We start from the raw sequence: 56,184 nt of genomic DNA on the forward strand, positions 1-56,184 counted from the left end.
GGGGGGGCTGGGGTGGCGGGTTGGCGGGGGGCCCCGGTGGAGACGGGGGCCGGGGGGGCCCGCGGGGGGGGGGTACCGGGGTGGGGCCCGTGCCGGGGGCCCCCCCGGGGGGGCCCCCCCGGCAGGGGCCCGGCAGACCCGGCGGGTCCAGTGGGGCCCGGCAGACCCGGCGGGTCCAGTGGGACCACCGGGGTCCCACAGACCGGTGGGTGCGGTAGGACCACCGGGGTCCCGCAGACCGGTGGGTGCGGTAGGACCACCGGGGTCCCGTAGACCCTGCAGGCCCGGTAGGGCCGGCAAGCCCCGCAGGCCCGGTGGGGCGAGCAGCCGGGTCGGAGACGGGCGGAAAAGGGGGCCGGTCGTACGCCGTAGGCTGGCGGCGGTCCGTATCCACCGTGAGGAGAACCCACCGTGCTCGTGCTGCTGCCGCCCTCCGAAGGCAAGGCGCCCTCCGGCCGGGGAACCGCGCTCAAGCCGGAGTCGCTGTCCCTGCCCGGTCTCGCGGAGGCACGTCAGGCGGTCCTCGACGAGCTGGTGGAGCTGTGCGTGGCCGACGAGGACAAGGCCCGCGAGGTCCTCGGACTGAGCGAGGGCCTGCGGGGCGAGATCGCGAAGAACACGGAACTGAGGACCGCGGGCACGCGCCCGGCCGGGGAGATCTACACGGGGGTCCTCTACGACGCCCTGGACCTGGCCTCGCTGGACACCGCCGCCAAGCGGCGCGCGGGCCGCTCGCTGCTCGTCTTCTCCGGGCTGTGGGGCGCCGTACGGGTGACCGACCGCATCCCCTCGTACCGCTGCTCGATGGGCGTGCGGCTGCCGGGCCTCGGAGCACTGGGCGCGCACTGGCGGACGCCGATGGCCGACGCGCTCCCCGAAGCCGCGGGCGACGGGCTCGTACTGGACCTGCGCTCCTCCGCGTACACCGCGGCGTGGAAGCCCACGGGCGAGGTGGCGGGGCGGACGGCGACCGTACGCGTGCTGCACGCGCAGCTGGTGAACGGGGTCGAGAAGCGTTCCGTCGTCAGCCACTTCAACAAGGCGACGAAGGGCAGGATCGTCCGCAGCCTGCTCACCGCGAACGCCGCGCCGAAGAACCCGGCGGAGCTGGTGGAGGCGCTGCGGGACCTCGGCCACACGGTGGAGGCCCAAGCCCCCGCCAGGGCGGGCAGGCCGTGGGCGCTCGACGTGGTGGTGCGCGAGATCCACTGATCGGCGTCCGCGGGTGACCGGCGTCCGCCGACCGGCGTTCAATGAGCGGCGTTCAATGAGCGGCTGCCGTTGCCGCGTCACGGCGCGCCATTGCATCATGTGCAACGACCTTTGCGCATGATGCACACCCCGGGCAGGATGGGCGCATGACGCCGTCATCGCCCCCGGTTCCGCATGCCTCCGTCCTGGATCTGGCGCCCGTCGTCCCCGTCGTCGTGATCGCGGACGCCGCCGACGCGGTGCCGCTGGCACGGGCACTGGTCGCCGGCGGGCTGCCCGCCATCGAGGTGACCCTGCGGACCCCGGCGGCGCTCGACGCGATCCGGGCCGTCGCGGCCGAGGTGCCGGACGCGGTGGTGGGCGCGGGCACGGTCCTGACACCGGAGCACGTGACCGACGCGGTGCGGGCGGGCGCCCGCTTCCTGGTCAGCCCCGGCTGGACGCACGGACTGCTGGACGCGATGAAGGCGTCCGGGGTGCCGTTCCTGCCGGGGGTGTCCACGGCCTCCGAGGTGGTGGCGCTGCTGGAGCGGGGGGTGCGCGAGATGAAGTTCTTCCCCGCACAGGCGGCGGGCGGCACGGCTTATCTGAAGTCACTGGCGGGGCCGCTTCCGCAGGCGCGGTTCTGCCCGACGGGCGGCATCGGTCCCGACTGCGCGCCGGACTACCTCGCGCTCTCCAACGTGGGCTGTGTGGGCGGAAGCTGGATGCTCCCGGCGGACGCGGTCGCCGCACGCGACTGGCGCCGGGTGGAGGACCTGGCACGAGCGGCGTCGGCGCTGCGCCGGCCGTCGCGCCCCGCCCCGGCCCGTTTCAGCTCACACGGATGACCACCTTGCCGAAGGCGGCGCCGCTCTCGTAGTGGCGGAAGGCCTCCCCCACCTCGTCGAAGCCGAGGACGCGGTCCACGACCGGACGGGTCCCGTGCAGCTCCAGGGCCCTGTTCATGGCCTCGAAGTGGGCGCGGCTGCCCACGAAGACCCGGCGGATCGTGGCCAGGCTCGCCGCGTACGCCGCGTTGGAGATCTCGATTCCGGGCCTGCGCTCGTTCCCGGTGATCAGGAGCACGATCTGACCGTAAAGGGCGGCGGCGCGCATCGACTGCTCGACGGTGTCCGGCCCGTTGGTCTCCACGACCAGATCGGCACCCCGGCCACCGGTCAACTCCCTGACGACGCGCCCCCATTCGGGGTTCCGCACGTAGTCGACGACATGGTCCGCGCCGAGCGCCTTGAGGCGGTCGGCCTTGGCCCGGCTCGATGTCGTCACGATCACCTCGGCGCCGAGCATCTTGGCGAACTGCACGACGAAGAGGGAGAGCGCCCCCGTGCCGAGGGTGAGGACGGTCCGGCCGGGGGCGATCGGCTCGCCGCCCGTCAGACAGTGCCAGGCGGTCACCCCGGCGCAGGGCAGACAGGCCGCCTCCTCCCAGGTCAGATGGCCGGGAACGCGCACAGCGGCCTCCTGGCCCAGGCAGGCGTACTCGGTCAGCATGCCGTCGAGGGTGGCGCCGGGCTGGTCGAAGCGGTCCGGGGTGATCCGGCCGTCCGTCCAGTTCGGGAAGTACGTGCCCGCCACCCGGTCGCCCACCGCGAACCGGGTCACCTCCGCCCCCACCGCGACGACCTCTCCCGCTCCGTCGCTCAGCGGGATCACGTCCGGCACGGCCTTCAGGGGATAGGTTCCCCGCAGGATCAGCAGGTCGCGCTTGTTGAGGGAGACGGCACGGACGCGGACGAGGATCTCCCGGGGCCCCGGTTCCGGCCGGGCCGACTCGCGCGGCACGATCCCGTCGACGGTGCCGGGCGTTTCGAGGTGGTAGGCGCGCATGTCCGCTCCCTGCGTGGGCTCCCGAATGGATGCGTCCATGCTGTGCGCGACGGGTGTTCCGCTCAATTCCCGGCGAGGTATGACGAGTTCGGCCGCTCCGTCGTCCGCCGTGCCACCGCACCGCTCTGGTGTCGTGCCGCCGTGCCGCCGTCGCGGGCGTGACGTACAACTGGTCGTATGACGACCGGTATCTCCACCGAGCCTCCTCCCTTCGCCCGGGAGCTGCTGCGCTGGCGGCGCGCGCGCAGGGTGAGCCAGCTGGAGCTCGCCTCCCGCGCGGGCACGACCCAGCGGTACGTCAGTTTCATCGAGCGCGGGCGTTCGGTGCCCGGCAGAGAGATCGTGATCAGGCTCGCCGAGTCGCTGGGCCTGACCCTGCGGGAGCGCAACGCGCTGCTCCTGGCGGCCGGTTACGCTCCCGCGTTCGCCGAGTCGTCGCTCGACGCGGCCGCGCTGGAGCCCGTACGCGAGGCGCTGGACGGCATCCTCGAAGGGCATCTGCCGTATCCGGCGGTGGTGGCGGGGCCGCGCGGTGAACTCGTCGCCGCCAACGCGGCGTTCGACGTCCTGTCCGAGGGGGCCGCTCCCGAGCTGCTGGAACCGCCGGTGAACGTCCTGCGGCTGGCCCTGCATCCGCGCGGGATGGCGGCACGGGTGGTGAACCTGGACGCCTGGGGCCGGCACATCGTGGAGAACCTGCGGGCCCGTTCCCTGCGCAGCCCCGACCCCCGACTCGACGCGCTGGTGGCGGAGTTGGCGGAGTACGTACCGGCGAGCGAGCCCGGGGCGGACTACCTCGGGTTCGCCGTACCGCTGCGACTGCGGTGCCCGGAGGGCGAGTTGAGACTGCTCACCACGCTCACCTCGTTCGCGACGGCGGTGGACGTCACGCTCGCCGAGCTCCATCTGGAGGCGTTCCTCCCGGCGGACCGGGAGACCGCCGGGATCCTCCGCGACCGCGCGGCCCGGCGCGACTGAGGCCGACTCGGCGTCGGCACTCCCGGACCGGCACCCGGGGGGCCGGGGCGGCCGGAGTCAGCGCAGATGCGAGGTGTCGTTGAACAGCCGGACGCTCGCGTTGCCGTCCCCGTAGTACGCCACCGCCGAGAGCGACGCCGCCGACAGTTCCATCCGGAACAGGGACTCCGGCGGGGCGCCGAGGGCCAGCCGTACAAGGGTCTTGATCGGGGTGACGTGCGTGACGAGCAGGACCGTGCGGCCGGCGTAGGCGGCGATCAGCTTGTCGCGGGTGGCCGTCATGCGGTGGGCCGTCGCGGCGAAACTCTCGCCGCCGCCGGTCGGTTCGGCCTCCGTCGAGGCGAGCCAGGCGTTCAGGTCCTCCGGATGGCGTTCGCGCACCTCGCCGAAGGTCAGCCCCTCCCAGTCACCGAAGTCCGTCTCGCGCAGGCCGTCCTCGATGACGACGTCGAGACCGAGCCGGGCGGCGACGGCGCCCGCGGTCTCACGGGTCCGGGCGAGCGGGGACGCCACGATGGCCTGGATGGTGCCGCGCGCCGCCAGCGCCGCGGCCACCCGCTCCGCCTGCTCCCGGCCCACGCCGGACAGCGAGGGATCGCTGCCGCCGCTCCCCGAGAACCGCTTCTGCGGGGTCAGGGGGGTCTCGCCGTGCCGGAGCAGGACGAAGGTGGCGGGGGCGCCCATGTCCGGGGGTGCGCTCCAGCCCGCGGCCGGCGTGGTGGTCCCGGCGGCGGCCACGTTCCCCGCGGCCCGCCGGTCGTCGCCCGCCTTCTCGGCTCGGCTGGCGTCACCAGGCTTTCCGGCTCGGCCGGCGTCACCCGGCCCTGCGGGCACCTCGCCGACTTCGCCGCCGGGGGACGGGGTGCCACCCGTCGCCGTCGGCCGGGTGCCGCCCGGCGCGGGCTGGGCGCGCAGTTCCTCGCGCCCCTCACCGGGCGCTGCCCCCACCGCCGGAATCGCGGCTTCGCCGCCGGGGGACGGAGTGCCCGTCGCCGCCGGCCAGGTGCCGCCCGGCGCCGGCTGGGCGCGCAGTTCCTCACGTCCCTTGCGGGGCGCTTCGCCTCGGGTTTCCTTCAGGGCTGCTCTGGCCCTTGCCGCGCCCGCCGTCGCGTCCCCGGGCGGGCCCGTCGGCTCGGGTGCCGCGGAACGGGCCGCGCGCGCGTCCAGTTCGGCCGTCGACGCCGACGGCGACCAGGCCTCTCCGCGCTTGCCGGCGTCCATCGCCTCGTTGGCCAGCCGGTCCGCGTGCTTGTTGCGCTCGCGCGGGATCCACTCGTACGTGACCTGGGAGCCCGGAAGGATCCGGGCCGCCCGCGCCGCCAGCGGCTTCATGTCCGGGTGCTTGATCTTCCAGCGCCCCGACATCTGCTCGACGACGAGCTTGGAGTCCATCCGGACCCTGACCCGCGCGGTCGCGTCGAGGTCGCGGGCCGCCTCCAGCCCGGCGACCAGACCCCGGTACTCGGCGACGTTGTTGGTGGCCACGCCGATGTACTCGGCGCGCTCCGCCAGCGTCTCCCCGGTGGCCGCGTCGATGACCACGGAGCCGTAGCCCGCGGGCCCCGGGTTGCCCCGGGAACCCCCGTCGGCCTCGACGATGAACTCCCGCACGAGCCGGACCCCCTACAGGCCTACAGGCCGGACTCGGACGTACGCACCAGGATGCGCTGGCAGTTCTCGCAGCGCAGCACGGTGTCGGGAGCGGCCGCCTTCACCTCGTTGACCTCGGTGATGTTCAGCTCCAGACGGCAGCCCTCGCAGCGGCGCTGGTAGAGCCGGGCGGCACCGACGCCACCCTGCTGCAGGCGCAGCTTGTCGTAGAGCTTGAGGAGGTCGGCGGGCACGGAGGCGGCGATGACCTCGCGCTCCTTGGTGACCGAGGCCGTCTCGCCGTCGAACTGCTCGAACGCGGCGTCACGGCGCGCGGTCGCGTCGTCGATCTTCGCCTGGACGGAGGAGACCCGCCCGGTCAGCTCGGCGACCCGCTCCTGGGCGGACTCACGGCGCTCCATGACCTCGAGGACGACGTCCTCGAGGTCGCCCTGGCGCTTGGCGAGGGAGACGATCTCGCGCTGGAGGTTCTCCAGGTCCTTGGGGGAGGTGACGGCGCCCGAGTCGAGCCGCTGCTGGTCGCGGACGGCACGCTGACGCACCTGGTCGACGTCCTGCTCGGCCTTGGTCTGCTCGCGGGCGCAGTCGCTCTCCTCGGTCTGCGCGGCGACGAGCAGGTCGCGCAGCTGGGTGAGGTCCTTGGTCAGCGACTCGATCTCGGCGTGCTCGGGCAGCGACTTCCGCTTGTGCGCGAGCTGCTGCGCGCGGGAGTCGAGGGCCTGGACGTCGAGAAGTCGGATCTGGTCGGCGGGCTCGGCGTTCAGTTGGGGGCTCCTGAGGTGTCGTGGTGTGAGGCCGCGTGGGCGGTCCAGGGGTCGGTGACCGTCCGGGAGACGTGGACGCGCAGTCCCCATCCCTTCCGGTCGGAGATCTCGTCGAGCTGGGCGGCGGCCAGCTCGCACCAGGGCCACTCGGTGGCCCAGTGCGCCGCGTCGAGCAGCGCGAGAGGACTGTGGGCGCGGGCCTCGGACACCGGGTGGTGCCGCAGGTCCGCGGTGAGGAACGCGTCGACGCCCGCGGCGCGCACGTCGTCGAAGAGGCTGTCGCCGGAGCCGCCGCTGACGGCGACGGTCCGCACCAGCGCGTCGGGGTCGCCCGCGACGCGGATGCCCTGCGCGGTGGCGGGCAGCCGCTCGGCGGCCCGTGCGGCGAGTTCGCGCACGGTCAGCGGGTGGTCCAGCTCGCAGACGCGGCCGAGGCCGCGGCGTCCCTCGGGATCGGTGGCGTCCGGTACGAGGGGTCGTACGACCCTGAGGTCCAGCGCCCCGGCCAGCGCGTCGCTGACTCCCGGGTCGGCGCGGTCGGCGTTGGTGTGGGCGACGTGCAGCGCGATGTCGTTCTTGATCAGCGTGTGCACGACCCGGCCCTTGAAGGTGCCGGCCGCCACGGTCGTCGTACCGCGCAGATAGAGCGGGTGGTGGGTGACGAGCAGGTCGGCTTCCAGCTTCACCGCCTCGTCGACGATGTCCTGGACCGGGTCGACGGCGAACAGGACGCGCGTGACCTCCTGGTCGGGGTCGCCGCAGACGGTGCCGACCGCGTCCCACCCCTCGGCCCGCTCCGGGGGCCAGAGGGCGTCGAGCGCGGCGATGACTTCAGACAGACGGGGCACGAGGAAAGGCTACCTGGCTCACGTCCCGGTCCGGCCGGTCGCGGACCACGGGCCCCTGCCCGGGCGGCCGACGGACGCGCGGGGCCCGCGCCGGGACGGCACCGGGACGGCGGGCGGCACGCGTTTCCGGCCCTTCCCGGCGCGCGTCCTCCCGCTGTCGTGGCGCGCGTCTTTCCGCCATCGTTCAGCACATCCGCCCCGTTCCCTCAGGCGAATCCGAACACGGCCACCCTTATGTGTGAAGCAGCAGCCCGTCGCTCCCCCGCCTGTGCGTGCGAAAACTACCGTCGTCGCCGGAGGTGACCGAACGATGACGGCCGGTGCGAGAGAACCCCTGGTGCGGAGCGGGCACGTGAACGGTGCCGAGTACGGCGACGCCCTGAGCCGCTGGGCCGCTCCTCCCGGCTGTGTGATCACTGCCGACGGCGCCTACGGGGCACGGCTCACCCGCGACGGCGAGTCGTGGTGCCCGGAGCGCTGGACGCTGGACGGCCCGGAGCCGTACGCCGTGCGGCTGCCCGGTCCGCAGCCGGAGGAGCCCGGCACCGAGGTGCTGCCGCTCACCGACGGCAGGGTGCTGATCCATCGCGTGGACGACGGGCGTCACACCTTCTCCCTCCTGTATCCGACCGGGCCGGGCACCGGCGAGCTCCCGCTCGGCGCGGTGGAGTGCCCCGACGCGGGCACCGTGCTGCGGCTGCTGCCGCCCGCGCCGGACGGGGAGCGCGCGTACGCCCTCGCGGTGGGCCGGGGGTCGACGGCGGTGTGGCTGGTGGCGGGCGGAGCGTTCGGCCCGGAGCATCTGGCCGAGGTGCCGGGCCACTGCTCGGGAGGGGTGTGGCTGGACGGCACGGGACGTCTGCTCGCGCTGGACCGTCTCCACGACGACCGCACCAAGACCGTCGTCGTCGACCTCGAACGCGGCGGAGAGGTCTCGCCGCTCCTGCAGATCGCCGAGCACAGCAACGACCGGCTGCTCCTCGCGGACGCGGACAGCGGGCTGCTGCTCATCCGGTCCGACGCGCCGTCCCCCGGCCGGGACCGGCTCGGCTGGGGCGTGCTCGGCAGCACCCTGCCCGTCCGCTTCCCGGACTGTCTGAGCGCGACGGGCTGTTCGATCAGCCCGTTCGCGATCCAGCCGGGCCAGGTGCTGACCCCGGAGTCCTGCGCGGTCGCCCTGCGCATCGACGGGCCGGGCGGCACCTGGGTGGGCGTGTGGCGCCCGTCCGAGCGCCGGATCCACCATCGTCCGGCGCCCGAGGGCTGGTTGCCCGGCACCGGACTGTGGACCGCGGAGGGGGTGCTCCGGCTCCCGTACGTCACCGGGGTCGTCCCGTGCGGGGTCGCGCGGCTGGAGGCGCCCCAGCGGGCGGGGGGCCCGTACACGGGGGATCCGGCTCTCCCCGGTCTCCCCTCGCCGCGAGCGGTCCCCCTCCAGCAGGCGCCCCTGCGGACCGGCCGGCCGGCCGGTCCGCCCCGCCCGGTCCCGGGCACCGACCCGGCGGGGGCGCTCCCGGTCCACCCAGCCCCGGACACCGGGACCGTTCGCGCGGCGAGGGACGAAGCGGTCCGCGCCGTCGGCGGACCCCGGACGTCGGACGCCGGTACGGGCCCCGCGCCCGAGGCCCGGGAGACGCTGTCGACAGTGACGCCGATGGCGAGCCTCACCCACAGGACGTCCCCCGCCGAAGCGTGGCGGGCGGACGCGAACCCCGGCCGGGGACCGGGAAGGACGCTCCCTCCCGTCGCGCGGCCCGCCGAGGAGGCCGGGGAGAAGGCCGAACCGCTCCGGCCGGTCGTGCGACGCGCCCCCGAGGCCGCCGAACCGGCCCGGCCCCAGCCCAGCCGCTGGACCAGGGTGTCCCGGATGCCCGTGTCCGAGCCGAGACGGCGGGCCGAGCCCGCCGGAGCGCTCACGACCGGGCCGGACCTCTGGACCAAGGTCGCCGAGACGCCCCCGCCCGGGATGGGCCTCAGGACCAGGGCCGACGGGACACTCCCCGGCGGCATGACGGTCGTCGTCGAAACGGCCGAACCGCTTCCGCCGGTCACGGAAATCGGTACGGGAATCGGTACGGGTGCCGACATCGGCACCGAAGCGGGCAGCGACGCCGGCACCGACACGGGCCTCGGTACCGGCACCGAGGCCACGGCTGACGCCGGGGCCGAGACCTGTGCCGGTCCGGGTTCGGGCACTGGTGCGGGAACCCCCGCCGGTGCCGGGGTGAACGCGGGAGCGGGTGCCGGTACCGATACCGGAACCCATGCCGCCACCGGTGCCGCCACCCACGCCGCCACCGGTGCCGGAACCCACGCCGGTGCCGACACCACTGCGGGTGGCTCCGCGGGTGCAGGTACTGGTGCCGGTGGAGGTACCGGTGCCTCCGCGAACACCGCTGCCGAGGGCCACGCGACTCTCCGTGCCGAGGCCGGCGCGGCTCCCGGTGCCGGCATCGTCGCGACCGTCGGCCCCGGCGTCCATGCCTCCGCTGCCGCCCCCGGCACGATCCCGTCCGCCGGGGCACCCGCCCCGGCCGTACCGCTCCCGCCCGCCTCGGACCACGGCCCCCGCACCGCCGCACCACTCCCGGCCGCCGCCGACCCCGGCCACGGAATCACTGCCCCGCTCCCGGCCGCCGCGCACCCCGGCGCCCAGCCCCCCGTACCGCTCCCGCCGAACCCGTGGGCGGCCGACGTCACCGGGACCTCCACCACCGCGCCCGGTCCCTGGACCAAGGTCGCCGACACGCCCCCGCCCGGCATGAACCTCGGCGCCGGGGCCGGCGGAACGCCCCCGGGCGGCACGGTCGCGGGGAACGGGAACACCGGCGCGGTGCCGCCCGTCGGCGAGTTCAGGGGACAGGTCGCCCTGAGGCCGCTCGCCACCGCACCGCAGGCGCCCGCGGAGTCCGGTCGTCCGTGTGTACTAGCCCACACGGACGAGGAGAAAAGGGACGCTACGGGCGAAGAAACGTCACCCTCCGACTCCCGCGCGATGACCGCACGTTAGACTCCCCCGGCTGTAAAGAAGGATCTTGCATACGGGGTGAACACTTCAATGAACGATTCCAGCACCATGGAAGCGCCGGTCACGGACGTCCACGAGGCGTCGGCGATCGGGTCCGAGGGCCACGGCAGACACCGCGGCCCGGTCTCCGGCCACGACGACGAGGCGACCCCTCAGGGCCGCCACCGCAAGCCGTCCGGCCAGCAGAGCACGACGGTCTGACGGTCCGACCGCCCGACGGTCATCAGGAAGGCCGGGCGGACCGCGTCCGGCACCCGTGACCCGAACGGCAGGCACGGCAGGCACCACCAGCACCACCGCCCGAGGACGGAACGGCCGACGCACACGACGGCCCGACCGGCCGACGGCACGCCGAACCGGCATACGGCCCCGCTCGCACCATGGCGAGCGGGGCCGTGTCCGTTCGGGGCTCCTCCGGGTCCCACGCGCACGGCTGCCGTCCGGCTCCCGATCCGCGCGCCTCCCCGCCGCTCCGGCCGGGTGGGCCCGTTGAACCGTTCGGCCCACGGGCGGCTCGGCGACGGCATGCGCCGGACCGCGGTGCCGAAGGCCCGTACTCCCCCGGCCACCGACGGCCGGCCGCTCAGCGAGGAGAGCCCTCCCGTCTGAGCCCGAGCACCTCCGCCGCCGCGAACGTCTCACCGCGCGGGCGGTCCGCGTAGTACGGGGTGAGCAGCGCGTCGAGTTCGTCGTGGCTGAACGTGTCCTGCTTGCTGTCGAACTTCGCCGCCACCCGCGGCCGTTCGACGACCGCGACCATGCCGCCGTGCACGACGAGGAGCTGTCCGTTGACGTGCGCCGCCGCGGGTGAGGCCAAGTAGCCGACGAGCGGGGCGACATGCTCGGGCGCGAGCGGGTCGAGGCCCTCGTCCGGCTGCCCGAATCCGGCGAAGACGTCCTCCGTCATACGGGTCCGGGCGCGCGGGCAGATGACGTTCGCCGTGACGCCGTACCTGGCGAGCGCCAGCGCCGTCGAGGTGGTCAGACCGACGATCCCGCCTTTCGCCGCCGCGTAGTTGGGCTGTCCGGCGGAGCCGGCGAGGAACGCCTCCGAGGAGGTGTTCACGATCCGTCCGTGGACGGGCCCGCCGGCCGCCTTGGAGCGGGCCCGCCAGTGGACGGAGGCGAAGTGGGTGGTGTTGAAGTGGCCTTTGAGGTGGACCCTGATGACGGAGTCCCATTCGTCCTCGGTCATCGAGAAGACCATCCGGTCGCGCAGGATGCCCGCGTTGTTGACGAGGATGTCCAGCTTCCCGAACGCGGTGACGGCCGACTCGACCAGTTCGCGGGCCTGTTCGTGGTCGGAGACGTCTCCGGTGTGGGCGGCGGCCCGGCCGCCCGCCGCGCGGATCTCGGCGGCGACCTCCTCGGCCGGGGTGGCCGAGGCCTCGCCCGAGCCGTCCCGTCCGGGCTGTCCGTAGTCGTTGACGACGACGGCCGCGCCCAGCCGGCCCAGTTCCAGTGCCTCGGCCCGGCCGAGGCCGCGGCCCGCGCCGGTGACGATCGCGGTGAGCCCTTCGAGTGGCAGTGACATCAGGGTCCTTAGCGGTTGTGGTGGAGGCCGGCCCGGCGGGTGCCCGGGTCAGATCTCTATGCACGTCCGGAGCGCGGTGCCCGAACGCATCTGGTCGAGCGCCTCGTTGATCCCGGCCAGCGGCACCCGGTGGGTGATCAGGCCTTCGAGGTCGATGCGGCCCGCGCGCCACAGGGCGATCGTGCGCTCGTAGGAACGGAGGACGTCCCCGCCCCCGTACATGGAGGGCAGGATGCGCTTCTCGTCGAAGAACAGCTCGAACATGTTGAGCTGGAGGAAGTCGTCCATGGCGCCGGCGCCGACGACGACGAGGGTGCCGCCGCGGCGGGTGTGGTCGTAGGCGGTGCGGGCGGTGGCGGACCTGCCGACGACCTCGAAGACATAGTCGAAGCCCTCGCCCGCGGTCACCGACTGCTTGGCGTCGGCAAGTTCGTCGGGCGACACCGCCCGGGTGGCGCCGAAGCCGAGAGCGGCCTGACGGCGTGAGGCGACGGGGTCGACGGCGACGATCTCCGCGGCTCCCTTGAGCCGGGCGCCCTGGATCGCGGAGATGCCGACGCCTCCGCAGCCGATGACGGCGACCGACGAACCGGCTTCCACGTCGGCGGTGTTGAGGGCGGCGCCGAGTCCGGTGGTGACGCCGCAGCCGATCAGGGCGGCGATGTCGAAGGGCACGTCGTCGGGGATCGGGACCGCGCAGCCGGCGGAGACGACGACCTCCTCGGCGAAGGTGCCGGTGCCGGCGAAGCCGAAGACGTCACCGCCGGGGCGCTTGAAGTTGGGGGTTCCGGCGTTCATGAATCCGGCCAGGCACAGTTCGGTCTGGCCGCGCCTGCAGGAGGGACAGGCACCGCAGGCGGGCAGCCAGCAGACGACGACGCGGTCGCCGGGCTTCACATGGGTGACGCCCTCGCCGACCTCGATGATCTCGCCGGCGCCCTCGTGGCCGGGCACGAAGGGCGCGGGCTGGGGCAGCACACCGTTCATCGCCGAGAGGTCCGAGTGGCACAGGCCGGTGGCCCGCACCCGGACGCGCACCTTGCCGGGCCCGAAGCCCACCGCCTCGACGTCGTCGAGGACTTCCAGTTTGTCCTGGCCTGTCTCGTGCAGTACGGCTGCGCGCATGGTGCGGCTCCCCTCAGGACGGTTCGTGCGGGTGTCGGACGTGATCGACGACGGTGTCCGCGAGGACCGGGGCGTCGTCCCGCTCGACGGCGCTCACCGCCACCCGGACCGCGCCGTCGCCGCGCCACATCCGGATGCGCAGGGTCTCGCCGGGGAAGACGACTCCGGCGAAGCGGGTGGTGTACGAGCGGACCCGGGTCACATCGCCGCCGAGCAGGGTGTCGACGACGGCCTTGAGCGTCATCCCGTACGTGCACAGCCCGTGCAGGATCGGCCGGTCGAACCCGGCGAGCTTGGCGAACTCGGGGTCGGCGTGCAGCGGGTTCCAGTCCCCGGACAGCCGGTAGAGCAGGGCCTGGTCCTCACGGATCGGGCGTTCCACGGTCCTGTCCGGCGGACCGGCGGGGGCTTCGAGGCGGGTGCCGGGTCCACGGTCGCCGCCCCAGCCGCCTTCGCCGCGTACGAAGATCTGGGCGTCGTTCGTCCACAACGGGCCGTCGGCGTCCGCCACTTCGGTGCGCATGACGAGGATGGCGGCGGTGCCCTTGTCGTAGACGGCGGCGATGCGCCCGGTGGCGGTGGCCGTTCCCTCGGCGGGGATCGGGCGGTGCAGGCGGACGCTCTGGCCGCCGTGCAGGACGCGGGCGAGGTCGACGTCGACGCCGGGCATGGACAGTCCGCCGATCACGCCCGGTGAGCCGGCGCCCGCGACGGTGGCGAAGCTCGGCAGGACATGCAGCCGGGATTCGAGGGTGTACCGCAGTTCGTCGGGGTCGGTCGCGGGAACGCCCGCCCCGATCCCCAGGTGGTAGAGCTGGACGTCCTTGTGGCTCCAGGTGATCTCGCCGGTCCGCGGCTGGGCTGCGACGGCCTTGGCGGCGTCAATGGGCATGGGGCTCCTTGCTCGACTGCGCGAAAGACCTCGGTGCGGCCGTCCGCACCGTCGGCCGCACCGAGGTCGACACCGGGCCGCGGAAGGCGCTCGTTCTAGAACGCGTTCCAGTACGGCGACCCCTTGTATAGCCCAGCGTCCAGCACTTGTGAAGACTACTGACGCCATGTCAGATCGTGTCGTGGCACCGCCCCTTCACCGGACGCGTCGCGCCGGGGACCGTGACATTTGTCCCGGCCGATCGCCGACAAGTGCATCTGCCGGGACACCGCACCGGACCTCTAGCGTCGTAGTCATGACACGGACGACGGGGACGACGACGGGGACGGCGGCGGGAAAGCCGCAGGAAGCGTCGGTGGCGGGGACGGCACCGGCGGTGTGCTTCAGGGGCGCGGTCAAGACCTTCGGCGACGTGCGCGCCGTGGCCGGTCTCGACCTGGAAGTGGGGTGCGGCGAGACGGTGGCGCTGCTGGGCCGCAACGGCGCGGGCAAGTCGACGGCGATCTCGCTGCTGCTCGGCCTGAACGAGCCGGACGAGGGCTCGGTCGAGCTCTTCGGCGGCCGGCCCGAGGAGTCGGTGCGCGCCGGACGGGTCGGCGCGATGCTCCAGGAGGCGCGGTCGGTGCCGCGGGTCACCGTCCAGGAGCTGGTCTCCTTCGTGGCGGGGCGCTATCCGGCGCCGCTGCCGGTGGCCGAGGCGCTGCGGCTCGCGGGCGTCGGGGAACTGGCCGGGCGGCGGGTGGACCGGCTGTCCGGAGGGCAGGCGCAGCGGGTGCGGTTCGCGGTGGCGCTCGCCGGGAACCCGGCGCTGATCGTGCTCGACGAGCCCACGGCGGCGCTCGACGTGGAGGCCAGGCACGCGTTCTGGGAGTCGATGCGGGCCTACGCCCGGCGCGGTCACACCGTGCTGTTCTCCACGCACTATCTGGAGGAGGCCGACGCGCACGCCGACCGGATCGTCGTCGTCGACCGGGGGCGGATCGTCGCGAACGGGACCGGTGAGGAGCTGCGGCGGGCGGCGGGCGGCAATCTGGTCTCCTTCGACCTGGCGGGGCTCCCCGCGGACGGTCTGGCGCTGCTGCCGGGCGTGGTGGCCGTGGAGGTGCGCGGACAGCGGGCCCGGCTGCGCACCGACGACTCGGACGCGACGGTGGTCGCGCTGGCCGAACGGGGCGCGATCCGCGGCCTGGAGGTCGTTCCCGCGTCCCTGGACGACGCGTTCCTGGCCCTCACCTCGCACGATCGGGAGACGGTGTGATGTTCGACTATCTGCGGCTCGAAGTGCGCCGGACGCTGCGCGACACCGGCTTCGTGATCGGCGGCATCGCGATGCCGGTGATGATGTACCTGCTGCTCACCAACCTCGGCGGGGGCGACGACGGGGCGTGGAAGACCGCCTCGATGGTCGGCATGGCCGCGTACGGGGCGGTCGGCTCGGCGCTGAACACCGGCGGCGGGGTCGCCGAGGACAAGGTGACCGGCTGGCTGCGGCAGCTCCGGGTGACCCCGATGACCTCGCGCCAGGTGGTGCTCGGGCGGGCGCTCACCGGTTCGGTGACCGTGCTGCCCGCGATCGCCTCGGTGCTCGCGGCCGGCGGCCTGGTCAACGGCGTACGGCTGGACGCCTGGCAGTGGGCCGCGACGGCCCTGCTGCTGTGGCTCGGCTCGGTCCCCTTCACCCTGCTGGGCCTCGGCAACGGCTACCGGATGACCGCGCAGACGACGGGTGTCACGAACATGGTGTGCAATCTGGGGCTCGCGGTGGTCGGCGGGCTGTGGTTCCCGCTCAGCCTCTTCCCCGGCTGGCTGCGCTCGGTCTCCGCGTACACGCCCACGAACCGCTTCGCCCAGCTGGGCGTGTCGGTCACCGAGGGCCGGGCACCCGACCTCACGGCGGTGGCGGTGCTGGTCGCCTGGCTGCTGGTGTTCGGCTCGTACGCCGTGATCTCGTACCGTCGATCCGCACGAACTGTCTGAACGGGGAACGGGACATGCCCAGGATGGAAGGCATCCGCTGCCAGATCCGCGCGCTGCGGGCCGAACGCAGGCGCTGGAAGGCCGACATGGAGCGGTTCAAGGCCGAGCAGCGGGCCGCGCGCAGGAGCGGTGGCACGATGCCCGAGAACCCCGGCCCGCCGCCCACCGGCTTCGCCCTGCTGCCGTGGCTGCTGCTGGGGATGGGCTCCTTCTCCAACCTCCTCCAGGGCAGGACACCGAACCCGTGGATCGGCGGTCTCGGTCTGTTCGCCTTCAACTCCCTGTACATCTACGTGACGTTCCGCGCGTTCACGAAGACGACACGGGAGGCCCGCTCCACCCGGGTGGCGCTCGTCCTGATGGGCGTGATCACCTGCACCCTGGCCCTCGGGTACGGGGGAAGCTGGCTGTACTTCTTCCCCCTGCTCGGGCTGGCCACCGGGGCCGTGGTGCGCGGACCCTGGCTCGGGAGGATCGGGCTCGGTCTGACGGCGCTCGCGGCGGCGGTCGCCGTCGTCCGGGCGGGCTGGGACGCGGTGAACGTCGCCTACGGCACCTTCCTGTCCACGATGGTGACGGCCGCGATCCTCTCCCTGTCCGAGGCGGTACGTGAACTGCGGGCGGCCCGCGAGGAGTTGGCGCGCCGGGCGGTGGAGAAGGAGCGGATGCGCTTCTCCCGCGACCTGCACGACCTGCTCGGGCACACGCTCTCCGTCATCGTGGTGAAGTCGGAGGCGGCCCGCCGGCTGGCTCCCCGCGATCTGGACGCGGCCCTCGTCCAGGTCACGGACATCGAGTCGGTCGGCCGGCAGGCACTGACGGAGATCCGCGAGGCGGTCACCGGCTACCGCCAGGGCAGTCTCGCCACGGAGCTGGACGGTGCCCGCTCGGCGCTGTCCGCGGCGCGGGTGGAACCGGTCGTCCGGCAGTCGGGGCCGCCCCTGGGCCCGCAGACCGAGGCCCTGCTCGGCTGGGTGCTGCGCGAGGCCGTCACCAACGTCGTACGCCACAGCGACGCCTCGCGCTGCGAGATCACGGTCGACGGCACCGCGGACCTCGTCCGGCTGACCGTCTCGGACAACGGCACCGACGCCTCCCCCGCAGAGCCCGAGTCGGGCGTCGGCGGCACCGGCCTCAAGGGCCTCACCGAGCGTCTCGCGACGGCCGGCGGTTCCCTGCGGGCGGGCCGGACCCCGCGCGGCGGCTTCGAGGTGCGGGCCGAACTCCCCGTGGAGGCGGCGGACTTGACGGAGGCGTCGGCCTGAGCGGCGCCCCTCAGGGCGCGTCGGGTCCGAGCAGCGAGTCGGTGAGGCGTTCCGCGGCCGCCGCGTCGAGGGGGGCGTGGCCGAGCAGGAAGCGGTACCAGAACAGGCCGTAGACCTGGTCGACCATGAGGTCGAGGTCCCGGCCGGCGGGGAGTTCACCGCGCGCGCGGCCGCGGTCGAGGACGTCGTGCAGCAGTGCGCGCCGGGTGCCGGTGTAGGCGCGCAGCAGTTCGGCGAGGTGGGGGTCGGTCGCCGCCTCGCGGACGAGGGTGCGCAGGGCCGGGGCCCAGGGGGCGCCCCGGGCGGCGTCGAAGGTGGCGGCGACGACCGTGCGCAGGTCGTCGCGGAGCGATCCGGTGTCGGGCGGCGGCACGTCCTGGCCGGCGCGGTCGGTGAGCGCGTCCAGGAGGACGGCTCCCTTCGAGGGCCACCAGCGGTAGAGGGTCTGCTTGCCCACGCCGGCCGCGCGCGCGACGGCCTCGACGGTGATGGGGGCACCCTTCGACTCCACGAGCAGCCGCAGCGCCGCGTCGAGGACGGCCCGTCGCACGGCTTCGTTCCGCCGCCGCCCGGTGTGCGGCCGCGCGGCGCTGTCCTCTGGCTCCGCAGCGGGGGCAGAGTCCTCGGCGTCGTTCGCTTCCATGGCTCGATCTTCTCCCATTCCGCCGCTCCGGCTCTGCGGCCGCTTGACGAGACTGTCAGTCTCGGCAACACTTTTGACGAGACCGCCAGTCTCGTCAAGTGGCTCAGCAGGAGCCCGACGCTCCGGAAGGGAAGCCCCGCCATGAGCACCACCCCGAGCACCACGAGCACTTCGAGCACCACGAGCACGTCGAACACCACGAGCATGTCGAACACCACGAGCATGTCGAACACCACCGGCACCGGCCTCGACGCCGGCATCTCCGCGGATCTCCCGCTCGCCGGGCAGCGCGCGGTCGTGATGGGCGGCAGCTCCGGCATCGGCAAGGCCACGGCCGCCCTCTTCGCCGCGGACGGCGCCGAAGTGGTCGTCACCGGCCGCGACCGGGAGAAGCTGGAGGCCGCGGCCGGGCGGATCGGCGGCAAGACGACCGCGTACCGTCTCGACGGCACGGACCCGGCGCAGATCGACGCGTTCTTCGCGCAGTCGGGCCCGGTGGACCACCTTGTCCTCGCGCTCAGCGGAGCCGCGGGCGCCGGCCCCTTCGCCGAACTGGACCTCGCCGAGCTGGAGACCGGGTTCGCCGCGAAGTTCTGGCCGTACGTGCGCATTCTGCGGGCCGCCCTGCCGCACCTGCGCGCGGACGGCTCCGTGACGCTGGTGACCGCGGCCTCGGCGCGGGCCGCCTTCCCCGGGACGGCGGGGCTCGCCGCGATCAACGGCGCCCTGGAGGCGATGGTCCCGCCGCTCGCCGTCGAACTGGCGCCGCTGCGGATCAACGCCGTCTCCCCCGGAGTCGTCGACACGCCCTGGTGGGACGCCCTGCCCGCCGAGCAGCGCGAGGCCCTGTTCCGGGGGTTCGCCGAGAGCAGCCCGGTGGGCCGGATCGGCCGCCCCGGCGACATAGCCCGCGCGCTCCATCTGCTGGCCACCAACGGCTTCGTGACCGGTGTCGTCCTGGACTGCACCGGCGGGGCCAACCTGCCCACGGGCCGGTGACCCCGCCGGGCCGGGCAGCCGCAGCGCGGCGACTGCCCGGTCACCACCGAACTCCCCCGGGGCTCGGCGGACTCGGCATCCGACCGAGCGGATCGGCCTCCCGGTGGGCGGGCTACGGCGCCCAGGGGGCCGTGACGGCCCAGCTCACGTCGTCCGCCCACGAGGTGGCGCTGTCGAAGGCGTTCGAACCGCCGTCGCTCGCGATGTAGAGGTTGTAGTTGTAGTGCCGGAGGTATCTCGTCGGGTAGTTGTACGAGGCGAACGAGGTCCCCGTACCGCTCTTGCCGGCCTGGGCGCAGAACGTGGCGTCCTGTCTGAACTGCGTGGTGCCGGTCATGGGTTGCCGGTAGAGCTGGTAGTTGTAGTGCCGCAGGAAGTCGCCCGGGTAGTTCCGCGACTCGAAGGAGTAGCAGGAGCCGTCGGCGAGACCCTTGCGGACGATCCAGGTGGCGTCGCCCTTGTCGAGCGCCGGACTGCTCGACGTGACGGCCGCCAGAACCGCCGCGTTGTCCTGGTGGCGGATGTAGTCGGCCGTGCAGCACGCGGTGGTCGCGCGCAGCGAGATCTCGGAGCCCGCCGTCAGCGAGCCCGTGCTGCCGGTGGAGCCGCCGTAGCCGACGGAGACGATGTTCGACTGCACCAGGCCGTCCGCGGCGTCCGTCGGGATGCCCGAGGTCATGACGCCCTCGAAGAAGGACCCGATGGAGCCGTTGCTGTTGTCGCCGCCGGTGCCGAGGACGATCGCGCCCTCCTGGTGCATGGGCGAGTAGCCACTGGTGGTGGGTTCACCCCCGGAATAGGTGGTCGTGAGACTGCCCGATTGGGCGTTGCCGTATTTCAGCGCGAAATGGTCCTGACCGTTGTTCTTCAGCAAAGCGGTCACGAAGGGCAGCGCACCGGTTCCGGTGTTCGAGGTGTTCTTGCTGTATCCGGAGTCCGACTGGAACAGCCCGTTCTCCAGGTCGGCCTGCACCCAGGGGCCCTGGCCGTAGCAGGGCGAGAACCAGCACTCGGTGCCGAAGTTGATCGCGTCCATGTGGCCGTTGCCGGTGTCCAGGTTGTTGGTCTCGGCGTTGCCGTAGTCGAAGCAGCAGCTGCCGTTGACGTGGGTGCCGGAGGTCACCATGTACATCCCCTCGGCCGCCCCGTTCGTGGCGACTCCCGAGGTGGAGTTGTCCCGGTAACCCATGCCGGCCGAGATCTCCAGACCGTAGACCTGGTGGCCGCCGGCGGTCACCGGCAACGCGTCCGCGGGCGCCCCCACGTCGGCCGCGCCCGCTCCGCCCGCGCCCTCGACGGTGAGGTCGTTGTGGCGCGAGGACTGGTCGTAGATCTTCGTGACGATGCAGGTGGTGCCACTGCAGAAGGAGTCCTGCGCCGCCGCGTTCGCGTACCCGCCGGCCGCCAGGAGACCGATGTTCGCGGTGGCGCCGTCGGAGGCGCGCTGCACCTGGTAGAGCGAGCCGCCGTACGACGAGTAGAGCGCCCGGACGAGGCTGTGCGCGGCGACACAGGGGGTGCCGGCGGTGGCGTAGACGTCACAGGGGAGCGACCCCGCGGCGGTGGCCCGCGGCGTGCCGACGGCGAACGCGACGACGGCCGCCATCACCGACAGCACGGCCAGGGCCGTGTTTCTGAGGCGCTGTAAGCGCACGAAGGATGACAACACGGTGCACCTCTTCCGTTCCTGGTAGGACAGTGCGGGTGCCCGGTTCGACATACCGGACATCGTTCGATCGACATACCGAACCAATTCCCGGTCGAAATTCCGAACGTTTGCGGAAATCGGCCCGGATCGGGAATGACAAAGGGGAGCGCTGAATTCCGAGGCGATTATTTGCCCGCAGCGGAAGGCCGTCAAGACGCGCGGTCCCGGCCGAGGACGATTTTTCCGGGGCCGCCGGAGCGCGCACGACGACCGGCCCGGCGCCCGTCCCGCCTTACGCTTGGCCGCGTGAACGAGATGCCCCGGGACCACCGGCCCGCCAAGTCCGTCCGTGTCCTGCTCGCCGAGGACCAGCAGATGATGCGCGGGGCGCTCGCCCTGCTGCTCGGGATGGAGCCGGACATCGAGGTGGTCGCGCAGGTGTCCGCGGGGGACGAGATCGTGGACGCGGTGCTGGTCGGCCGGCCCGATGTGGCCCTGCTGGACATCGAGTTGCCGGGGATGAGCGGGCTGGACGCCGCCGCGGAACTGCGCGATCAGGCGCCCGACTGCCGGGTGCTGATCCTCACCACCTTCGGCCGCCCCGGCTATCTGCGGCGGGCCATGGAGGCGGGTGCCGCCGGGTTCCTGGTCAAGGACGGGCCGGTGGAGGAACTGGCCGAGGCGATCCGGCGGGTGCTGACCGGGGAGACCGTCATCGATCCGGCGCTCGCCGCCGCCGCGCTGAGCGCCGGGCCCAGTCCGCTCACGGCCCGCGAGTGCGACGTGCTGAAGGCCTCCGTGGACGGCGCGACCGTCGCCGACATCGCCGGCAAGCTGCACCTCTCCGAGTCGACGGTCCGCAACTACCTCTCGTCCGCGATCGGCAAGACGGGCACCCGCAACCGCATGGAGGCGATGCGTGAGGCCCGTCAGCAGGGGTGGTTGTAGCGGGCCGCGGAAGGCGCCCCCGCGGCCCCTCGACCGACGGCCCTTCCGGTCATCGGCGGCCTCCGCCTGTGCCCGGCCGGCCGGCGGCGCCCGCCGGGCGCCGCTCCGACCGCCCCCTCTCAGGTCAGTGAATCCACGCGCACGCTCTTGTAACTCCTGCCCTCCGGGGCCAGGCACACGAACCAGTTGGCCGGAGAACCCGCGACCCGGTGGATCATCGGCTTGAGGTCCAGGCCGAAACCGTCACCCGCGCCGGCCATCGGAACCGGGACCGACGTTCCGTCGTCCCAGGTGCAGGTGAGGGCCCGGACCGTCGGATCGGCCTTGCCGATCACCAGCCGCTCGGCCCTCCCCGCCGCACCCGGCCGGCCCGTCTCCAGCGGCCTCGAGGAGACCTCGAGGTCCGTGCTCCCGTCCGCGTCGCTCTTGTCGGCCGGTCCGTCCTGAATCGTCGTCGAAGGCCCGTCCTCCACGAGGAGGCGGACGAAGATCCAGCTCTTGCCGATGAGGTCCGAGGCGGTCTCGGTGCCCGTCGGCGTGAGGCCGTACTCACTCATCTGGCTCCGCTGGTACTGCGCCTCCGCCTCGTTCTTCGGTGCGCCCCAGGTGACGACGGTGACGCTCCAGTCCTTCCCGTTGTCCCGCGCGCTGGCCACCATGGTCATCCGCGGCTCGTACACGTGCCGATGCTTCGGCGTCGACGGCGCGGTGACGGCCGGCGCGACCCTCCTGCCGCCGTCGTCCGTACCCGTACCCCCCGCCAGCGCCAGCGTCCCCGTGGAACCCGCGATGACCAGGGCCGCCGCTGCCGCCGTCGCCCAGCGGCGCGTCTTGCGGCGCCGGCCGCCGCGCAGCACCGCCTGGTAGGGGGCCATGCCGATCTCGACCTCGTCCGCCGCCTGGGCCAGCAGGAGGGCGATGTCCGTTTCCGTCGCCATGTCGTGACTCGTCTCCCGGTTCGCGCTCATCGCTTCCGCCCTCCGTCCGTCACCGCGTCCACCAGGCCCGGTACGACACGGAGTTTCGCGATCCCCTTGGCCGCGTTGCTCTTCACCGCGCCCACCGAGCAGCCCATCGCCTCGGCCGCCTGGCTCTCGCTCAGGTCCTCCCAGTAGCGCAGGACCACCGCCTGGCGCTGGCGCGGGGGCAGCCCGGCCAGTGCCGTGATCAGGGCGCCGCGGTCGTCGGCGCGGCCGATCGGGTCACTGCTGTCGGGTACCTCGCGGCTCAGCCCCGAGTCGTCCTTCGGCGCGAGGAACTCCTTGAGTTTCCTGCGGTGTCTGCGTGCGTGCGCGTTGATCATCACGCGCCGTACGTACGCCTCCGGTTCGTCCGCCGAGCCGACCCTGCGCCATGCCACGTACACCTGCTCCAGCGTCGTCTGGACCAGGTCCTCGGCGGCGTGCTGCTCCCCCGTCAGGAGAAATGCCGTACGCATCAGCCGCGGCCAGCGGCCGACGACGAAGCTCTGGAACTCCGCGTCCCGAGCCTGTTTCCGATCCCCCATGAGCACCTCCTAGATGACTGAAGGAGTCCGCGGGCACCGGATTTCGTTGCCTCACCGCCGGGGGATTCTCCGCGGCAGCCACAGAAGCATCAGCACGGCCCCGGTCAGCAGCATCACACCGCTGACGCGGAACGCCAGCGCGTACCCGGCGGTCAGGTCCTCCCCCAGGACGCTGTCCCCGGTACGGGTCGCCGCGATCGTGGACATGATCGCGAGTCCCAGCGAACCGCCCATCACCCGTGAGGTGTTGACCAGGCCCGAGACCACCCCCGCGTCCTGCGGCGACGCGCCCGAGGTCGCGAGCGCGGCCAGCGGGGTCGCGGCCAGACCGGCGCCGGCCATCATCAGGACGCCGGGGAGCATGATCGCCGTGAGGTACGGGCCGTCGGCCGTCATGGTCGACTGCCAGCCGAATCCGGCGGCGGCCAGGAGCGTGCCGAGGACGGCCACGTTGCGCGCGCCGACGACCGGCATCAGGCGTGGCGCCGACTTCGAGCCGACGACCACGGCGAGCGAACTCGGCACCAGGGCGAGGCCCGCGCCCAGCGGCGAGTACCCGAGCACGTTCTGCGCGTACAGCGTCATGAAGAACCACATGCAGAACATCGCCGAGCCGGAGACGAACATGGCGGCGTTCGCCGACGCCACCGACCGCAGCCGCAGCAGCTTCAGCGGCATCAACGGCGCCCCGGTCCGGGCCTCGACGGCCAGGAAGACCCCGATGAGAGCCGCTCCCGCGCCGAGCGGTACGAGCGTCGCCGGCGCGGACCAGCCCTCGGCCTCCGTCTGCACGATCCCGTACGCCAGGGTCGCGAGTCCCGCCGTCACCAGGAGCGCGCCCGGCAGGTCGAGCCGTCGTCCGTCCCCGGCCCGGCTCTCCGTCAGCCGGGACGCCGCGCCCGCCAGCACGAGCGCGCCGACGGGCACGTTGACGAGGAGGACCCAGCGCCACGACAGCCCGTCGACCAGCAGCCCGCCGACGAGTCCGCCCGCCGCGCCGCCGCCCGCGCCCACGGCGGTCCAGGTCGCGATGGCCCGCGCGCGTGCGGCGCCCTCGGGGACGGCCGACGTCAGGAGCGTCAGGGTCGAGGGCGCGAGGACCGCTGCCCCGAGGCCCTGCGCGGCGCGTGCGAGCAGCAGTTGCGTGCCTTCCTGGGCGAGGCCCCCGGCGGCCGAGGCGAGCGTGAAGAGCGCGAGCCCCACCAGGAACATCCGCTTGCGCCCGTAGAGGTCACCGGCCCGCCCGCCGAGCAGCATGAATCCGGCGAAGGCGATCGAGTAGGCGTTCACCACCCACTGCAGTCCGGGGGCGCTCAGCCCGAGGTCGGCCCGCATGGAGGGCAGGGCCACGTTGACGACGGACACGTCCAGGACGACCAGGAACTGTCCGGCACACGCGAGCGCGATCACCATCCAGGTGGGTGGGGCGGTACGGGGGGAGATCCGGGTGTCTTCGGCGGCTCGGAGCATGAGTGTCATGCTCTCAACCCGCTTACGCTCCTTGCATCGGGATTTCGGCGCAGGCCGGCGTACGGCACGGGACCTAGGACCCGCGCGGACGCGGGAGTTGCGCGCCGGCGAGGACACAGGGACCGCCCTCGATCCCAGGACCCGCGCGAAAGCGCGAGTCACCGGCCCGGACCTGAGCCAGGTCCGCGTCCTGGCCCCAGGTCCGCTACCCGCCCCGGGGCCGGCCCGGTCAGGCTCCCGCGCGCAGCAGTGTGACCACCGCCGCGCCGCCCAGTCCGATGTTGTGCGCGAGCCCGACCCGCGCTCCCCGGACCTGCCGCGCCCCGGCCTGCCCTCTCAGCTGCCAGACGAGTTCGGCCACCTGGGCGATTCCGGTCGCGCCCAGCGGATGGCCCTTGGAGATGAGCCCGCCGGAGGGGTTCACCACCCAGCGTCCGCCGTACGTCGTGGCTCCCGACTCCACGAGGGGGCCCGACTCCCCCTCCGCGCACATGCCGAGCGCCTCGTAGGTCAGCAGTTCGTTGACGGAGAAGCAGTCGTGGAGCTCCACGACGTCCACGTCCTCGATGCCGAGCCCGGAGCGCTCGTACACCCGGCGCGCGGCCTCCCTCGACATCGGGAGGCCCACGACGTCGATGCAGGAGCCGGAGGCGAAGGACTCCTCGGTGTCGGTGGTCATCGCCTGGGCGACGATCTCGACCGCCCGGTCCTGGAGCCCGTGCCGCTCGGCGAACCGTTCGGACACGACGACGGCCGCGGCGGCCCCGTCGGAGGTGGGCGAGCACTGGAGCCGGGTCAGCGGCCGGTGCACGGCCTTGGCGGCGAGGACCTCGTCGACGGAGTACACGTCCTGGAACTGGGCGTACGGGTTGTGCGCCGAGTGGCGGTGGTTCTTGGCGCCGACGGCGGCGAGCTGGGCCTCGGTCGTGCCGTACCGCTCCATGTGCTCGCGGGCCGCGTCGCCGAAGATCTGCGCGGTGGGCGGGGACATCTCGAAGCCGTGCCGGGCGGCCATGATCCCGTAGTGCCGGGCGACGGGTGACGTGGCGAAGTCCCCGCCGTCGGCGCCCGATCCGAGCGATCCCCGCTTCATCTTCTCGAAGCCCAGCGCGAGGACGCAGTCGCTGATGCCGCCCTCCACGAACTGCCGGGCCAGCATCAACGCGCTCGCCCCCGTCGCGCAGTTGTTGTTGACGTTGTACACCGGCACGCCGGTCAGCCCGAGTTCGTAGGCGGCGCGCTGACCGGCGGTGGACGGCTGGAAGCAGTGGCCGACGGGGACCTGTTCCACGTCCGTGTACGAGATCCCGGCGTCGGCCAGGGCATCGGTACCGGCCTCCCGGACCATGTCCCAGTACTGCCACTCCCGGGTCTCGGGCTTCTCAAACCTGGTCATGCCGACACCGGCGACGTACGTCCTCATGGCGCGCTCCTAGTCCCGCGGCAGGCCGAGCAGGCGCTCGGCGACGACGTTGAGCTGGACCTGGGTGGTGCCGCCCGCGATGGTCAGGCACCGGGAGAGCAGGAACCCGTGCACGGCCCGCTCGCCCGGGCCCTCGCACAACGCGCCCTCCGGGCCGAGGAGTTCGAGGGCGAGTTCGGCGACCTTCTGCTGATGCGCGGTCTGCACGAGTTTGCGGACGGAGGCGCCCGCGCCCGGTTCCACCCCGGAGACCCGGCGGAGGGTGGTGCGCAGGCCGATGCAGGCCAGTGCGTGCGCCTCGGCCAGCAGCGCTCCCAGCCGGGCGCTGTCGACGTCGGCCGCGATCAGCGCCTCCAGGCCGGTGTCGAAGGTCAACTGGTCGGCCATGTGCACGCGTTCGTTGCCGAGCGTGGTGCGGGCGACCCGCCAGCCGTCGTCGACCTCGCCGACGACCGCGTCCGCGGGCAGCAGCACGTCGTCGAACCAGACCTCGTTGAAGAGGGAGTCTCCGGTGATCTCCTTCAGGGGACGGATGTCGATGCCGTCCGTGGTCTTCATGTCGACGACGAAGTAGGTGAGCCCCCGGTGCCTGGGCGCGGCCGGGTTCGTCCGGGCGAGGAGGATCCCGTGGTCGGCCCACTGCGCCGCGCTCGTCCACACCTTCTGTCCGTTGACGCGCCAGCGCCCGTCGGCCGTGCGCTCGGCGCGGGTCCGCAGCGAGGCGAGGTCGGAGCCGGCGCCGGGCTCCGAGAAGAGCTGGCACCACAGGAGGTCGCCGCGCAGGGTGGGCGGCAGATAACGCTCCAGCTGCCGGCGGGTCCCGTGCGCGATGAGGGAGGGCACGACCCAGGTCGCGATCCCGAGGTCGCTGATCCGCACCCCGGCCGCCGCCAGCTCCTGCTGCACGGCGAGCTGTTGGAGGGGACCAGCGCCGAGGCCGTACGGCGGGGGCAGATGCGGGGCGGCGTACCCGGTGGGCGCGAGGGACCGGCGGGCGTCCGCCGGACCGAGTCCGCGCACCCGGCCGATCACCGCACGGGCCTCGTCCCGGTGCCCGGACGCCTCCGGCGGCAGTTCCAGGCGCAGTTCCCGCCGCACACCGCCCCGCGCGAGCCGCACCGCCTGCCGCAGGTGTCCGCTCCCCGCACCGAGCAGCTGCCGCGCCACCAGGGCCCGGCGCAGATACAGATGGGCGTCGTGCTCCCAGGTGAACCCGATGCCGCCGAGGATCTGGACACAGTCCTTGGCGCAGGAGCAGGCGGCTTCGAGGGCGGTACCGGCCGCCAGCGAGGCCGCCAGCTCCCGTACGCCGGGTGCCTCCTGTGCGGCGCGCGCCGCGTCCCAGGTGAGCGCCCGCGCCTGTTCCAGCCGCAGCAGCATGTCGGCGCACAGGTGCTTGACGCCCTGGAAGTGCCCGATGGGACGGCCGAACTGCTCGCGGACCCTGGCGTGCCCGGCGGCCGTGTCCAGCGACCAGGCCGCGGTGCCGCAGGCGTCCGCGGCGAGCACGACGGCGGCGAGGTCCCGGACCAGTGACGGGCCGACCGCGAGGACGCGGCCGGCGGGGACGTGCACGCCCCACGCCCGGACCTCCGCGGTCGCCCGGGTCGGATCGGCGCTCTCGTGCGGCCGGACGGCCAGATCGGCGGCGTCCGCCACCAGCCACAGCGTGCCGCCGGGCGCGGCGCCCGCGTCGGGAGCGGCGCCCGCACCCGGAGCGGCGCCCGCGTCGAGGGCTCGGGCGGCCTCGGCGCGCACGTCGAGGCGGTGGCCGGGCCCGTCGGTCGTCGCGGCCAGCACGAGCACGTCCGCGTCGGCGCCGGACAGTACGGGCGGCGCCGTCCCGTCCAGCACGTATCCGCCGTCCGCCACCCGGGCCGTCAGGGTGCCGGGGCCGAACGCGACGGCGCCGACGCGCTCCCCGCACCCCAGCGCCCGCAAGAGATCGGCGCGACCCGACCCCCGTACGGAATCGACCCCTTCACCCGTGTCACCCGACTCGCCCGCTCCACCCGCTCCACCCGCTCCACCCGCGCGCTCCGCCGCCAGCACCGCGGCGGCCAGGACGTGCGCGACGAACGGTCCGGGCAGCGCGGCCCGCGCCGCCTCCTCCACGACGACGGCGAGATCGACGAGGCCGCCGCCACCGCCGCCGCAGGCTTCGGGGAGGTGCACGGCGAGCAGCCCCTGCGCGGCGAGCGCGTCCCAGAACGGAGGCCTGCCGCAGGCCGGGGCGTCCAGGAGCTTGCGGACCTCCCCGGCCGGCACGGCGCGGTCGATCCAGCCGCGCACGGCCTCGGCCAGCTCCTCCTGCTCCGGCGTGACCGCGATGCCCATGCATGCCTCCCCGAAGGTTCCCCACAGGCCCAAGGTGCGTGGATCCGCGCCAGACTAGAACACGTTCCATTATGACGGTAGGTCAGATACCCATGGACCGGTCAAGAATTCGTTAGTACGCCGAAGCATCGGAATAGTTGCCCAGGCGCACCGGGTTCCCCCTGCACGTACCCGCGTGGACCACCCGACCGACGTCCCGGCATCCCCCTGGATCACCCGACCGACCGTCCCCGCGTCCGCACGGACCACCCCACCCCTTCGCTCTCCCGAGAGCTGCCTTTCCTACGGCCTGGAGGCCCCTCGCAATGACGCACACGACGACCGGCAGCACCGCGCGGAGGCCCGGCGGCACGACCGTGCCGGTGCTCGCCTTCGCGGGCATCGTTGTCGCGGTCATGCAGACCCTGCTCGTCCCGGTCATCAAGGACCTGCCGACGCTCCTGGACACCGCGCCCAGCAACGCCACCTGGGTCCTGACCTCGACCCTGCTCTCCGGCGCCGTGGCCACTCCGATCATGGGCCGCCTCGGCGACCTCTACGGCAAGCGGCGCATGCTGCTCACCAGCCTGTCCGTGATGGTGGTCGGCGCCCTGGTCAGCGCACTGAGCAGCACCCTGCTGCCGATGATCGCCGGCCGTACCCTCCAGGGCTTCGCGATGGGCGCGATCCCGCTGGGCATCGGCCTGATGCGCGACATGCTGCCCCGCGAGAAGCTCGGCTCCGCGATGGCCCTGATGAGCTCCTCGATCGGCGTCGGCGGCGGACTCGCGCTGCCCGCCGCGGCCCTCGTCGCCCAGCACGCGGACTGGCACGCCCTCTTCTACGGCGCCGCGGGACTCGGCGTCCTCTCCATCGTCCTCACCCTCCTCGCCGTGCCGGAGTCCCCGATGCGCGCCGAGGGCACCTTCGACGTGCTGGGCGCGATCGGCCTGTCCGCCGGACTCGTGCTCTTCCTGCTGCCGATCACCAAGGGCAGCGACTGGGGCTGGACCGACCCCACCACGCTCGGCCTGTTCGGCGCCTCGGCCGTCGTGCTCCTGCTGTGGGGTGCGATGGAACTGCGCCTGAAGGCCCCGCTGGTCGACCTGCGCACCACGGCCCGTCCCGCGGTCCTCTTCACCAACCTCGCCTCGATCATGGTCGGCGTCTCCTTCTACGTCGTCTCCCTGGTCCTGCCGCAGCTGCTCCAGCTGCCGACGGCCACCGGTTACGGCCTCGGGCAGTCGATGGTGAGAGCGGGTCTGATCGTGGCCCCGCTCGGCCTGACGATGATGCTCACCGCCCCCGTGTACGCCCGTCTGTCCGCGAAGTACGGCCCGAAGGTCACCCTGATCATCGGCATGGTGATCATCGGGATCGGCTACGGCGCCGGTCTCGGCCTGATGAACGCCGCCTGGCAGTCGCTGGTCATCGCGGTGATCCTGGGCGCGGGCATCGGCCTCGCCTACTCCTCGCTGCCCGCCCTGATCATCGGCTCCGTCCCGGCCTCGGAGACGGGCGCGGCCAACGGCCTGAACACCCTGATGCGTTCCATCGGCACGTCGGTGTCGAGCGCCGTCATCGGCATGGTGCTCGCCAACACGGCGCACCACGTCGGCGGGGTCGCGATCCCGACCATGCACGGCTTCCGGGTGTCGTTCGTGATCGCCACGGTTGCCGTCGCGGCCGGTCTGGTCATGGCGTTCTTCCTGCCGGGCCGCCCGGCCACCAAGCCCTCGCTGGTCGCGAGCAGCGAGGAGGACGCGGCCCTGGAGCGGGCGCGCACGGGCGAGGACCGGTCGGCCGCCCTCGCCCCGTCGCTCCCGGGCGAGAACGCCGACGCCACGGCCTGACACCTGCACACCGCTCGTTGGACAGTGCACACAAGGTCGAATTAGCTCGATGGTGTGATGGTCGACTTGCGGGCTTGCGGTGTCCTAGGCCGACTGGGTTAGCGTGATCGTGCGACTTGGGACGCCTGGTACGGCGTCGGCGTGCGGGGCCCCCGTTCCACCGGAGAGATGGTCCGGGGCCTCCTCGTCGCCTCTGACCGTACCTGTCTGGCCAGGTCGCGCAGGGAGCTGGCCTCTCGGGACCGGACCACGCACAGGATGCGTGTCGCCGCCCCGGGGTTGAGTACGCCGGGGACCAGTGCGCTCAAGACCGTTCGGGGCGTGCGGCTGAATGAGACCACCCCTGTTCAGTCTTGAGGAACGGTGTGGTGCACGATGCTCCGGGTACCCCTTGTTCGCACCGTTGGAGGAACCCATGTCCGCGGCACCCAAGCCCGAGATCCTCGCCGCCTTCGAGGCCGCGAAGGGGTTCATGCCGAGCGGTGAGGGACTCGCGCTCCACGCGGCCGCCGTCGAGGCCGGACGGCTCGGGCTGCCGCTCCTGGAGGTCGGCACCTACTGCGGCCGTTCCACGATCCTGCTCGCCGACGCGGCCCGCGAGGCCGGGGTGACCGCGATCACGGTCGATCACCACCGGGGCAGTGAGGAGCAGCAGCCGGGCTGGGAGTACCACGACCCGTCCACGGTCGACCCGGAGATCGGCCTGATGGACACGCTCCCCACCTTCCGCCGCACCCTTCACCGGGCGGGTCTGGAGGACCACGTGGTCGCGCTGGTCGGCCGTTCGCCGCAGATCGCCGCCTTCTGGGGCACCCCCCTCGGCCTCGTCTTCATCGACGGAGGTCACACCGACGAGCACGCGAGCGGCGACTACGAGGGCTGGGCGCCCCATGTGGCCGAGGGCGGCCTCCTGGTCATCCACGACGTGTTCCCGGACCCCGTCGACGAGTTCACCGGCCAGGCCCCCTACCGCGTCTACCTCCGGGCCCTGGAATCGGGCGCGTTCACCGAGATCGCGGTGACCGACTCGCTGCGCGTCCTGCGGCGAACCGGACCGGGGATCTAGGGCCTGGGTCCAGGGCCGGCTCGGAGGTCCAGGGCCGGCTCGGAGGTTCAGGGGCGGTCGGACGTCCGGCGCAGGATCAGGCAGACGAAGCCCCAGGCGTCACGGTAGACACGCAGCCATTCGGAACGGCGGGCGGTGGCCGTCGTGAGCAGGTGCGGGCTGTCCGGATCGGCAGGGTGGTCCAGAGCCCATGAGGCCAGTGACCCCCAGCAGGCCCATTCGTAGTCGTCCAGCTCACGGCGTGTGCTGACATGCCCGTCGACAGGGGTCCACCCGTCGGCGACGACGCGGTCCACGGTGGTCGCGAGGTCGGCGAGGTCCCCGAACATCTCGACGGCCTCCTGGGACGGGGCACGGTCCCAGAACCCCTCACCGATGAGCACCCGTCCGCCGGGAGCCAGGTGGCTCCGCGCTGCGGCGAGGGTGGGGAGCAGACCGCCGAAGGCGTGCGTGGCCCCGACGCTGAGCACCAGGTCGAACGGCCGCGCGGACACGAAGTCCTCGGCCTTCTCGTGGTGGAGGACGAGGCGCTCCTGGACGCCGAGTTCGATCGCCCCGAGGCGGGCTTGTTCCAGGGCGTCCTCGGAGAGGTCCACGCCCTCGGCGTACAGGTGGGGGTTCGCGGCCAGGGCCCGCAGGAGCCACTCCCCGCCGCCGCAGCCGAGGTCGAGCACACGCTCGTCGCCACGCGGAACGCCGCGTCGCAACAGCCGGCGCACCGAGTCGTCGTCGACCGGAGCCTTTATCGGGTGCTCGGTGTGGGCGATCCTGGAGATCTGTTCACGGTTCACCGGCGCAGCCTGTCAACTGCGAGGGGGCGCGCGCACCTCGTTTTCGTCCTGTCCCGGATCCCTCCGGCACGACTGCCGCCCCACATGACCCGTGTCTCACAAACCGGGTGCGCGTGATGCGCTTCGATGCCTCTGACCTGGGATTTCAACTTCCGGTGATTCCCGATGTGCGCTGTGGACAGCCGGTAGGGTGACTGACGTGTCGTACGTAGGCCCAGACTTCGAACCGCCCCAGCCTCGCCGTTCCCGGCGCGGACCGCTCACCGTCGCGCTCGCCGCGCTCGTGCCCGGCGCGCTGGCCGGCTGGCTGGTGTGGCAGGCCGTGGGAGACCACGAGGGGGGCGGGTCCGGCCGGACCGTCTCCGCGTCGTCCCCCACGCCCGGCTCCGCCACCCCCTCCCGCCCGCGTCCGTCCGCCTCGGCGACGGACGACACCAAGCCGGGTACGCCGTCGGCCCCGGCGTCCTCCTCCTCGGCGCCCGCCGCCTCCGGATCCGGCTCGCTCAAGGGCAAGGTCATCGTCATCGACCCGGGGCACAACCCGAACAACTTCCAGCACGCGTCCGAGATCAACCGCAAGGTGAACATCGGAACGAACTGGAAGGAGTGCGACACGACCGGCACGTCGACCAACGCGGGTTACACGGAAGCCCGGTTCACGCTCGACGTCGCGCACCGGATGCAGGCCATCCTCGAGAAGCAGGGCGCCACGGTGAAGTTGACGCAGGACGGCGACCGCTCCTTCGGCCCCTGCATCGACGAGCGGGCCCGTGTCGGCAACGCGGCGCACGCGGACGCGGTCGTCTCCATCCACGCCGACGGATCGGCGGCCGGCAACCGCGGCTTCCATGTGATCCTCCCGGCGTCGGTGCACGCGGGCGCCGCCGACACCCGCCCGATCGTGGCCGCCTCCCGCGACCTCGGCGAGCACATCGCGGGTCTGTTCGTCCGCGAGACGGGCAGCGCGCCCTCCAACTACGTCGGTGACGGCACCGGACTGGTGGTCCGTAAGGATCTCGGCGGTCTCAATCTGTCAACGGTTCCGAAGGTGTTCATCGAGTGCGGCAACATGCGCGATACGAAGGACGCTGCGCTGCTCACCAGTGGCGCCTGGCGTGAGAAAGCGGCACGGGGGATCTCTGAAGGAATCGTTGGTTTCCTGCACGGGTAGTGATCTACGGAAACAACCCGGCGACACCCTGATCGTCCGGGCGATAGTGTCGTCCGTACGATAAAGGGCCATCCCCCGCGCTTCACACCGAGTTCCGACGGCGGCACCATGTCGGCGACACGGTGCACAGCGATGCCTCACCGATGACGAGACGACTGACGAAGGACCTGAAGTGAATATCCGCTCCCTCACTCGAGGCGACGGCGTGGTGATCGGAGCAGCGGTGTTGCTCTTCATCGCGTCGTTCCTCAAGCTCTACTCCTATTCCGGGTTCAACCTGGACGTGAACGCCTGGGACAACCTCGGCGAAGGCCTCGGCATCTACATGGGCGGGGTCATCGGCGCCGCGCTGATCGTCGTCAACCGCTGCCTGCCGCAGCCGCGCAAGGTTCTCGGGCTCGACCTGGGCACGGTCGGCGTGGCGTTCACGATCCTCGTCGCGTGGACCCAGTTCTGGTCGCTCGTGGACGTCGGGGACAACGCCAGCGCCGCAGCCGGTCTCATCCTCGGCTTCATCGCGGCCCTCGCCCTGGCCGGCGCGGCCGTCGCGACCCCGCTCGTTCCCGCGCTCCAGGCCGCCCTCATGGGTGCCCCGACCCCGCACGCCCCGGGGCCCTACGGCGGTCAGCCGCAGGGTGGTTACGGCTACCCGGGCGCCTCGCAGCCCGGTCAGCCCGGCCAGCAGCCCTTCGGTGCCCAGCCCTCGCAGCCCGCGCCGTCGTTCGGCGGACAGCCGGGCCAGCCGTCGGTGCCGCAGACGCAGGCCCCGGCCCAGGACTTCTCGCCGTTCTGGTTCGCCGTCCCGGTCGCGCGGCCGCTGTTCTCGGAGGACGGCGCGCAGACGCCGATCGCCGAACTGGCGCCGGGCACCTGGTACCTGGCCGTCGAGCAGCGCGGTGCGACCATCGTGGCGCAGACGCAGGACGGTCGTCGTGGTGTGCTCCAGGACAGCTCGGGCATCCAGCGCGGCTGATCCGCCCATCGCTCGCGCGACGGCCCCTCGCCCTTTCCGGCGGGGGGCCGTTGTCGTACAGTCGCAGCACCCCACGTAACTGACGGATCGTCAGACCACTGGTTCTGGAGGCGGCATGCGACTCGGTCTCGCGCTCGGCTACTGGGGTCGCGGCCCTTCGGCGGACCATGTCCCGCTCGCCGTCGAGGCGGAGCGGCTCGGCTACCACTCGGTGTGGACCGCGGAGTCCTGGGGCTCGGACGCGTTCACCCCGCTCACCTGGATCGCCGCGCGGACCACGCGCATCCGACTCGGCACGGCCGTCGCCCAGATGGCCGCCCGCTCCCCCACCACCACCGCGATGCACGCGCTCACCCTCGACCATCTGTCGGGCGGGCGCATGATGCTCGGCCTCGGTCTGTCGGGGCCCCAGGTCGTCGAGGGCTGGTACGGAAGGCCGTTCCCGAAGTCGCCGCTGACCGCGACCCGGGAGTACGTCGACGTCGTTCGCCAGGTCCTCAGACGCGAGGGGCCGGTCGAGCTGGACGGCCGCTTCCACTCCCACCCCTACCGGGGTTCCGACGGCACGGGACTCGGCAAGGCGCTGAAGCCGATCACCCATCCGCTGCGGGCCGAACTGCCGATCCTGCTGGGCGCCGAGGGGCCGAAGAACATCGCGCAGACGACCCGGATCGCGGACGGCTGGCTGCCGCTGTACTGGTCACCGACGCGCCCTCAGGCGTACGAGGCCTCGCTCGCCGGCCTGCCGGAGGGCTTCCTGGTCGCGCCGATGGCCCGCGCCCAGGTCTGTGACGACGTGGCCGAAGGGCTGCTGCCGGTCAAGGTGATGCTCGGCTTCTACATCGGCGGGATGGGGCACGCGGCCCGCAACTTCCACGCCGATCTGATGGCCCGCATGGGCTTCGAGGAGGAGGCCCGCAGGATCCAGCGGCTGTTCCTGGAAGGGCGCCGGGAGGAGGCCGTACGGGCGGTCCCGGACGCCTTCGCGGACGAGATCTCGCTCGTCGGACCGCGTGAACGCATCGCCGAGCGCCTGGAGTCGTGGCGCAAGGGCCCGGTGACCGACCTGCTGGTCCTGTCCCCGGACCCCCGCACCCTGCGCGTGCTGGCCGAACTGAACTCCTAGGAGCAACTGGGCCGTCGACGCAAGGACGGACCTAGCCGCCGCTGAGCTGGGACGCCGACGGCACCTTGTTCTTGACCTCGGCGCCCGCGCTCTTCCCGGCCGCCTTCACCTGGTTGATGACGTCGTCGAAGGAGTGCACGACGGAGTCCGTGGAGTCGCCCTTGCGCAGTTTGGCGGGCAGGCCCTTGAGCGCGGCGATCCCCGCGGCGAGCGGGGCGACCGCCTTGGACAGCGCGGGGTCGCCCTTGGCGTTCTTCGAGGCGGCCTTGAGCCGGTTGTACGCGAAGACGCCGGCGAGTCCGGCCTTGACCAGGGCGAGCCTGCGGCCCTTGGCGCCCTTCTTGAACTTGCCCGCCTTCCAGGGCTTGACGATCCACTGGTAGGTGGCGCCGGCCGCGAGCCCCGCGTTCGCCACGAAGCGGGTCTTGGCGAACTTCTGTTTCTGGGCCGACGTGGTCGGCGTGGGAGTGGCGGCCATCTGCGCGACGGCGGCGGTGTCCTGGCCGGACCCTCCGCCGCCACAGGCCGTGGCACCGCCGATCAGGACGCAGGAGAGGGTCAGCGCCACGATCAGGCGCCGTATCGGTACGGGCACGGAATCCTCCGGATGAGGGGAGATCTCTCCCCGGTCCGCCGGTGCCCGCCCCGCGCGGGCGGACACGGCTTCTCCACGGGCTGCCGCTTCCCGCCCCGCGCGGGGCGGGCACGGCTCTCCCCGGCAGCCTCACCCGGGCCCGGCGGCCGTGCCACCCGGCGGGACCCGTTCGGGGCCGGCCGTGCACGCGGCGGGACCCGTTCGGGTTTCATCCGGGACCGACGGGCAATCCGCTGTCCATGTCCCCTAGATATCGCAACGGCTCGAATCAGGCGGGGACGGTCATCGCGATCGTCGCGGACGTCATGGCCGTCATCCTCGGTCTCTGGATCCTGATGTATCTGCTCGACGCCAACCGTGGCAACGACCTCGTGCAGTTCGTCCACAGCACCGCGAGCTGGCTGGCCGGCTGGTCGCGTGACCTGTTCACCTTCAACAAGGCGTGGGCGCGCGTCGTCGCCGGCTACGGCCTCGCCGCCGTCGTCTACCTGTTCATCGGCCATGCGGTGGCCAACCGCATGCACCGCCACTGACCGGCACCGGCGGCCGGGAGCGCACAGCGGGTCCGCGGTCCGCGGACGGTCCCGGCGGCCGGGACCGTCCGGACCTTCAGCGGGCCGGCGTGCAGCAGTCGGGGTCCAGGCCGACGGGCAGCCGCTCGCCGCCGAAGACCGCGCAGGTGGGCTCGTCGCCGCCCAGCGCGGCGACCGCCAGCAACAGGGAGCCCGCCGTCCACGAGGTGAGCTCCTCGGGCCACACGGCCCGGTCCTCGAAGACATAGCCCGTCCAGTACAGACCGGACTTCGGATCACGCAGGTGCTGGATGGACTGGAGAATCTCCAGAGCGCGGTCCGACTCGCCCACCGCCCACAGCGCCAGGGCGAGTTCGGCCGACTCGCCGCCGGTCACCCACGGGTTGGGCACCACGCAGCGCACCCCGAGACCGGGCACCACGAAGCGGTCCCAGCCCTCCTCTATGCGGGACTTGGCCTCGGCGTTTGTCAACGCGCCCCCGAGCACCGGGTAGTACCAGTCCATGGAGTAGCGGTCCTTGTCGAGGAACCGCTCCGGGTGGAACCGGATGGCGTGCCGCAGCGCGCCGACCGCCAGCTCCCAGTCGGGCTGCGGCTCCTCACGCTGCTCGGCGATGGCGAGCGCGCAGCGCAGCGCGTGGTGGACCGAGGAGCTCCCGGTCAGCAGCGCGTCGTCGACCGCCCGTCCGTCGTCCTCGCGCTTCCAGCCGATCTGTCCGCCGGGCTGCTGGAGCCGCAGCACGAACTCCATGGCCGCGTAGACCGCGGGCCACATGCGGTCCAGGAACACGTCGTCGCCGGTCGCGAGGTAGTGGTGCCAGACGCCGACCGCGACGTACGCGCAGAAGTTGGTCTCCCGGCCGCGGTCGGTGACGTCCTCGAAGTCCCCGTCCGCGTAGGCCGCGTACCAGGAACCGTCCTCGTTCTGATGCCGCGCCAGCCACTCGTAGGCCCGCTCGGCCGCCTCGTGCTCGCCGGCCGCGTCGAGCGCCATGGCGGCCTCGGTGTGGTCCCACGGGTCGAGGTGGTGGCCGCGGAACCACGGGATGGCTCCGTCGGGGCGCTGCACCGCGAGGATCCCGCGCACGGTGGCGCCGGCCTCCTCCGCGGTGAGGACCCCGGGCAGGACGAGGTGTTCTGTCCGCCGGGGAGTGGTCACGTGGCGTCCGCCTCGGATGCGGTGTTCGCGGAGCCGGCCTCACCGGCGAGCTTCGGCAGGTGCGGCTTGGTCGCGTACGCCACGAAGCTCTTGCCGATCAGCGGGTTCAGCGCCTGCTCGACGACCCGGGTGGCCAGCGGCTTCTTCATGATGTCCCAGACCAGCAGCTTGTGGTACGCCCGCACGGGCAGCGCCTTGTCGTTGTCGACACCGAAGGCGCACTTCAGCCACCAGTACGGCGAGTGCAGCGCGTGCGCGTGGTGCGAGCCGTAGGGCCGCAGGCCGGCCCCGCGGATCTTCGCGAGCAGTTCGTCCGCCTTGTAGATGCGGATGTGGCCGCCCTCGACCTCGTGGTAGGCGTCGGAGAGCGCCCAGCAGACCTTCTCCGGGCCGTAGCGCGGCACGGTGATGGCGATGCGCCCGCCCGGCTTGAGCACGCGGACCATCTCGGCGAGGACGCCCTTGTCGTCCGGGATGTGCTCCATGACCTCGGAGATGATCACGACGTCGAAGGACTCGTCGGGGAAGGGCAGCGCGAGCGCGTCGCCCTCCATGGCCGTCGCGGTGGCCCCCGCGGGTGCCTCCCCGGCCTCCTTCATCGCCGCGAACCACTTCGCGACCTCGCGGATCTCGTCGGCGTTCTGGTCCAGCGCCACGACCTGCGCTCCGCGCCGGTAGCACTCGAACGCGTGCCGGCCGGCACCGCATCCGAGGTCCAGGACGCGATCGCCGGGGGCGAGCGGGAACCGGGAGAAGTCGACGGTCAGCACGTGGCCCTGCTTTCGCGGTTGGCTACAACTAGTTCTTCGGCGGCGGGAGGGGCTTCCGCCGCCTCGGCGCGGTCGGCTCCCGGGGTCGCCGGGGAGCCGGCGTCCGGCGCGCCGCCGCGCCCGTCGGTGCCCGCGCGCGGGCGGAGCCGGGACGCGGAGAGGGCCATCGCCGCACGGTAGTGGGCCACGGTGCCTTCGGCCGCCTTGGCCCAGGTGAAGCGGGCGAGGACGCGCTCGCGCCCGGCGGAGCCGAGCCGTGCCCGCAGCGCGGGGTCGCCGAGGAGCCGGCCGAGGGCCGCCGCCAGCGCTCCCGGGTCGCCCGGCGGGACCGCGAGGCAGGTCTCGCCGTCGGGGCCGGCGACCTCCGGGATCGCTCCGCCGGTGGTGGCCACCAGCGGGGTCCCGGTGGCCATCGCCTCGGCGGCGGGCAGCGAGAAGCCCTCGTACAGCGAGGGGACACAGGCGACCTCGGCCGAGCGGACGAGGTCGACCAACTCGGCGTCGGAGATGCCCTTGACGAACTCGACGGCGCCGTCGAGGCCGTACCGCTCGATGGCCTGGGCGACCGGCCCGTCCTCGGCACGCCTGCCGACGACGACGAGGTGCGCGCCCGGGTGTTCCGTCCGCACCTTCGCGAGCGCCTCGACGAGGAACACCAGGCCCTTGAGCGGCACGTCGGCGCTGGAGGTGGTGACGATGCGGCCCGGCACCTGGGGCACGGACGGATCCGGCGAGAAGAGGTCGGTGTCCGCGCCGATGTGGACGACGTGGATGCGGTCCCGCTCGACCCGCAGGTGGTCGACGATCTCCTGGCGGGAGGTGCCGGAGACGGTGAGGACGGACGGCAGGCGGCGCGCGACGCGCTTCTGCATGCGGGTGAAGGCGTACCAGCGGCGGACCGAGGCGCGGCGCTGCCAGCCCTCGGCGGCGTCCAGCTCCAGCTGCCGGTCGACGGTGATGGGGTGGTGGATGGTGGTCACCAGCGGGGCGCCGACGTCCCCGAGGAGGCCGTAGCCGAGGGTCTGGTTGTCGTGGACGACGTCGAACTCGCCGCGGCGGGCGCGCAGATGGCGGCGGGCGCGCAGCGAGAAGGTCAGCGGCTCGGGGAAGCCGCCGGTCCACATGGTGCCGACCTCGAGGGCGTCGATCCAGTCCCGGTACTCGTCGCGCGCGGGGGTGCGGAAGGGGTCGGGCTGGCGGTAGAGGTCGAGGCTGGGCAGCTCGGTGAGGCTCAGCCCGTCGAGTCCCTCTCCCTCGTCGAGCACGGGGTAGGGCTGGGACCCGATGACCTCGACGCGGTGGCCGAGGCGGGCGAGTTCGCGCGAGAGGTGCCGTACGTAGACACCCTGGCCGCCGCAGAACGGGTTTCCCTTGTAGGTGAGGAGCGCGATGCGCAGGGGTCGCTCCCCGTCGGCTGCCGCGCCCTTCCCGGGGTCCGCCTCCATGGCCTCAGCGGTCACTTCCGGTCCCCTTCTCCCTGCACTTTCCCGCGAGATTACGCCGGGACGCTAATCTAGAACAAGTTTCAGACTTGATCGTTCACGGAGCACTGAATCTACCGGCAGGTAGCGCCGCTGTAAGCGGTGGATCAGGTGATTCACGCCACGACCGGGCGGCGGAATCAACTGATCCGCTCGGTGGTGCCGCCCTTGTCGTACCGGCTCGTCGCTCCCTCTCGCTGATGTCACGGAACGGACCCATGCCTGCGGAAGCCAAGGCCGACTCGAAGAACGCGCGACCGGCGCCGGGGGCCGGCACGCCCGCCGTGCCGTCCGGCACCGCGCACACCCGGCCGCACTCCATCTCGCACCCCGCCTCTCCCCCGCTCACCGAACGGCAGGAGGCGCGCCGCCGCCGGATCCTGCACGCGAGCGCGCAGCTGGCCAGCCGGGGCGGCTTCGACGCCGTGCAGATGCGTGAGGTCGCGGAGTCCTCGCAGGTGGCTCTCGGCACCTTGTACCGCTACTTCCCCTCGAAGGTGCATCTGCTGGTCGCCACGATGCAGGACCAGCTGGAACACATGCACGGGACGCTGCGCAAGAAGCCGCCGGCCGGGGACACGGCCGCGGAACGGGTGGCGGAGACGCTGATGCGGGCGTTCCGCGCCCTCCAGCGCGAGCCGCACCTGGCCGACGCGATGGTCCGCGCGCTCACCTTCGCGGACCGCAGCGTCAGCCCCGAGGTCGACCAGGTCTCGCGGCAGACCACCGTGATCATCCTGGACGCGATGGGCCTCGACGACCCGACACCGGCCCAGCTCTCCGCCGTCCGCGTCATCGAGCACACCTGGCACTCGGCCCTGATCACCTGGCTCTCCGGCCGCGCCTCGATCGCCCAGGTCAAGATAGACATCGAGACGGTCTGCCGCCTGATCGACCTGACGGACCCGGACGACCGGTAGACCCCGGGCGACCGGCAGACCCCGGACGGGCGGGAGGAGCGGGTCCGGCGGCACCGCCGCTCGTTCCGTCATCCGGCCTCCCGCTCCCCGCCGCTGTCCGGCCGTGCACAGGCGGCTCCGGGCGGCGCCCCCTCCCCGTGCCCCGCCGCGCGGACTACTCCTCCGGCGGGAACACCGGCTCGCCGCTGCCCAGCAGAGAGATCATGACGGCCTCGACCGGGCAGCCCTCGGCCGCTTCGAGGATCTTCTCGTTGGCGTCGGTCTCCTGCTCGACGGGGTGGGACTGCATGCCGGCGTCGAGGCGGAAGGCGTCCGGGGCGAGGTGGACGCACTGGGCCGAGCCGATGCAGACGGACCGGTCGACCCCGACCTGCCAGCGGTCGCCCATCCTCAGGCCTCCCAGCCGGCCGGCAGGTGGATCATCTTGTGCTCCAGGAACTCGCCGTACCCCTCGGGTCCGAACTCCCGCCCCAGGCCCGAGTTCTTGTAGCCGCCGAAGGGGCCCAGCATGTCGAGGCTGAAGGTGTTCACCGAGTAGGTGCCGGTACGGACCCGGCGGGCGATGTCGATGCCATGGGCGACGTCCGACGTCCAGACGCTGCCGCTCAGCCCGTAGTCGGAGTCGTTGGCGATCTTCACGGCCTCGGCCTCGTCGCCGTAGGGGAGCAGACAGATCACCGGGCCGAAGATCTCCTCCCGGGCGATGCGCATCGAGTTGTCGACGTCCCCGAACAGGGTGGGCTCGACGTACCAGCCGCGGTCGAGGCCCTGCGGACGCCCGCCGCCGGCCAGGATCTTGGCGCCCTCCTCCTGGCCGATGCGGATGTAGTCGAGGTTGCGCCGCTGCTGCCGCTCGGCGACCAGCGGGCCGACCTGGGTGGCCGGGTCGAGCGGATCGCCCACGACCAGCGCGTTCGCCGCCGCGGCGAAGGCGTCCGCGAACTCGTCGTAGCGCGAGCGGGGCACGAGGATGCGGGTCTGGGCCACACAGGCCTGGCCGTTGTTCATCCAGGCCGCCGAGACGATCCCGGGGACCGAGGTGCCGAGGTCCGCGTCCGGCAGCACCACCGCCGCCGACTTGCCGCCCAACTCCAGTGTCACGCGGGTGAGATGGCGGGAGGCGACCTCCATGACCCGCTTGCCGGCGGCGACCGAGCCGGTGAAGGAGACCTTGTCGATCCCGGGGTGTCCGACCAGGTACTCACTGACCTCGCGGTCGGCCGGGAGGATCGACAGGACCCCCTCGGGCAGCCCGGCCTCCTTCGCGATCTCACCCAACAGGTAAGCGTCCAGGGGCGATTCGGGCGACGGCTTCAGCACGACGGTGCAGCCGGTCAGCAGCGCGGGGGCGAGCTTGGCCGCGGCCACGAACTGCGGGACGTTCCACGGCACCACGGCCGCCACCACGCCCACCGGCTCACGGCGGACGAGGAGCTTGCCGAGGACTCCGTCGCGCTTCTCCTCGTACGGGTAGTCGCGGGCGACGGTGATCGCCGCGTCCCACACCATCATCGCGCCGAGGGCCTGCGCGAGGACGCTCCAGGAGTAGGGGGAGCCGTTCTCCGAGGAGATGACACGGGCGATCTCCTCGTGGCGCACGGCGATGGCGTCCTTGATCCGGGCCACGACCGCGATCCGCTCGTCCAGGCTCATCCGCGGCCAGGGCCCTTCGTCGAACGCCCTGCGCGCCGTCGCGACCGCCCGGTCGACGTCCGCCGCCGAGGCGTGCGGCACCCGGCCGATGACCTCCTCGGTGTGCGGCGAGATCACCTCGATGACGTCCTTGCCGAGCGGGTCGGTCAACTCCCCGCCGATGAACAGCTGTCCGTGTTCCACGAGCTCGGTCATGGCCGACTGCCTCCCAAGGACGCTCTCTGGCACCTTGTCTGACGCTCCATCAGATACGAGAACAGATACCAGTTCCCGCCACACGAGTCCACGGCACGGACACCGCCGTCCGCCCGGACGAAGCAGTCGACTCGGGCTCCCATTGGAACCCGTTCTAGTTATAGTGGCGGGAATCGGCGATGGGTGGAAGCGCATGACGCAGATGACCGATCACGGCGGGGGCGTACGGTCGATCAGGGTCCCCATCCCGGACAACCCGCTCGGCCACACGCTGGTGTACCTGGTCGACACCGACGCGGGACCCGTCCTCGTCGACACGGGCTGGGACGACCCCGCGTCCTGGGACACCCTCGTCGGGGGAATCACCGCCTGCGGGACCGCCGTCGAAGAGATCCACGGCGTGGTCATCACCCACCACCACCCCGACCACCACGGCCTGTCCGGCCGGGTCCGGGAGGAGTCCGGCGCCTGGATCGCGATGCACGCCGCCGACGCGGCGATCGTCCGGCGCACCCGGGAGACCCGGCCCGAGGGCTGGTTCGCCTACATGGCCGCCAAACTGGAGGCCTCCGGAGCCCCGGCCGAACACGTCGCCCCGCTCCGCGAGACACACAGGCCGGTCCGCCGGCCCAGCACCCTGCCCGGCTTCTCCCCCGCACTGCCCGACCGCGAGATCGTCCCCGGCGAACTCCTGCCCCTGCCCGGCCGCCGGCTGCGCGCCGTCTGGACCCCCGGCCACACCCCCGGTCACGTGTGCCTGCACCTGGAGGAGACCCACCCGGGTCGACTGCCCGGCAACGGACGCCTGTTCTCCGGCGACCATCTGCTGCCGAGGATCACCCCGCACATCGGTCTCTACGAGGACCCGGACACCCACGGACGCCCTCCCTGGGCGAACGGGATCGAGGGCCTCGGGGAGATCGCCGATCCGCTCGGCGACTACCTCGACTCCCTGGAGCGCGTCGGGCGCCTCGCCCCCGCCGAGGTGCTCCCCGCCCACCAGCACGTGTTCACCGACGCCCCGTCCCGGGTCGCGGAGCTGCTCGCGCACCACGAGGAACGGCTCACCGGCCTGCTCGCGCTGCTCTCCGCCCCGCTCACGCCCTGGCAGCTCGCCGAACGCATGGAGTGGAACCGCCCCTGGGCCGACATCCCCTACGGCTCGCGGAACATCGCGGTCTCCGAGGCCGAGGCCCACATACGCCGGCTGGTGAAGCTGGGCCGGGCGGAGGCGGTACCGGGCAGCGATCCGGTGACCTACGTGGCGGTGTGACGCCACCGCACACCACCGGCCCGTCGATCGAGCCGATCCCCGCACCGGCCCGCCGACCGGGCCGGGCCCGCACGACACCGGCCGACCCGGCCCGCCCGGCCGAGCCCGCACCACACCCGTCACCCGGCCCGCCGACGCCCGGACGCGAGCCGGTGCCCGCGCCTACGCCCGTACCCGCTCCCGCTCCCGCTCCCGCCGATCGCTCAGCCCAACAGCGTCCGTATCAACTCGTCCGCCTCACCCAGGAGTTCGACCTCCCGCGTGCTCATCGTCGGATTGGCCGCCCTGCGCGCCCCCGCCTCCACGAGCCCCGCCTCGGTCACCTGGTCCTCGTTCCCGTCGAGCAGCGCCTCCAGCGTCTCCTCGGCCACGTCCCCGATCGCCTCGCCGCCGACGGCGACCTGGGCGAGGATCACGGCGGACATGGCCCAGTCGAGACCGGGCGCCCCCTCCTCGGTGTTGGACCAGTCGATGACCTTCGGCCCGTCCGGGGTGAGCATCACGTTGTCGGGGTGCAGATCCAGGTGCAGGACGCGGACGGCGGGGTCGGCGGAGAGCCGGGCGGGCACGGCGTGCAGCTTGCGCAGCAGCCGGGCCAGGGTGAGCCCGGCCTCCTGGGCGGAGAGCAGGCCCTGGCCGAAGGCCTCCAGCATGGTCGGCCCGGACAGCCGCTCCATCACCAGGTCGCCGCGGGTCGCGGCCCGCACACCCGGCACCGGATAGCCGTGCGAGCGCACGTGCTGCATCACCGCCGCCTCGGCCGTCGCGTCACCCCAGCCGGCGCGGTCGCGCCGCAACACCCACGCCTCGTCCACCTCGTAGACATCCGCCGAACGCCCCGAGCCGAGCAGTCTCCCCGTACGCATGACCCGAACCTAGCGGATGTCGCCCAGGTCACTCCCGGCCCGTGTCCCGGGCAACACCCGGCGGAATCCGGGCGGCCGGTAGAGTGTGCGCGTCGTCATCACACCCTTACGAGGAGAAGCCGGTGCGAATCCGGCGCTGACCCGCAACCGTGAGCCGCTTCGGCGGTGAGCCGGATCGCCTCGCACGGGACGTGACCGGCTCGTGCCCTCGGCAGCCCGCCGACGGCCGGCACCGTCGAGGGATACGGAGCCGGAGCCGCCCGGATGCCTGAGCGTGCCCGGTGCTGCCCGGCTCCCCGCAGGGGAGAGTCATGTTTGTTCGCCGCACCGCAGCGGTACTGGCCGCCACCGCCGTCATCGGGGCGGTCGTAGCGCCGGTGGCCTCCGCCGCCGGTTCGTCCCCCTCGCCGTCCCCCTCGGCAGCGCTCCCCTCGGGTCTGTTCGGCTCGGCCGACCCGACCTACGACGGCGTCTGGCGGCAGTCGCTCGCGCTGCTCGCCCAGCACACCGTCGGCCAGAGCCCGGCCTCCTCGGCCATCGGCTGGCTGACCGGCCAGCAGTGCGCGAACGGCGCCTTCGCCGCGTACCGCGCCGACGCGAGCGCCGCGTGCGACGCGAAGACGCAGGTCGACACCAACAGCACCGCGGCCGCCGTCCAGGCCCTCGGCGCGCTCGGCGGCCACGACGACGCCACCGGCAAGGCCCTGACCTGGCTGAAGTCCGCGCAGAACAAGGACGGCGGCTGGGGCTACATGGCCGGCGGACCCAGCGACACCAACTCGACGTCCGTCGTGATCGGCGCGCTGAAGGCGGTCGGCAAGAAGCCCGCGGGCTTCACCAAGGACGGCAAGTCCCCCTACGACGCCCTGCTGAAGCTGTCCACGGCCTGCGACTCCGAGGGCGACGGCGCCTTCGCCTACCAGCCCGACAAGAAGGGCAAGCTGGCGGCGAACGCGGACGCGACCGCGGCGGGCGTGACCGCCGGCATGGGCCAGGGCTTCGTGGCGGCGACCGGCTACGCGTTCGACCTCACGGGCTGCGTCACATCCGACGCCCCCGACATGGCGACCGCGGCGGGGAACGGCGCCAACTACCTCGCCAAGGCGATGGCGAAGACCTCGTACCTGAAGTCCGCGCTCCCGGGCGCCAAGGACCAGCCCGACTACGGCAACACGGCGGACGCGGTCGTCGCCCTCGCGGCCATCGGCGCGAAGAAGGACGCGCAGAAGCCGCTCGCCTGGCTGGAGAAGAACTCCGGCGACTGGGCGGCCAAGTCCGGCCCCGCCGCGTACGCGCAGCTCATCTTCGCCGCGCACGCCACCGGCACCGACCCGCGCTCCTTCGGCGGCAAGGACCTCGTCGCACAGCTCGCCGCCACCGGCCCGGGTCCGGTCGCGGCCGGCGCCTCGGCGAGCCCGAGCGAGAAGAAGAACGACGAGAAGAAGGACGACGGCAACGGGCTCGGCGTCTGGTGGATCATCGGCGTCGGCCTGGTCGCGGGCATCGGCATCGGCTTCCTGATCAGCGGCCGCAACAAGAAGCGACAGCTGTGACCGGCCGTCGGACGCCCGCGCCCGCGCTCGCCCTCGCACTGGCCCTCCTGCTCCTCGTCCTCGGCGGCGCGGGGCAGGCCCGGGCCGTCGGCTACCGCTACTGGTCCTTCTGGGACCTGACCGGCGGGAAGTGGACGTACGCCACCCAGGGCCCGTCGACCGCGCGGCCGTCCGACGGCGACGTCCAGGGCTTCCGCTTCGCGGTGAGCGAGGACTCGCAGCACGCCGTACAGCCGCGCGGGGAGCGGGAGTTCGCCGCGATATGCGCCAAGACGCCCGCCCGGCACGGCAAGAAGCGGGTGGCCCTGGTCATCGACCCGGGCACGGCCGCCGACGCGCCGTCCGGCGAGACGCCCCCGTCCGCGCGCACCGCCTGCGCCCTGGTCGCCCCCGACGCGAGCACGGCGGAGGCCCTGGCGGCGGTCGCCGGTCCGCTGCGCTACGACACCAACGCGCTGCTGTGCGCCATCACGGGCTACCCGAAGACGGGCTGCGGCGACCCGGTCGCGGCCGGCGGCCCGACCGCGACCGCCCACCCGCACGCCTCCGCGCCGGCCGGTCACGGCCCTTCGGTGGGCCTGCTCGCGGGAGGGGCGGCCGTGGCCGTGCTGGGCGCGGCGGCCGTCTGGCAGGCCCGTCGGCGCAAGGGCTGAGGCACCGGTCATGAGCAAGGGCGACCACGAACACCCCACCAGCACCGCGGGCCGCCCCGCGGTGCGGCGGGGCTCCCCCCTGCCCGGACGCAACCGGGAACCCGGGCCCGTGGGACCCCAGCGCCCGGCACCGGACACGGACCGGCCGGAACGGACACCGGACACCGACCGGCCGGAGCGGGCATCCGACGCGGGCCCATCGAGCCGGGCACCCCACACCGGCCCGTCGAAGCAGGCACCCCACACCGGCCCGTCGAACCAGGCACCGGACGCCGGCCCGTCGAGGCGGATGCCACGCCCCCGTAACGACGACTCCCTTCCCAGCGGCCCTGGTCCGGGAGCGGCCCGGGCGAACGCCCTGCACCCCGGGGCCTGGTGGATCTGGGCCCTCGGACTCGGTACGGCGGCCTCCCGCACCACGAACCCGCTCCTGCTCGCGCTGCTCATGGCGGTGGCGGGCTTCGTCGTGGCCACCCACCGCACCGACGCCCCCTGGGCCCGCTCCTACACCGCGTTCGTGAGACTGGCCGCGGCCGTCCTCGTCATCCGCCTGGCCTTCGCCGTCTTCCTCGGCTCCCCGATCCCCGGCACGCACGTGATCGTCACGCTTCCCGAGATCCCCCTCCCGCACTGGGCACAGGGGGTGCGCATCGGCGGCCGGGTCACCGCCGAGGGCCTGCTCTTCGCGCTCTACGACGGCCTGAAGCTGGCCGCCCTCCTCGTCTGCGTCGGCGCGGCCAACGCCCTGGCGAACCCGGCACGGCTGCTCAAGTCGCTGCCGGGAGCGCTGTACGAGGCGGGTGTCGCCGTGGTCGTCGCGCTCACCTTCGCACCGCATCTGATCGCCGACGTCCAGCGGCTGCGCGCCGCGCGCCGGCTCCGCGGCCGCCCCGACCGGGGCCTGCGCGGCCTGCTGCACGTCGGACTCCCCGTCCTGGAGGGCGCGCTGGAGCGCTCGGTCGCGCTGGCGGCGGCGATGGACGCACGCGGGTACGGGCGTACGGCGCAGGTCCCGGCCGCCGTCCGCCGGACCACCGGAGCCCTCACCCTGGGCGGCCTGCTCGGCGTCTGCGCCGGCACCTACGGACTACTGACCGCGGCGGGCGACAGCTACGGCCTTCCGGTCCTGCTGGCCGGACTCGGCGCGGCGCTCGGCGGCCTGTGGCTGGGCGGCCGCCGCTCGCCGCGGACGCGGTACCGGCCGGACCGGTGGGGCGTGCGGGCCTGGCTGGTCGCCGGGTCGGGCGTGGCGGTCGCGGTCCTGATGATCGTGGCCGCCTCCCAGGACCCCGCCGCGCTGAGCCCCGGCGTCGTCCCCCTGGTCGCCCCCGACCTCCCTCTCCGGCCGGCGGCGGCGGTCCTGCTGGGCCTGCTCCCCGCCTTCACGACACCACCCGCCCGACCCGCCCCTGCCCCCGCCCCCGCCCCCGCCCCCGCCCCCGCCCCCGAGGAGTCGTCATGATCCGCTTCGAGGATGTCTCCGTGACGTACGCCGGGGCGGCCGAACCCTCCGTCCGGGGTGTGGACTTCGAGGTCCCCGAGGGCGAACTGGTGCTGCTGGTCGGCCCGTCGGGGGTCGGCAAGTCGACGGTGCTGGGCGCGGTGAGCGGACTGGTCCCGCACTTCACCGGCGGAACGCTGCGCGGCCGGGTCACGGTCGCGGGGCGGGACACCCGTACCCACAAGCCGCGCGAACTCGCCGACGTGGTCGGCACGGTGGGCCAGGACCCGCTGTCCCACTTCGTGACGGACACGGTGGAGGACGAACTCGCCTACGGCATGGAGTCGCTGGGGCTGGCGCCCGCCGTGATGCGCCGCCGCGTCGAGGAGACCCTCGACCTCCTGTCGCTGGCCGACCTCCGCGACCGCCCGATCGCCACCCTGTCCGGCGGCCAGCAGCAGCGGGTCGCCATCGGCTCGGTGCTCACCCCGCACCCGCGGGTCCTGGTCCTCGACGAGCCCACCTCGGCACTGGACCCCGGCGCCGCCGAGGAGGTCCTCGCCGTCCTGCAGCGTCTGGTCCACGATCTCGGCACCACGGTCCTGATGGCCGAGCACCGCCTGGAACGCGTCGTCCAGTACGCCGACCGGATCGCCCTCCTCCCCGCGCCGGGAGCACCGCTGACGCTCGGCACCCCGTCCGAGATCATGGCCGTCTCCCCGGTCTGCCCGCCGGTGGTGGAACTCGGCCGCCTGGCCGGCTGGTCCCCGCTCCCGCTGACCGTGCGCGACGCGCGACGCCGGGCGGGCACCCTGCGCGAGCGCCTCGCCACACCGCCTCCGGCACCGCCCGCCCCCACCGCTCCCCTCCCCCCGGCACCACGCCCCGCCCCTTCCTCCCCCTCCCCCCTCTCCCGCCTCCTCCGGGGCCGCGGTCGCGGTCGCGGCCCCGTCACCGCTGCCCCGTCGTCGGCGGAGGTGGCTGTCGTGGAGTCGCTGGCCGTCCGGCGCGGGCGCGTCGAAGCGCTGCGCCGGGTCGGTCTGACCGCGCGGCCGGGCGAGACCGTCGCGCTGATGGGCCGCAACGGCGCCGGGAAGTCGACGCTGCTCGCGGCGCTGGTCGGACTGGTCGAGCCGACCGCCGGTTCGGTACGGGTCGGCGGGGCACCGCCGCACCGGACGGCGCCGCGCGACCTCGTACGCCGGGTGGGGCTCGTACCGCAGGAACCGCGGGACCTGCTGTACGCGGACACGGTGGCCGCCGAGTGCGCGGCGGCCGACGAGGACGCCGGGGCCGCCGCCGGAACCTGCCGGGCGCTGGTGTCCGGGCTGCTGCCGGACATCGCGGACGACACGCACCCCCGTGACCTCTCGGAAGGCCAGAGACTCGCACTGGCACTGGCCGTCGTCCTCGCCTCCCGCCCCCCGCTGCTGCTCCTCGACGAGCCGACCCGCGGCCTCGACTACGCGGCCAAGGCCCGGCTGGTCACCGTGCTGCGCGGGCTCGCCGCCGAGGGGCACGCCATCGTGCTGGCCACCCACGACGTGGAACTCGCCGCGGAGCTCGCCGACCGGGTGGTGATCCTCGCGGACGGCGAGGTCGTCGCCGACGGTCCCACCGCCGAGGTGGTCGTCGCGTCCCCGTCCTTCGCCCCGCAGGTCGCCAAGATCCTGGCCCCCGAGCCGTGGCTCACCGTCGCCCAGGTCGAAAAGGCTCTCGCATGACCACAGCAGACGCGTCCGCCCGTCACCCCCACCACCCCCAGCCCCAGGCCCGTGCGGTCCGCCTCGGCCCGCGGTCCGTCGCCGCCCTGGCCCTGGTCAGCGCGACCGGTGCCGCCGGGTTCGCCTGGCCGCTGTTCGCGGGGCCCGGCTCGCAGGTCAGCGCGCACGCCCAGGACGCTCCGTGGCTGTTCGCGGGCCTCCTCGTCCTGCTGGTCGCGGTGGTCGCGGCGACGATCTCCGAGTCGGGGCTCGGCCCGAAGGCGGTCGCCATGCTCGGCGTGCTGGCCGCGACCGGCGCCGCGCTGCGCCCGATCGGGGCCGGGACCGCCGGCATCGAGCCGATGTTCTTCCTGATGGTGCTGAGCGGGCGGGTGCTCGGGCCGGGGTTCGGCTATGTGCTCGGGTCCGTGACCATGTTCGCGTCGGCGCTGCTGACCGGCGGGGTGGGGCCCTGGATGCCCTTCCAGATGCTGGCCATGGGCTGGTTCACGATGGGGGCCGGTCTCCTGCCCGGACCGGACCGGCTGCGCGGCCGCGCGGAGCTGCTGATGCTCGCCGTGTACGGCTTCCTCGCCGCCTTCGCGTACGGCACCGTCATGAATCTGGCCGGCTGGCCCTTCATGGACGCGCTGGCCTCGAACATCGCCTTCGACCCGCACGCCGCCGTCCCCGCCAACCTCGCCCGCTTCGTCGCGTACTGCCTGGCCACCTCCCTCGGCTGGGACCTGGGCCGGGCGGTCGTCACCGTCGTCCTGACCCTGACGATCGGCACGACCCTCCTCAAGGCACTGCGCCGGGCCACGCGCCGGGCGGCCTTCGAGAGCCCGGTCACGTTCGCCCCCCGGTGATCGGGGACCCAGGTCACACCCCCCGTCAGCACCGCGTGGCCTCCCCCGCACCGTCCGTCACGGACGGGGTGAAGAGGCCCACAGGGCCCACGTCACATACGAAGCGCCTTCGTAGATCCAAGTCCATGGCATGAACGCGTCGTCACCCCCTCTGACCTGCGACTTGAGAGCCACATCACACAACACCCCCTTCCCCCGAATGCGACCACAACTAGTAAAAGGGGTCATTGCGGACGGCCCCGGATCCTGTTTGTCTTGAGGACGTCGCCAGGCGCCACGAGCCCCCACGGGCCGCGGCGCCGACGTACGCCGCTCCTTCCACACACCACGTGGTCACGGCGCACGAGCGACTCCATGTCCCCGAAGAAACAGGTTCTCCGTGTCCGTCTCCGTCATCCGCCGCATCGTCTCTTCCCCGAAGAAGGCCCTCGCCGGTACCGCCGTGGCCGCCGCTACCGCCGGTATGGTCCTGGTCGCGGCGCCTGCCCAGGCCGCCACGCCGACCAGCGCCTCCGCCGCGAAGTCGATCGCCCACACGATGATTCCGGACGCCGCGCAGTTCAACGCCTTCAGCAAGATCGTCGAGCACGAGAGCGGCTGGAACATCAGCGCCACCAACTCCTCCTCCGGTGCGTACGGCCTGGTCCAGGCTCTGCCCGGTTCGAAGATGGCCTCTGCCGGCTCCGACTGGAAGACCAACCCCAAGACCCAGATCAAGTGGGGTCTGGACTACATGAACTCCCGCTACGGCAGCCCGGCCGGCGCCTGGAGCTTCTGGCAGGCCAACGGCTGGTACTGATCAGCCCCAGCACAGCAAGGCGGCACCCCGTTCCCGGGGCTGCCGCCTTCGTCGTACCCGGCCGCCGCCCGCCCCCTCCTTCACGGCACCGCGAGCTCCCCCACCCCGGCACAGCCACAAGCGCCTTTCGCCCCCTCCGCCCCTACCCTTCCCACCCCTGGGGCTCCGCCCCGGACCCCGCTCCTCAAACGCCGGAGGGGCTGAATATCTCCCCGGCCGGGGCTGGAATGCGGGCGGACCACAGATCGCCCGCATCCGGGATCCGGCGAAAGCGGCCGACCGGCCACCACGACGCACCCGCAGTCAGGACCCGGGCGGAGGGGCCGCCTGGGGTCACCACGATGCACCCGCCAGCCGGGACCCGGTGGAGAGACCGCCTGACGCCACCGCGACGCACCCGCAGCCGGGTACGCGCGGGAGGGACATGGCATCGGTCACCACGATGCACCCGCAGTCGGCCGCGCGCGGGAGGGGCCGTGCCGGTACATCAGATGCCCGCAGGCCGGACGGATCGGAACCCACGCCCACTTCGCGACGCCGGTGGGATCCGTCCGGATGCGGGCGGATGTACCGGCGCGGCCCCGACCCACCCACCGGCAGGAACCGGCCGGAGGCCCACGCGGGCGAACCGTGATGAACTGGCCCCCATGACCGACCCCGAGTCACGAGGCCTGCGGCTCGTACCCGCGCTGCTCTCGTTGACCGTGGTCAGCGGACTCATCGACGCCGTGAGCTACCTGGGCCTCGGCCACGTCTTCACGGCGAACATGACCGGCAACGTCGTGGTCCTAGGCTTCGCGGCCGCCGGAGCACCCGGCTTCTCCGTACCGCACACGCTCACCTCACTGTGCTGCTTCCTCGCCGGCGCCGCGACCGGCGGCCGGACCGCCGTACGGCTGGGCGGCGGCTCCCGCCGCACCTGGGCCCGTGCCGCCTTCACCGCCGAGGCCGTCCTGACGGCCGCCTGCGCGGCGGCCGCCTTCGCCGCCCCGCACGCCACCGCCACCACGTACACCGTGATCGCCGTCACGGCCTTCGCGATGGGCCTGCGCAACGCGACGGTACGCAGGCTCGGCATCGCCGACCTGACGACCACCGTCCTGACGATGACCCTGACAGGCCTGGCCTCCGACTCCCGCCTCGGCGGCGGCGCGGGCCGTCACTCCCCGCGCCGGACCGCCTCCGTACTGGCGATGTCGGCGGGCGCCCTGCTCGGCGCGTGGCTGGTCCTGCACCAGGGCCTCGCGCTCCCCCTGCTGATCGCCGCGCTCGTACCGGCGGCACTGGCGGCGACGGCCTCCGGCCGGGAGTGAACCCCGGCCGACTCACCCGCACCCACCTGCACCCACCTGCACCCACAGTTGCACCCACAGCCGCACTCGCCCGCGCTCACAGCCGCTGAATGATCGTCCCCGTAGCCAGCCCCCCACCCGCACACATCGTGATCAACGCGAACTCCTTGTCCGCGCGCTCCAGTTCGTGCAGCGCGGTGGTGATGAGCCGCGCCCCCGTCGCCCCCACCGGATGCCCGAGCGCGATCGAGCCCCCGTTCACGTTCACCTTCTCCAGGTCCTGCTCGAAGACCTGCGCCCAGCTCAGCACCACGGACGCGAACGCCTCGTTGATCTCGACGAGGTCGATGTCCCTCAGCGACATCCCGGCCTTGCCGAGCACGGCCCGGGTGGCGTCGATCGGGCCGTCCAGGTGGAAGTGCGGGTCCGAACCCACCAGCGCCTGGGCCACGATCCGCGCCCTCGGCCGCAGCTTCAGCGCCCGTGCCATCCGCTTGGAGGCCCACAGGATGGCCGCCGAACCGTCCGATATCTGGGAGGAGTTGCCGGCGGTGTGCACGGCGGTCGGCATCACGGGCTTCAGCTTCGCCAGCGCCTCCATGGAGGTGTCGCGCAGCCCCTCGTCCCGGTCGACGAGCCGCCACATGCCCTGCCCGGCCCGCTGTTCGTCCTCGGTGGTGGGCACCTGCACGGCGAACGTCTCGCGCTTGAAGCGTTCCTCGGCCCAGGCGACGGCCGCCCGTTCCTGCGAGATGAGCCCGAGGGAGTCGACGTTCTCGCGGGTCAGCCCACGGTGGCGCGCGATCCGTTCGGCCGCCTCGAACTGGTTCGGCAGATCGACGTTCCACTCGTCGGGGAACGGCTTGCCGGGCCCGTGCTTGGACCCCGAGCCCAGCGGAACCCGCGACATCGCCTCGACACCGCAGCTGATCCCGACGTCGATGACACCCGCCGCGATCATGTTGGCGGTCATGTGGGAGGCCTGCTGCGAGGAACCGCACTGGCAGTCGACCGTCGTGGCCGCCGTCTCGTAGGGCAGTCCCACCGTCAGCCAGGCGGTGCGCGCGGGGTTCATCGACTGCTCGCCGGCGTGGGTCACCGTGCCGCCGACGATCTGCTCGACGCAGTCGGCGGGGATGCCGGTGCGGCCGAGGAGTTCACGGTAGGTCTCGCCCAGGAGATAGGCGGGGTGCAGATTGGCGAGCGCGCCTCCGCGCTTGCCGATGGGGGTCCGTACGGCTTCGACGATCACGGGTTCCGCGGCCATGGGGGCTCGTCCTCTCCTCAGGCCTGCCCTGCGGCCAGGCCCAGCTGACCCGCGCAGCGCGGGGCGTCCCGGCCCACCCACCGCGCAGAACTAGAACGCGTACCAGTTCTGCGTGCAGTTTGCTGAGCGGACCCCCCGCGCCGCAAGGGTCGTGCAGCTCCCGAAGTCGTGATCTGTACGAATCCCGCACGCAATTGGGAGGCTCACACCTCTTGCCACTTGTAGAACCCGTTACTACCTTCACGGCGATTCCATGTTCCTGATGACCCGTCAGAACCATGTGCGAGAACGAGCCTGGAGTTGCCGATGCCCTGTCCAGCGCTGCCCGACGGGTTCGATTTCACCGACCCCGATGTGCTGCACCACCGCGTGCCCCTCCCGGAGTTCGCCGAGCTGCGCCGGGCCGAACCGGTCCACTGGATCCCCCAACAGCCCGGTGTCGCCGGCTTCGAGGACGACGGCTATTGGGCCGTCACCCGGCACTCGGACGTCAAGTACGTCTCGACGCACCCCGAGTTGTTCTCCTCGTTCCTCAACACGGCCGTCATCCGCTTCAACGAGCACATCCAGCGCGAACAGATCGAGGTCCAGCGGCTCATCATGCTCAACATGGACCCGCCCGAGCACACGCGGGTCCGCCAGATCGTGCAGCGCGGCTTCACGCCGCGCGCCATCCGCTCCCTGGAGGACGCGCTGCGCGCCCGCGCCGCCTCGATCGTCGCGAACGCGCTCGCGCAGGCCGCGCCCGACGGCTCCTTCGACTTCGTCACCCAGGTCGCCTGCGAACTGCCGCTGCAGGCGATCGCCGAGCTCATCGGCGTCCCGCAGGAGGACCGCGTCAAGATCTTCGACTGGTCCAACAAGATGGTGGCGTACGACGATCCGGAGTACGCGATCACCGAGGAGATCGGCGCCGAGTCGGCCACCGAGCTCATCTCGTACGCGATGAACATGGCGGCGGACCGCAAACAGTGCCCCGCCAAGGACATCGTCAGCACCCTGGTGGCGGCGGAGGACCAGGGGAACCTCGCCTCCGACGAGTTCGGCTTCTTCGTCCTGCTGCTGGCGGTCGCCGGCAACGAGACGACCCGCAACGCCATCACGCACGGGATGCACGCCCTGCTCACCCACCCCGATCAGTGGGACCTCTACAAGAGGGAACGGCCGAAGACCACCGCCGAGGAGATCGTCCGCTGGGCGACCCCCGTGGTCGCCTTCCAGCGCACCGCGACCCAGGACACCGAGCTGGGCGGGCAGCGGATCAGGAAGGGCGACCGCGTCGGCATCTTCTACTCCTCCGCCAACAACGACCCCGAGGTGTTCGAGCGCCCCGAGGCCTTCGACATCACCCGCGACCCCAACCCGCACCTCGGTTTCGGCGGCGGCGGTCCGCACTTCTGCCTCGGCAAGTCCCTGGCCACGCTGGAGATCGACCTGATCTTCAACGCGATCGCGGACGCGATGCCGGATCTGCGGCTGGCGGGCGACCCCCGCCGCCTCCGCTCCGCCTGGCTGAACGGGGTCAAGGAACTCCAGGTCACGCACGCGTAGCGGGCGCCGCACACGCTCGGGCCGACGACCTCCCGGCACCGTCGGCCCGTCCCGAGGGAGGCAGGGGCATTCCCCGCGCTCGCCCCTGCCTCCCCCGAGACCCCTGCCGGAGCGGCGCACGGCGGATCAGCCCGGCGCACGACCCCCCGCGCCGACCTGCGGTCTCAGCCCGGCCGCGGCCGGCTCCACGGCCGTCCGGGGGCGCGGGCCCTGGGCGAGCCGGGTGAGCGCGAAGCCCGCGGCGACCACGGCCGCGCCGCCGACGGCGTCCAGGACCCAGTGATTGCCGGTCGCCACGATCGCGGCGAGCGTCAGGAGCGGGTGCAGCAGGCCCAGCGCCTTCATCCACCATCTCGGCGCCAGCACCACGACGACGGTTCCGCACCACAGGGACCAGCCGAAGTGCAGCGAGGGCATCGCCGCGTACTGGTTGGTCAGCGCGGTGAGCGTGCCGTAGTCCGGCTTGGAGAAGTCCTGCACGCCGTGCACGGTGTCGATGATGCCGAGGCCCGGCATCAGGCGCGGCGGGGCGAGCGGATAGAGCCAGAAGCCGACGAGGGCGAGCAGGGTGGCGAAGCCGAGGGCGGAACGCGCCCAGCGGAAGTCGGCGGGG

50 protein-coding genes and 1 riboswitch (1 of these 51 running past the window's edge) are annotated in these 56,184 nt (G+C 72.9%); of the genes, 26 read left to right on the forward strand and 24 right to left on the reverse strand.

Annotated features, from left to right (window positions below):
• Positions 1-411: 411 nt before the first annotated feature.
• Together yaaA and eda are read left to right on the forward strand one after the other, a co-directional pair.
• Positions 412-1,212 (forward strand): peroxide stress protein YaaA, encoded by an 801-nt coding sequence (gene yaaA, locus ACH4S8_RS20230; RefSeq protein WP_398395780.1) that lies wholly within the window; start codon positions 412-414, stop codon positions 1,210-1,212.
• Between the two features lie 146 nt (positions 1,213-1,358).
• A complete protein-coding gene (gene eda, locus ACH4S8_RS20235; protein ID WP_398395782.1) occupies positions 1,359-2,042 on the forward strand; it encodes a bifunctional 4-hydroxy-2-oxoglutarate aldolase/2-dehydro-3-deoxy-phosphogluconate aldolase in 684 nt (227 codons plus the stop codon).
• Here eda and ACH4S8_RS20240 read toward each other — a convergent pair.
• The gene (locus tag ACH4S8_RS20240) at positions 2,026-3,042 is read right to left on the reverse strand and encodes an NAD(P)-dependent alcohol dehydrogenase (RefSeq protein ID WP_398395784.1); all 1,017 of its coding nucleotides are present in this window, start codon (positions 3,040-3,042) and stop codon (positions 2,026-2,028) included. The two genes, eda and ACH4S8_RS20240, sit on opposite strands and share 17 nt — an antisense overlap.
• A gap of 177 nt (positions 3,043-3,219) precedes the next feature.
• Between ACH4S8_RS20240 and ACH4S8_RS20245 the strand changes: the two genes are divergently transcribed.
• Positions 3,220-4,020, forward strand: a complete 801-nt coding sequence (locus ACH4S8_RS20245; RefSeq protein ID WP_398395787.1) for a helix-turn-helix domain-containing protein — start codon at positions 3,220-3,222, stop codon at positions 4,018-4,020.
• A 57-nt stretch (positions 4,021-4,077) separates the two neighbouring features.
• Here ACH4S8_RS20245 and ACH4S8_RS20250 read toward each other — a convergent pair whose 3' ends face one another.
• The 3 genes from ACH4S8_RS20250 to ACH4S8_RS20260 are packed head-to-tail and all read right to left on the reverse strand — an operon-like array spanning position 4,078 to position 7,243.
• Positions 4,078-5,631 (reverse strand): bifunctional RNase H/acid phosphatase, encoded by a 1,554-nt coding sequence (locus ACH4S8_RS20250; protein WP_398395789.1) that lies wholly within the window; start codon positions 5,629-5,631, stop codon positions 4,078-4,080.
• 20 nt (positions 5,632-5,651) lie between these two features.
• Positions 5,652-6,395, reverse strand: coding sequence for a zinc ribbon domain-containing protein (locus tag ACH4S8_RS20255; RefSeq protein WP_398395927.1), 744 nt, complete (start codon positions 6,393-6,395; stop codon positions 5,652-5,654).
• Positions 6,392-7,243: a Nif3-like dinuclear metal center hexameric protein gene (locus tag ACH4S8_RS20260; RefSeq protein ID WP_398395791.1), complete on the reverse strand. Its 852-nt coding sequence runs from the start codon at positions 7,241-7,243 to the stop codon at positions 6,392-6,394. The genes ACH4S8_RS20255 and ACH4S8_RS20260 overlap by 4 nt, the downstream gene beginning before the upstream one ends.
• A 352-nt stretch (positions 7,244-7,595) precedes the next feature.
• On the opposite strand from ACH4S8_RS20260, the gene ACH4S8_RS20265 reads away from it, so the two are divergent.
• Positions 7,596-10,253, forward strand: coding sequence for a hypothetical protein (locus ACH4S8_RS20265; RefSeq protein ID WP_398395793.1), 2,658 nt, complete (start codon positions 7,596-7,598; stop codon positions 10,251-10,253).
• A gap of 48 nt (positions 10,254-10,301) precedes the next feature.
• On the forward strand, positions 10,302-10,472 hold the full coding sequence (locus tag ACH4S8_RS20270) for a hypothetical protein (protein ID WP_398395795.1): 171 nt from the start codon (positions 10,302-10,304) through the stop codon (positions 10,470-10,472).
• A 382-nt stretch (positions 10,473-10,854) separates the two neighbouring features.
• On the opposite strand, the gene ACH4S8_RS20275 is transcribed toward ACH4S8_RS20270, so the two are convergent.
• Genes ACH4S8_RS20275 through ACH4S8_RS20285 form a run of 3 tightly spaced genes read right to left on the reverse strand, consistent with a single transcriptional unit; the run spans position 10,855 to position 13,822 of the window.
• A complete protein-coding gene (locus ACH4S8_RS20275) occupies positions 10,855-11,805 on the reverse strand; it encodes a 3-oxoacyl-ACP reductase (protein ID WP_398395797.1) in 951 nt (316 codons plus the stop codon).
• Between the two features lie 48 nt (positions 11,806-11,853).
• Entirely contained in the window at positions 11,854-12,930 is a 1,077-nt protein-coding gene (locus ACH4S8_RS20280; protein ID WP_398395799.1) for a Zn-dependent alcohol dehydrogenase, read from the reverse strand.
• A 13-nt stretch (positions 12,931-12,943) separates the two neighbouring features.
• The gene (locus ACH4S8_RS20285) at positions 12,944-13,822 is read right to left on the reverse strand and encodes a MaoC/PaaZ C-terminal domain-containing protein (protein ID WP_398395801.1); all 879 of its coding nucleotides are present in this window, start codon (positions 13,820-13,822) and stop codon (positions 12,944-12,946) included.
• Positions 13,823-14,198: 376 nt separating this feature from the next.
• On the opposite strand from ACH4S8_RS20285, the gene ACH4S8_RS20290 reads away from it, so the two are divergent.
• The 3 genes from ACH4S8_RS20290 to ACH4S8_RS20300 are packed head-to-tail and all read left to right on the forward strand — an operon-like array spanning position 14,199 to position 17,064.
• A complete protein-coding gene (locus ACH4S8_RS20290) occupies positions 14,199-15,080 on the forward strand; it encodes an ABC transporter ATP-binding protein (protein ID WP_398395929.1) in 882 nt (293 codons plus the stop codon).
• On the forward strand, positions 15,080-15,799 hold the full coding sequence (locus ACH4S8_RS20295; protein ID WP_398395803.1) for an ABC transporter permease: 720 nt from the start codon (positions 15,080-15,082) through the stop codon (positions 15,797-15,799). The genes ACH4S8_RS20290 and ACH4S8_RS20295 overlap by 1 nt, the downstream gene beginning before the upstream one ends.
• A 14-nt stretch (positions 15,800-15,813) precedes the next feature.
• Complete coding sequence (locus tag ACH4S8_RS20300) at positions 15,814-17,064, forward strand: sensor histidine kinase (protein WP_398395805.1); 1,251 nt, start codon at positions 15,814-15,816, stop codon at positions 17,062-17,064.
• Positions 17,065-17,074: 10 nt separating this feature from the next.
• On the opposite strand, the gene ACH4S8_RS20305 is transcribed toward ACH4S8_RS20300, so the two are convergent.
• Positions 17,075-17,707, reverse strand: coding sequence for a TetR/AcrR family transcriptional regulator (locus tag ACH4S8_RS20305; RefSeq protein WP_398395808.1), 633 nt, complete (start codon positions 17,705-17,707; stop codon positions 17,075-17,077).
• A 141-nt stretch (positions 17,708-17,848) separates the two neighbouring features.
• Here ACH4S8_RS20305 and ACH4S8_RS20310 point away from each other — a divergent pair, with 141 nt between their 5' ends.
• Positions 17,849-18,706 (forward strand): SDR family oxidoreductase, encoded by an 858-nt coding sequence (locus tag ACH4S8_RS20310; RefSeq protein WP_398395810.1) that lies wholly within the window; start codon positions 17,849-17,851, stop codon positions 18,704-18,706.
• Positions 18,707-18,818: 112 nt separating this feature from the next.
• Here ACH4S8_RS20310 and ACH4S8_RS20315 read toward each other — a convergent pair whose 3' ends face one another.
• Entirely contained in the window at positions 18,819-20,312 is a 1,494-nt protein-coding gene (locus ACH4S8_RS20315; protein ID WP_398395931.1) for an alpha-L-arabinofuranosidase B, read from the reverse strand.
• Between the two features lie 357 nt (positions 20,313-20,669).
• Between ACH4S8_RS20315 and ACH4S8_RS20320 the strand changes: the two genes are divergently transcribed.
• Positions 20,670-21,302 carry a response regulator gene (locus ACH4S8_RS20320; RefSeq protein WP_398395933.1) on the forward strand — a complete coding sequence of 211 codons (633 nt, stop codon included), beginning with the start codon at positions 20,670-20,672 and terminating at the stop codon, positions 21,300-21,302.
• A 119-nt stretch (positions 21,303-21,421) separates the two neighbouring features.
• On the opposite strand, the gene ACH4S8_RS20325 is transcribed toward ACH4S8_RS20320, so the two are convergent.
• From ACH4S8_RS20325 to ACH4S8_RS20345, 5 genes are all read right to left on the reverse strand, one after another.
• Entirely contained in the window at positions 21,422-22,270 is an 849-nt protein-coding gene (locus tag ACH4S8_RS20325; RefSeq protein WP_398395812.1) for a hypothetical protein, read from the reverse strand.
• Positions 22,267-22,809 (reverse strand): SigE family RNA polymerase sigma factor, encoded by a 543-nt coding sequence (locus tag ACH4S8_RS20330; protein WP_398395814.1) that lies wholly within the window; start codon positions 22,807-22,809, stop codon positions 22,267-22,269. The genes ACH4S8_RS20325 and ACH4S8_RS20330 overlap by 4 nt, the downstream gene beginning before the upstream one ends.
• Before the next feature lie 51 nt (positions 22,810-22,860).
• The gene (locus ACH4S8_RS20335; protein WP_398395935.1) at positions 22,861-24,279 is read right to left on the reverse strand and encodes an MFS transporter; all 1,419 of its coding nucleotides are present in this window, start codon (positions 24,277-24,279) and stop codon (positions 22,861-22,863) included.
• A 229-nt stretch (positions 24,280-24,508) separates the two neighbouring features.
• A complete protein-coding gene (locus tag ACH4S8_RS20340; protein ID WP_398395816.1) occupies positions 24,509-25,702 on the reverse strand; it encodes a lipid-transfer protein in 1,194 nt (397 codons plus the stop codon).
• A 9-nt stretch (positions 25,703-25,711) separates the two neighbouring features.
• Positions 25,712-28,039, reverse strand: coding sequence for an acyl-CoA dehydrogenase (locus ACH4S8_RS20345; protein WP_398395818.1), 2,328 nt, complete (start codon positions 28,037-28,039; stop codon positions 25,712-25,714).
• 305 nt (positions 28,040-28,344) lie between these two features.
• On the opposite strand from ACH4S8_RS20345, the gene ACH4S8_RS20350 reads away from it, so the two are divergent.
• The gene (locus tag ACH4S8_RS20350; protein ID WP_398395820.1) at positions 28,345-29,871 is read left to right on the forward strand and encodes an MFS transporter; all 1,527 of its coding nucleotides are present in this window, start codon (positions 28,345-28,347) and stop codon (positions 29,869-29,871) included.
• 415 nt (positions 29,872-30,286) lie between these two features.
• A complete protein-coding gene (locus ACH4S8_RS20355; RefSeq protein ID WP_398395822.1) occupies positions 30,287-30,937 on the forward strand; it encodes a class I SAM-dependent methyltransferase in 651 nt (216 codons plus the stop codon).
• A 47-nt stretch (positions 30,938-30,984) separates the two neighbouring features.
• Here the strand turns inward: ACH4S8_RS20355 and ACH4S8_RS20360 are convergent, their stop codons facing one another.
• Entirely contained in the window at positions 30,985-31,728 is a 744-nt protein-coding gene (locus tag ACH4S8_RS20360; RefSeq protein WP_398395824.1) for an SAM-dependent methyltransferase, read from the reverse strand.
• 199 nt (positions 31,729-31,927) lie between these two features.
• Here ACH4S8_RS20360 and ACH4S8_RS20365 point away from each other — a divergent pair, with 199 nt between their 5' ends.
• The 3 genes from ACH4S8_RS20365 to ACH4S8_RS20375 all read left to right on the forward strand — a co-directional run bounded on the left by ACH4S8_RS20365 (position 31,928) and on the right by ACH4S8_RS20375 (position 34,998).
• The gene (locus tag ACH4S8_RS20365) at positions 31,928-32,899 is read left to right on the forward strand and encodes an N-acetylmuramoyl-L-alanine amidase (protein ID WP_398395826.1); all 972 of its coding nucleotides are present in this window, start codon (positions 31,928-31,930) and stop codon (positions 32,897-32,899) included.
• A gap of 172 nt (positions 32,900-33,071) precedes the next feature.
• Positions 33,072-33,872, forward strand: coding sequence for a hypothetical protein (locus ACH4S8_RS20370; protein ID WP_398395828.1), 801 nt, complete (start codon positions 33,072-33,074; stop codon positions 33,870-33,872).
• Between the two features lie 115 nt (positions 33,873-33,987).
• Positions 33,988-34,998, forward strand: coding sequence for an LLM class F420-dependent oxidoreductase (locus ACH4S8_RS20375; RefSeq protein WP_398395830.1), 1,011 nt, complete (start codon positions 33,988-33,990; stop codon positions 34,996-34,998).
• Between the two features lie 31 nt (positions 34,999-35,029).
• On the opposite strand, the gene ACH4S8_RS20380 is transcribed toward ACH4S8_RS20375, so the two are convergent.
• Positions 35,030-35,593, reverse strand: coding sequence for a hypothetical protein (locus ACH4S8_RS20380; RefSeq protein WP_398395832.1), 564 nt, complete (start codon positions 35,591-35,593; stop codon positions 35,030-35,032).
• A gap of 239 nt (positions 35,594-35,832) precedes the next feature.
• On the opposite strand from ACH4S8_RS20380, the gene ACH4S8_RS20385 reads away from it, so the two are divergent.
• A complete protein-coding gene (locus ACH4S8_RS20385; RefSeq protein ID WP_398395834.1) occupies positions 35,833-36,126 on the forward strand; it encodes a hypothetical protein in 294 nt (97 codons plus the stop codon).
• Between the two features lie 76 nt (positions 36,127-36,202).
• On the opposite strand, the gene ACH4S8_RS20390 is transcribed toward ACH4S8_RS20385, so the two are convergent.
• The 3 genes from ACH4S8_RS20390 to ACH4S8_RS20400 are packed head-to-tail and all read right to left on the reverse strand — an operon-like array spanning position 36,203 to position 39,515.
• On the reverse strand, positions 36,203-37,285 hold the full coding sequence (locus ACH4S8_RS20390) for a prenyltransferase/squalene oxidase repeat-containing protein (protein ID WP_398395836.1): 1,083 nt from the start codon (positions 37,283-37,285) through the stop codon (positions 36,203-36,205).
• Positions 37,282-38,055: a class I SAM-dependent methyltransferase gene (locus ACH4S8_RS20395; RefSeq protein ID WP_398395838.1), complete on the reverse strand. Its 774-nt coding sequence runs from the start codon at positions 38,053-38,055 to the stop codon at positions 37,282-37,284. Before ACH4S8_RS20395 ends, ACH4S8_RS20390 begins: the two co-directional genes overlap by 4 nt.
• The gene (locus ACH4S8_RS20400) at positions 38,049-39,515 is read right to left on the reverse strand and encodes a glycosyltransferase family 4 protein (protein ID WP_398395840.1); all 1,467 of its coding nucleotides are present in this window, start codon (positions 39,513-39,515) and stop codon (positions 38,049-38,051) included. The genes ACH4S8_RS20395 and ACH4S8_RS20400 overlap by 7 nt, the downstream gene beginning before the upstream one ends.
• Positions 39,516-39,754: 239 nt before the next feature.
• Here ACH4S8_RS20400 and ACH4S8_RS20405 point away from each other — a divergent pair, with 239 nt between their 5' ends.
• Positions 39,755-40,456 carry a TetR family transcriptional regulator gene (locus tag ACH4S8_RS20405; protein WP_398395842.1) on the forward strand — a complete coding sequence of 234 codons (702 nt, stop codon included), beginning with the start codon at positions 39,755-39,757 and terminating at the stop codon, positions 40,454-40,456.
• A 154-nt stretch (positions 40,457-40,610) separates the two neighbouring features.
• Here the strand turns inward: ACH4S8_RS20405 and ACH4S8_RS20410 are convergent, their stop codons facing one another.
• The gene (locus tag ACH4S8_RS20410; protein ID WP_398395844.1) at positions 40,611-40,844 is read right to left on the reverse strand and encodes a ferredoxin; all 234 of its coding nucleotides are present in this window, start codon (positions 40,842-40,844) and stop codon (positions 40,611-40,613) included.
• Between the two features lie 2 nt (positions 40,845-40,846).
• Positions 40,847-42,304 carry an aldehyde dehydrogenase gene (locus ACH4S8_RS20415; protein ID WP_398395846.1) on the reverse strand — a complete coding sequence of 486 codons (1,458 nt, stop codon included), beginning with the start codon at positions 42,302-42,304 and terminating at the stop codon, positions 40,847-40,849.
• A 193-nt stretch (positions 42,305-42,497) separates the two neighbouring features.
• Here ACH4S8_RS20415 and ACH4S8_RS20420 point away from each other — a divergent pair, with 193 nt between their 5' ends.
• Positions 42,498-43,577: an MBL fold metallo-hydrolase gene (locus tag ACH4S8_RS20420; RefSeq protein ID WP_398395848.1), complete on the forward strand. Its 1,080-nt coding sequence runs from the start codon at positions 42,498-42,500 to the stop codon at positions 43,575-43,577.
• A 203-nt stretch (positions 43,578-43,780) separates the two neighbouring features.
• On the opposite strand, the gene ACH4S8_RS20425 is transcribed toward ACH4S8_RS20420, so the two are convergent.
• A complete protein-coding gene (locus tag ACH4S8_RS20425) occupies positions 43,781-44,443 on the reverse strand; it encodes a phosphotransferase (RefSeq protein ID WP_398395850.1) in 663 nt (220 codons plus the stop codon).
• A 113-nt stretch (positions 44,444-44,556) separates the two neighbouring features.
• Positions 44,557-44,620, forward strand: a riboswitch (cobalamin riboswitch).
• 134 nt (positions 44,621-44,754) lie between these two features.
• Between ACH4S8_RS20425 and ACH4S8_RS20430 the strand changes: the two genes are divergently transcribed.
• From ACH4S8_RS20430 to ACH4S8_RS20460, 7 genes are all read left to right on the forward strand, one after another.
• Positions 44,755-45,996 carry a prenyltransferase/squalene oxidase repeat-containing protein gene (locus ACH4S8_RS20430; protein WP_398395852.1) on the forward strand — a complete coding sequence of 414 codons (1,242 nt, stop codon included), beginning with the start codon at positions 44,755-44,757 and terminating at the stop codon, positions 45,994-45,996.
• Positions 45,993-46,649, forward strand: coding sequence for an SCO2322 family protein (locus ACH4S8_RS20435; protein ID WP_398395854.1), 657 nt, complete (start codon positions 45,993-45,995; stop codon positions 46,647-46,649). The genes ACH4S8_RS20430 and ACH4S8_RS20435 overlap by 4 nt, the downstream gene beginning before the upstream one ends.
• A 289-nt stretch (positions 46,650-46,938) precedes the next feature.
• A complete protein-coding gene (locus ACH4S8_RS20440; protein ID WP_398395856.1) occupies positions 46,939-48,111 on the forward strand; it encodes an energy-coupling factor transporter transmembrane component T in 1,173 nt (390 codons plus the stop codon).
• Complete coding sequence (locus ACH4S8_RS20445; RefSeq protein WP_398395858.1) at positions 48,108-49,814, forward strand: ABC transporter ATP-binding protein; 1,707 nt, start codon at positions 48,108-48,110, stop codon at positions 49,812-49,814. The genes ACH4S8_RS20440 and ACH4S8_RS20445 overlap by 4 nt, the downstream gene beginning before the upstream one ends.
• On the forward strand, positions 49,811-50,662 hold the full coding sequence (locus ACH4S8_RS20450) for an ECF transporter S component (protein ID WP_398395860.1): 852 nt from the start codon (positions 49,811-49,813) through the stop codon (positions 50,660-50,662). The genes ACH4S8_RS20445 and ACH4S8_RS20450 overlap by 4 nt, the downstream gene beginning before the upstream one ends.
• 379 nt (positions 50,663-51,041) lie before the next feature.
• Complete coding sequence (locus ACH4S8_RS20455) at positions 51,042-51,461, forward strand: transglycosylase SLT domain-containing protein (RefSeq protein ID WP_398395862.1); 420 nt, start codon at positions 51,042-51,044, stop codon at positions 51,459-51,461.
• 647 nt (positions 51,462-52,108) lie between these two features.
• The gene (locus tag ACH4S8_RS20460) at positions 52,109-52,774 is read left to right on the forward strand and encodes a YoaK family protein (RefSeq protein WP_398395864.1); all 666 of its coding nucleotides are present in this window, start codon (positions 52,109-52,111) and stop codon (positions 52,772-52,774) included.
• A 76-nt stretch (positions 52,775-52,850) separates the two neighbouring features.
• Here ACH4S8_RS20460 and ACH4S8_RS20465 read toward each other — a convergent pair whose 3' ends face one another.
• Positions 52,851-54,020 (reverse strand): steroid 3-ketoacyl-CoA thiolase, encoded by a 1,170-nt coding sequence (locus tag ACH4S8_RS20465; RefSeq protein WP_398395866.1) that lies wholly within the window; start codon positions 54,018-54,020, stop codon positions 52,851-52,853.
• Between the two features lie 306 nt (positions 54,021-54,326).
• On the opposite strand from ACH4S8_RS20465, the gene ACH4S8_RS20470 reads away from it, so the two are divergent.
• Positions 54,327-55,571, forward strand: coding sequence for a cytochrome P450 (locus ACH4S8_RS20470; RefSeq protein WP_398395868.1), 1,245 nt, complete (start codon positions 54,327-54,329; stop codon positions 55,569-55,571).
• Between the two features lie 126 nt (positions 55,572-55,697).
• On the opposite strand, the gene ACH4S8_RS20475 is transcribed toward ACH4S8_RS20470, so the two are convergent.
• Positions 55,698-56,184 carry the end of a bifunctional glycosyltransferase 87/phosphatase PAP2 family protein gene (locus ACH4S8_RS20475; RefSeq protein ID WP_398395870.1) on the reverse strand. The gene runs 1,583 nt beyond the window's last position, so 487 of the gene's 2,070 nt are visible here — the last part of the coding sequence; its start codon lies off the right edge, out of view; its stop codon occupies positions 55,698-55,700.

It is taken from the genome of Streptomyces sp. NPDC021080, assembly GCF_044333225.1.
In the GTDB taxonomy this organism is placed as follows: Bacteria; Actinomycetota; Actinomycetes; order Streptomycetales; family Streptomycetaceae; genus Streptomyces.

Coding starts and splice junctions, on each gene's coding strand:
- eda (WP_398395782.1), top strand. CDS start 1,359: ATGACGCCGTCATCGCCCCCGGTTCCGCATGCCTCCGTCCTGGATCTG.
- ACH4S8_RS20240 (WP_398395784.1), bottom strand. CDS start 3,042: ATGCGCGCCTACCACCTCGAAACGCCCGGCACCGTCGACGGGATCGTG.
- ACH4S8_RS20245 (WP_398395787.1), top strand. CDS start 3,220: ATGACGACCGGTATCTCCACCGAGCCTCCTCCCTTCGCCCGGGAGCTG.
- ACH4S8_RS20270 (WP_398395795.1), top strand. CDS start 10,302: ATGAACGATTCCAGCACCATGGAAGCGCCGGTCACGGACGTCCACGAG.
- ACH4S8_RS20275 (WP_398395797.1), bottom strand. CDS start 11,805: ATGTCACTGCCACTCGAAGGGCTCACCGCGATCGTCACCGGCGCGGGC.
- ACH4S8_RS20280 (WP_398395799.1), bottom strand. CDS start 12,930: ATGCGCGCAGCCGTACTGCACGAGACAGGCCAGGACAAACTGGAAGTC.
- ACH4S8_RS20285 (WP_398395801.1), bottom strand. CDS start 13,822: ATGCCCATTGACGCCGCCAAGGCCGTCGCAGCCCAGCCGCGGACCGGC.
- ACH4S8_RS20295 (WP_398395803.1), top strand. CDS start 15,080: ATGTTCGACTATCTGCGGCTCGAAGTGCGCCGGACGCTGCGCGACACC.
- ACH4S8_RS20300 (WP_398395805.1), top strand. CDS start 15,814: ATGCCCAGGATGGAAGGCATCCGCTGCCAGATCCGCGCGCTGCGGGCC.
- ACH4S8_RS20305 (WP_398395808.1), bottom strand. CDS start 17,707: ATGGAAGCGAACGACGCCGAGGACTCTGCCCCCGCTGCGGAGCCAGAG.
- ACH4S8_RS20310 (WP_398395810.1), top strand. CDS start 17,849: ATGAGCACCACCCCGAGCACCACGAGCACTTCGAGCACCACGAGCACG.
- ACH4S8_RS20315 (WP_398395931.1), bottom strand. CDS start 20,312: ATGGCGGCCGTCGTCGCGTTCGCCGTCGGCACGCCGCGGGCCACCGCC.
- ACH4S8_RS20320 (WP_398395933.1), top strand. CDS start 20,670: ATGCCCCGGGACCACCGGCCCGCCAAGTCCGTCCGTGTCCTGCTCGCC.
- ACH4S8_RS20325 (WP_398395812.1), bottom strand. CDS start 22,270: ATGAGCGCGAACCGGGAGACGAGTCACGACATGGCGACGGAAACGGAC.
- ACH4S8_RS20330 (WP_398395814.1), bottom strand. CDS start 22,809: ATGGGGGATCGGAAACAGGCTCGGGACGCGGAGTTCCAGAGCTTCGTC.
- ACH4S8_RS20335 (WP_398395935.1), bottom strand. CDS start 24,279: ATGCTCCGAGCCGCCGAAGACACCCGGATCTCCCCCCGTACCGCCCCA.
- ACH4S8_RS20340 (WP_398395816.1), bottom strand. CDS start 25,702: ATGAGGACGTACGTCGCCGGTGTCGGCATGACCAGGTTTGAGAAGCCC.
- ACH4S8_RS20345 (WP_398395818.1), bottom strand. CDS start 28,039: ATGGGCATCGCGGTCACGCCGGAGCAGGAGGAGCTGGCCGAGGCCGTG.
- ACH4S8_RS20350 (WP_398395820.1), top strand. CDS start 28,345: ATGACGCACACGACGACCGGCAGCACCGCGCGGAGGCCCGGCGGCACG.
- ACH4S8_RS20355 (WP_398395822.1), top strand. CDS start 30,287: ATGTCCGCGGCACCCAAGCCCGAGATCCTCGCCGCCTTCGAGGCCGCG.
- ACH4S8_RS20375 (WP_398395830.1), top strand. CDS start 33,988: ATGCGACTCGGTCTCGCGCTCGGCTACTGGGGTCGCGGCCCTTCGGCG.
- ACH4S8_RS20385 (WP_398395834.1), top strand. CDS start 35,833: ATGTCCCCTAGATATCGCAACGGCTCGAATCAGGCGGGGACGGTCATC.
- ACH4S8_RS20405 (WP_398395842.1), top strand. CDS start 39,755: ATGCCTGCGGAAGCCAAGGCCGACTCGAAGAACGCGCGACCGGCGCCG.
- ACH4S8_RS20410 (WP_398395844.1), bottom strand. CDS start 40,844: ATGGGCGACCGCTGGCAGGTCGGGGTCGACCGGTCCGTCTGCATCGGC.
- ACH4S8_RS20415 (WP_398395846.1), bottom strand. CDS start 42,304: ATGACCGAGCTCGTGGAACACGGACAGCTGTTCATCGGCGGGGAGTTG.
- ACH4S8_RS20420 (WP_398395848.1), top strand. CDS start 42,498: ATGACGCAGATGACCGATCACGGCGGGGGCGTACGGTCGATCAGGGTC.
- ACH4S8_RS20425 (WP_398395850.1), bottom strand. CDS start 44,443: ATGCGTACGGGGAGACTGCTCGGCTCGGGGCGTTCGGCGGATGTCTAC.
- ACH4S8_RS20430 (WP_398395852.1), top strand. CDS start 44,755: ATGTTTGTTCGCCGCACCGCAGCGGTACTGGCCGCCACCGCCGTCATC.
- ACH4S8_RS20440 (WP_398395856.1), top strand. CDS start 46,939: ATGCCACGCCCCCGTAACGACGACTCCCTTCCCAGCGGCCCTGGTCCG.
- ACH4S8_RS20445 (WP_398395858.1), top strand. CDS start 48,108: ATGATCCGCTTCGAGGATGTCTCCGTGACGTACGCCGGGGCGGCCGAA.
- ACH4S8_RS20450 (WP_398395860.1), top strand. CDS start 49,811: ATGACCACAGCAGACGCGTCCGCCCGTCACCCCCACCACCCCCAGCCC.
- ACH4S8_RS20460 (WP_398395864.1), top strand. CDS start 52,109: ATGACCGACCCCGAGTCACGAGGCCTGCGGCTCGTACCCGCGCTGCTC.
- ACH4S8_RS20465 (WP_398395866.1), bottom strand. CDS start 54,020: ATGGCCGCGGAACCCGTGATCGTCGAAGCCGTACGGACCCCCATCGGC.
- ACH4S8_RS20470 (WP_398395868.1), top strand. CDS start 54,327: ATGCCCTGTCCAGCGCTGCCCGACGGGTTCGATTTCACCGACCCCGAT.